This window comes from Streptomyces sp. Wb2n-11 (assembly GCF_001049855.1).
Taxonomy (GTDB): domain Bacteria; phylum Actinomycetota; class Actinomycetes; order Streptomycetales; family Streptomycetaceae; genus Streptomyces; species Streptomyces altiplanensis.
The window spans coordinates 6,499,775-6,557,445 of the sequence record NZ_CVPB01000001.1; the positions used below are offsets into that span (position 1 = coordinate 6,499,775).

Consider the following 57,671-nt stretch of genomic DNA (forward strand, 5'->3'; position numbering starts at 1 on the left):
CGCGGCGTCGCGGCGCGCGCTGCGCAGCGATCTGAGGGTGGCGCGGCCGGTGTCGGTGAGCTCGATTCTTATCACCCGGCGGTTGGTGGGGTCGGGCACGCGGCGCACCCGGCCGCTCGCCTCCAGGCCGTCGACGAGGGTGGTCACCGCGCGGGGGACCACGTCCAGGCGCTTGGCCAGGTCGGCCATCCGCGGCGGCGGCTCGTGGTGGAGGTCGTAGTGCGAGACCGTGCGGAGCAGACGTGACTGGGCGGGGGTGATGCCGATCGGCTCCATCTGCTGACGCTGGATCCGGTGCAGCCTGCGCGTCAGCCGGAGCAGCTGCTCGGCCAGCAGGCCGTCGGCGTCCGAGGCGACGTCGGGGGTGATGCCGGAGTCGGCGTCGGAGGGGCTCATGCCGGGAACAATACCAGGACCTCGCGCATTGTGAGTAGAGGTAACAATGAGCTATGCTCTGGAATCTCCGTTCCCTCATCCGCGCGAAGGGGCCCATGCATCCCGATCAGCCCACGTGGACACCCCCGGCCCGCGATTCAGCCGAACCGGAGGAGCCCGCGCAGGTACGCCGCATCCTCCGGCTGTTCCGCCCGTACCGGGGCCGGCTGGCCCTCGTCGGCCTGCTCGTGGCGGCCTCCTCCCTCGTCTCCGTCGCCTCTCCGTTCCTGCTCAAGGAGATCCTCGACACCGCCATCCCGCAGGGGCGCACCGGGCTGCTGAGCCTGCTCGCCGCCGGCATGATCCTGACCGCCGTGGTGACGAGCGTCTTCGGCGTGCTGCAGACCCTGATCTCCACGACGGTCGGCCAGCGCGTCATGCACGACCTGCGCACCGCCGTCTACGCCCAGTTGCAGCGCATGCCGCTCGCCTTCTTCACCAGGACCCGCACCGGCGAGGTGCAGTCCCGCATCGCCAACGACATCGGCGGCATGCAGGCGACGGTGACCTCCACCGCCACCTCGCTGGTCTCCAACCTCACCTCGGTCGTGGCCACGGTCGTCGCCATGCTGGCGCTCGACTGGCGGCTGACCGTCGTCTCGCTGCTCCTGCTGCCGGTCTTCGTGTGGATCAGCCGCCGGGTCGGCCGCGAGCGCAAGAAGATCACCACGCAGCGGCAGAAACAGATGGCCTCCATGGCCGCCACCGTCACCGAGTCGCTGTCGGTCAGCGGCATCCTGCTCGGCCGCACCATGGGCCGCGCCGACTCGCTCACCCGGGCCTTCGCCGACGAGTCCGAGCGGCTCGTCGACCTCGAAGTGCGCTCCAACATGGCGGGGCGCTGGCGGATGTCCACCATCGGCATCGTCATGGCCGCCATGCCCGCCGTCATCTACTGGGTCGCGGGCCTGGCCATGCAGGCCGGCGGGGCGGCCGTCTCCCTCGGTACGCTGGTCGCCTTCGTCTCGCTCCAGCAGGGCCTCTTCCGGCCGGCCGTGAGCCTCCTGTCGACCGGCGTGCAGATGCAGACCTCGCTCGCGCTCTTCCAGCGGATCTTCGAGTACCTCGACCTGCCGGTGGACATCACGGAGTCCGAGAAGCCGGTCCACCTGGAGGAGATCCGGGGCGAAGTGCGCTTCGAGGACGTCGCCTTCGCCTACGACGAGAAGAACGGCCCCACGCTCACCGGTATCGACGTCACGGTCCCGGCCGGCGGCAGCCTGGCCGTCGTCGGACCCACGGGATCGGGCAAGAGCACCCTCAGCTATCTGGTGCCCAGGCTGTACGACGTGACGGACGGCGGCGTCACCCTCGACGGCGTCGACGTGCGCGACCTGGACTTCGACACGCTGGCCCGCGCCGTCGGTGTGGTCTCCCAGGAGACGTACCTCTTCCACGCCTCCGTCGCCGAGAACCTGCGCTTCGCCAAGCCCGACGCGACCGACGAGGAGCTGCGCGCGGCCGCCGAGGCGGCGCAGATCCACGACCACATCGCCTCACTGCCCGACGGGTACGACACCCTGGTCGGCGAGCGGGGGTACCGCTTCTCCGGCGGCGAGAAGCAGCGCCTGGCGATCGCCCGGACCATCCTGCGCGACCCGCCGGTGCTCATCCTCGACGAGGCGACGAGCGCGCTCGACACCCGTACCGAACACGCCGTGCAGCAGGCCATCGACGCGCTCTCGGCGGGCCGTACGACCATCACCATCGCGCACCGGCTCTCCACGGTCAGGGACGCCGACCAGATCGTCGTTCTCGACGGCGGGAAAACCGTCGAGCGCGGCACCCACGAGGAGCTGCTCGCCCGGAACGGCCGGTACGCGGCCCTGGTGCGCAGAGACGCCCAGCTGTCGCCCGCCACCTGACCGCCTGCGGCGGCAGCGCGGGAACGCGGCAGCGCCGCCCCTCCCCTGGGACGGGGGAGAAGCGGCGCCGGGCGAGACCTCGGTCAGACCGGCCGGCCCAGGAAGTGGAAGACGCCGGCGAGAGGGTCGGTGATGAGGTTCATGGTGGCGGGTTCTCCTTGGTGCTCTGTTTCTGTATCAGCGGGACCTGCGCGGTCGAGGTCTGCAGCCCGTCGCTTGCGCACCGTAAGCATCATGCGACGCAGGGGAGTTGGGCGATGAAACACGGTACGACGACGCGTTCGGGCGAACACCCGATCCCGTGTTCGCGTGTTCGTGTCGCCCGTGGCGGGCTGTTCGCCGCCTCCAGGTTCCCCGGAACACCGCGCCGGCCGGGTTAGCGTGCCCGCATGGAGAACGAGTCCACACGGAAACGGCCCGCGAGCAGCCCCCCTCTGACGCGCCGCGGGCGACTGCTCCTGATCGTGGGTGCGGCCGCCGCGGTGGTGGCGGCCGCGGTCCTGGTGCCGCTGATGCTGCTTACGGAGGAGGAGCGTGAGCCGCGCACCCTCCTGATCCTGGAGGGACTGCGGTCCTCCCAGGTGTACGCGGCGGCCGACAAGGCCCTCGGTGTCGCCCCGGGGACCACCGCGAAGGCGGCGGGCACGGCAGACCTGAAGCTGCCGGCCGAGGCCGGGGGGAACCCGGAGGGCTACCTCTTCCCGGCCACGTACCCGATCGACGAGGAGACGACGCCGGCGAGTCTGCTCTCGTACATGGTGAACACGGCGAACAGGAACTTCGGGTCGGCGCCCGCGACGTACCGGAACGTCGTCATCGCCAGCATCGTGCAGGCCGAGGCCGACACGGCGGAGGACATGGGGAAGGCCGCGCGCGTCATCGACAACCGGCTGGCGCAGGGCATGCCGCTCCAGATGGACTCGACGCTCAACTACGCGCTGAACCGCTCGACCCTCGACACCACTCACGCGGACACGAGGATCGACACCCCGTACAACACGTACGAGCACACCGGCCTGCCGCCCACGCCGATCGGCAACCCGGGCCGGCAGGCGATGGACGCGGTGCTCGACCCGCCGCCGGGGGACTGGCTCTACTTCGTCACGGTCGCGCCGGGGGACACACGCTTCACCGGCGACTACGCGGAGCAGCGGAAGAACGTCGAGGAGTTCAACGCGCACCGCAAGGAAGCGGGAAAGCCCGTCGGCTGACGCCTCACTCGCCTCACCCGCCGGCCATGACCGGCTCGGCCCCCACCGGGCCCGTCCCCACCGGGCCCGTCCCCACCGGGTCCGCCCGCCGTTCCAGCAGCCGCACGATCCCGCGCACGGCGGCCCGGCCCGCCCGGTTGGCCCCGATGGTGCTGGCCGAGGGCCCGTAGCCCACCAGATGGATCCGTTCGTCATGCGTCGCCCGCGTGCCCTCCACGCGGATGCCGCCGCCCGGCTCGCGCAGCTTGAGCGGCGCCAGGTGGTCGATCGCGGCACGGAACCCGGTCGCCCACAGGATGACGTCGGCGTCGACCGTCCGTCCGTCGGCCCAGGACACCCCGTTCGGCGTCATCCTGTCGAACATCGGCAGCCGGTCCAGCACGCCCTCCGCGCGGGCCCGTGCGACGGCCTCCGTCACCGGCAGCCCGGTCACCGACACGACGCTCTGCGGCGGCAGTCCGCGCCGTACCCGCTCGTCGACGAGCGCGACGGCGGCCCGTCCCTGTTCCTCGCCGAAGGGTCCCTCGCGGAAGACCGGCGGCCGCCGCGTCACCCATGTGGTCTGCGCGGCGACCCCGGCGATCTCCATCAGGTGCTGCACGCCGGACGTCCCGCCGCCCACGACCACCACCCGCTGTCCGGCGAACTCCTGCGGTCCCGGGTAGTCCACCGTGTGCAGCTGCCGCCCGCGGAAGGTCTCCTGGCCGGGGTAGCGGGGCCAGAAGGGCCGGTCCCACGTGCCCGTCGCGTTGATCAGTGCGCGCGTCGACCACACACCCTCCGACGTCTCGACGCGCAGCCGCCCGCCCGCGCCCTCGCGCACCGCCGACACGCCGACCGGCCGGCGCACACGCAGCCCGAAGGTCCGCTCGTACCCCGCGAAATACTCCCCGATGACCTCGGAGGAGGGCCGGCTGCCGTCGGCGCCCGTCAGCTCCATGCCCGGCAGCGCGTGCATGCCGTGGACCTTGCCGTACGTCAGGGTGGGCCACCGGAACTGCCACGCGCCGCCCGGGCGCGGGGAGTGGTCGAGCACGACGAAGTCGCGGCCGGGTTCGAGGCCCGCGCGCCGCAGGTGGTAGGCGCTGGACAGACCGGCCTGCCCGGCGCCGATCACGACCACGTCGACGTCCGTGACCGCTTCCCCGTCCCGCACCCCAATATTGTTCATATTTCTACTAACGAGGCCGGTGGCGCGGATCTTCCCCACCCCACGTAATTCCCGCCGATGCGGGTACGGTGCCGGAATGACCACCGCCACATACGTGTACCGGGTGGACGCGCCCGCGGGAAGCGCCGGCTGGCACCCGCTGGGTGAGCGCTACCGGGGAACCGTCACCACCGCCACCCAGCCCGAGGACGCCGAATTCGTCGCCGCGGTGGTGGTGCGTGACCTTGCGGCGGAGTGGGACCACGAGGGATCGGGGGTCCACCACGTACGGATCTGCGTATGGCGCGACGCGGAGGGCGTGGGCCCGGAGGACGCCGAATGCACGGTGGAGGTCCAGCCGGACCTGGACACCCTGCCGGGCGCGTAGTCCCGTGCATGATGGAGGCATGTCCGACGTCTTCACCACCCGCATCCTGAACATCGCCACCGGCTCGGACGAGACCGTGGCCGACCTGACACAGGAGTGCGAACAGTTCCTCCGGCAGGCGGCGCGGGGCAGGGACGGCCTGCTCAACATCTTCGTCCCGCACGCGACGGCCGGTGTGGCGATCCTCGAAACGGGCGCCGGCAGCGACACCGACCTCCTCGCCGCGCTGCACACCCTGCTCCCCGCCGACGACCGCTGGCAACACCGCCACGGCAGCCCGGGCCACGGCCGCGACCACGTGCTCCCCGCCCTCGTGCCCCCGCACGCGACGCTGCCGGTGGTCGGCGGCCGGCTGGAACTGGGCACCTGGCAGTCCGTCTGCCTGGTCGACACGAACAAGGACAACCCGGAGCGCCAGGTGCGGTTGAGCTTCCTGGGCTGATCGGTTACGTCGGTGGGACTGTGGAGCAGAAGTCCGGCCGCGACAACTGAGTGCGGCTCTGGACTCGGCCTGACGCTGGTAGGAGTGGGCACGGAGGTGCGTGAGGTCGGTCCTTTTGAGTGGACGCCCAAGGACGCCGCGCGCGCGTGAGCCCCGGGGGCGGTTCGTGCGGTTCGCGTCGGAGTGCTGAGCGGCCGGGTGCGTGCCGCCTGCCATCTGGGATGACCCGAGGGGCGGGCGGCATACTCGTGCAGGGATACGGCAGTGACCGGAGTGCTCGGCGCTCTCAGGTGAGGGTGTTACGCAGGTGCGGGCCGAGGTATCCCACGTAGACCTTCCCTGACCGGGGGCCGTCCTCGAAGAAGTGAAGGCGCGGGGCAACAGTGTTGCCTCCGCCGATCTTCAGATGGGCCTGCATGAAAACCCTGCCGCTCGGGTCGACGGTCTTCGGGACCGGGAGCATGCGCTCACCGCGCAGTTTCCCGTTCTTGGCGACGGTGTCGGACTCGCGCATGGCCACCTTGGCCGCCGGGAAAGGGAACGCGCTGGGCTCGGCCGACTTGCACCAGCTCAGGAAGTCGCCACCGACCCCGCCGTCGGCCGAAGCTTCGGCGAAGTGGTTGAGCGCGAGCAGTCCGTCCCAGGCAACACTCAGCCAGTTCGCCGCAGAGAACGACATCCTGGCCGTTCATCGTGATCACTTCGGTCTGTGGAACAACGGCGCCTCGTTGCCGTCGCTCGGTGCGGTCAACGGCAGGGGGCAGGGTGACCGTCGGCACCGGGAGCGCTGGAAGGAGACGTACGGGTAGGAGCGTCTTCCGCCGGGCGTGGCAGTCGGATCGCCAGTCGTCTACCGGATGGGTCGCCGAAGACCGGGTCCCACACGTTGGTGGGCGGGCAGGAGACGGATCGCGGCGAACTGCAGGGGCGCCTTCGCCGCGGTGGTGAAAGCGGCGGGGCCTTCCTGAAGGTGGGTGAGCACGCCTTAGCTTGACGTTTATCCAGTTCTGCTGTCTGTGATGGTCGCCGTGAGGTCCGGTTGGCCTTGTTTTCCGGCGGTGCGTTCGCGTGCACGGTGCTTGTTCTTCATGCCGATTGGACGGCCTGGGCCTGCGGTGCTGGATTTCGGTGCACCGGCCGGTTGAGGGGCCTTGCCGTGGAGGCGGCGAAATCCTCGGCGGACCCGTGCAGGGAGTCCGTCGCGACAGAGGGTGAAACGGTCCTTCGTGATGCTCGTCTGACGCTCTCGACGTCAGCAAGCAGGCTGGTGAGCCGAGAAGGGAGCTCTGACCTGCCGTTCTTCGGAATCCGGTCTATTCGGTATCTTCTCGATGACGTCGCACGTGGAGTGCGTGGCGATCCTGGAACCGGTGAAGAAGGACGACTGACCTGCTGGTTGTCCTGAACCGCCGAGGTGTGGCGGGCCGGAGACGCTCGACCTGTTCTTCGAAGTCCACCGAGGCAGGCGCGGGGCGGACGCGGAATCCGTCCCGCACCCCGGCACCGTCAGCGTTGTGACGCGGCGATCCGTGCGCGCAGTGCCTTCTTGTCGACCTTCCCCATCGGTGTGCGCGGAAGCTGCGGCATCGGTATCAGCCGGTCGGGGATCTTGTAGGTGGCCAGGCCGCGGCCTCTGAGGAACTCCTTCATGGTGGACGGGCGGACGTCCGCCTCGTTGAGGACGACGAAGGCGTACGTCCGCTCGCCGAGCACGGTGTCCGCCACGCCGATCACGGCCGCGTCCTGTACGGCGGGGTGGGTGCGCAGTTGCCGCTCCACCTCCTCCGCGGAGACCTTCTCGCCGGCCCGGTTGATGACGTCCTTGATCCTGCCGACGATCATGATGTTGCCGTCCGGCCTGCGCCGGACGAGGTCGCCGGTGCGGAAGAAACCGTCCGGTGTGAACGACCGGGCGTTCTCCTCGGGAGCCCGGTAGTACCCGCGGATCGTGTACGGACCGCGCACCTGCATCTCGCCGGCCTCCCCGTCGGGCACCGGGTTCCCGGACTCGTCGACGATCCGGACCTCGTCGCCCGGTGACATCGGGCGGCCGTCCGTGTTCACGGCCACCTCCTCCGGGTCGTCGAGCCGGGTGTGGGTCAGCAGCCCCTCGCTGATGCCGTACCACCGCTGGATCCGGCAGCCCAGCTCCTGGGCCGCGCGGCGCGCCAGGGCCGGGTCGAGCGGGGCACTGCCCACCTGGATCAGCAGGCGGGACAGTTCGCCGGGCGGCCGTCCGGAATCGGCCCACAGCCGCAGCACCGAGGGCACGACCGTGGTCACGGTGACTGCCTCGCGGCGGATCAGCGAGAAGACGTCGTCGGGCCGCACGCTTGACGTGAGTACCGCCTTCCCTCCCATCAGGAGACTGCCGAACACGCCCGGACAGGCGAGGGCCGCCTGGTGCGCGACCGGGTTGACGGCGAGGTACACCACCTCCGGACCCACTCGCATCGCCTCCGCGCTGGCCCGCATGACGTACTCGTAGTCGTCGTGGGTCCGGGGAATCAGCTTCGGCAGTCCGGTGGTGCCCCCGGAGAGCAGGAACAGCGCGGGGTCGGACGCGTCCACCCTGGGCAGCGCGACGTCCTGGGCGTCCAGCGACTCCAGCGAAACGAACTCCTGGGCGTCGCCGCTGACGATCACGTGCGGGACCGACGGGATCTCCCGGGCGATCGTACGGAAGTCGAATCCGCCGAACTCGTCCTTCACCACATAGGCAACAGCCCCGGAGTGAGCGCACAGATGCGCGATCTCGGCCCTGCGGTGACCGGGCAGCGCCAGCACCGGGATCGCTCCGGCCCGCAGCAGCGCGAAGACCAGGACGACGAACTCCGGGATGTTGGGGAGGTGCACCACCACCCGATCCAGGGGCCTGATGCCCAGTCCGATCAGGCCGCCCGCCAACCGGTCCGCCCGCCGCGACAGCTCCGCGTAGGTCATCCGGCGTTCGCCCCACACCACGGCCACGCGATCGGCGTTCCGTTCGCACGACTCGTGCAACAAGTCACCGATCGGCCGGCCGAGCCAGACCCCTGTCCGGCGCAGGTCCGCCGCGAGCTGTTCGGGCCAGTGCACAAAACCGTCAAGCATGATCGCGTTCCCTTTCGGCGGGTCGGTCGAGGCGTGGATCGAGGGGCCGCGAAGGTCCGGGTGGAGCCGCGGGTGCGCTCCGTCCGGGCCGCGGGACGGCGGCGACGCGGGGTGGAGGGCGCGTGTCTTCTCACGGTGGCGGGCGGTGTCCGGTGTGGTGGTGCGCTGCCTCCGCGTGCGAGGTGAGCCCGGTGCCGTGCGGCGGCGTGCCCGGGTTTTTTGTGTCCCTTGGCATCGTCGGCGCCGCGTTCCACCGCGCCCCGATCTCTTGCCGACATCTGTCGAGGGCCGCGCGAATCGGCGGCGAGTGGAAAACATGGTGCGGACGGAACGACGGCCGGCCAGAAAGGCGGAGTGGATGAGCCGGATACGGGAACGCGGCTGGGTGCGGTCGATGATCGCCGGTGCCCCTGCCGGCGTCCGGGTGGTGTGCTTCCCGCACTCGGGGGGATCGGGAGTCGCCTTCGGCGAGTGGTCCGCCGCGGTGCCGCCCGGTGTGTCGCTGATGGCCGTCCAGTACCCGGGCCGCGGCGACCGCTTCGGAGAGCCGCCCGTGGACGACGTGGCCGCGATGGCCGGCTGTGTGGCGGCGGAGCTGCTGCGGTTGCCGCCGGGCGACCACGTGCTGTTCGGGCACAGTCTCGGGGCGCTGGTCGCCTACGAGACCGCCCTGCTGCTGCGGGACGCCGGTGAGGAACCCCGGGCGCTCTGCGTGTCCGCCGCACTGCCGCCCGGATCCATGACCAACAGGGGTGTCCACCTGGCGCCCGACGACGAGTTCTGGTCGACCCTGTGCGCGCTGGGCGGCATCGAGCCCGCGGTCGCCGAGAACGCCGAGCTGCGAGACCTCCTCCTGCCCGTCATCCGCTCGGACCTGCGGGCCCACGCGACCTACCGGCCCCGCCCCGGCACCCGTCCGCTGTCCTGTCCCGTGCGCAGCTACCACGGCGCGGGCGACCCGCTGGTGGAGCAGGACCAGCTGGCGGGGTGGGCGAGCGTCACCTGCGGCTGCTTTTCGGGGACCGTGCGGCCGGGGGGGCACTTCCACGTGACGACCGACGTCGCGGAACTCGTCGCGGACGTGCTGAGCCAGGGCCCGAAGTGAGGCGGCCTTGACCACCATCGCCGTGATCCCCGGTGATGGCATCGGTCCCGAGGTGATCGAGCCGGCGCTGGACGTCCTCGACGCCCTCCGCCTCGGGACGCGTACGGACGTCCTGGACCACGTCAACGCGGAGACCTACCTGCGCACCGGAACCGCGCTGACCGGAGCCGACCTCGACCGGATCAGGTCCAGCCAGGCGGCGCTCCTCGGCGCGGTCGGGGACCCCCGGCTCAGCGACACCGCGTACGTGCGTACGGTCCTCACCAACCTGCGCCTCGAACTCGACCTCTACGTCAACTACCGGCCCGCCAGGCTCCTGCACGACAGGCTCAGTCCGCTGCGCAACCCGGCCCGACGGGCGATCGACTGCGTGATCGTCAGGGAGAACACCGAGGGGCTCTACAGCGGCATCGGCGGCGGTATGCGCACCGGGACCCCCAGGAGATCGCCATCGACGTGGACCTCAGTACCCACCAAGGCGTCTCACGGGTGCTGGAGTTCGCGTTCTCCGTGGCGCGCAGGTCGGTGTGCCTCGTCGACAAGGCCAACGCCGTCCGCAACGGCGGACAGCTGTGGCAGCGGTGCTGGAGCGAGGCGGTCGCACGGCACCCGCACGTCGAGACGTCCCACCTCTACGTGGACACCGCTGCCCTGCGACTGGCCACCGATCCGACTGCCTTCGACGTCGTCGTCACCAACAACTCCCACGGCGACATCCTGAGCGACCTCACGGCCGCGCTGGCCGGCGGCCTCGGCGTGGCGGCGTCGGCGAACCTCAACCCCCTGACCGGACAAGGGCTCTTCGAGCCCGTGCACGGCAGCGCCCCGGACATCGCGGGTACCGGCACCGCCAACCCGTTCGGCGCGATCCTCTCCGTGGCCCTGCTGGTCGGGCATCTGGGCCGGACCGAGGAGGCGGACGCGGTCCGGCGGGCGGTCGCCGCAGCCGTCGCGGCAGGCCGCGTCACCCCCGATCTCGGCGGGTCCCTGAGTACGAAAGAGGCCGGCACCGCGGTTCTGACGGAACTGCGGCGGCCATAGCGAGGTGTGGACGCGGACACGACCCGACAACCGCCGGCGGAGCAACGGACGAGGGGCAAGGACGGTATGAACGGGAACGGCACGGACCGCACGGACGGGAACCCGGAGACCGTCATCGTGGGAGCCGGTCTGGTGGGCGTGGTCACGGCTCTCTACCTGGCACCCCGCTTCGGACCGGTTACCCTGCTGGAGAAACGGGCGGACCCCAGGCGGAACTCCGGTGGACAACGCCGGTCATTGGTCGTGATGCTGTCGGCGCGCGGCTGGCGCGCCCTGTCGGACCTGGGCGTCGCGGACGCCGTGCGCCGCATATGCGTCCCCCTGCACGGACGCTGCGGGCACCTGCCCGACGGCCGGACGCGCATGACCCCCTACAGCCGGGACGGACAACCCATCTGGGCGGTGGAGCGCCGGCGGCTGCACCACATCCTGCTGGACGCCGCCGAGGCGACCCCCGGTGTACGCCTCCACTTCGGGCAGCGCGTGGGCTCGGTGGACCTGGACGAACCCGCGGTGGTGGTGGAGGACCGGCACGGCTCGCACCGGCTGACGTGCCGCCGGGTCCTCGGCTGCGACGGCGCGCACTCCGCCGCCCGGGCCGCCCTGGAGGCGCGCGGCACCCGGGTGGAGGTGCGCACGCTGGACCTGGCCTACCAGGAGATCGACGTACCGGCCGGCCGGCTGGACCCGACCATCACGCACTACTGGCCCTCCGGGAAGGCGATGTTCGCCGCGCACCCCCTGCCGTCGGGGAAGCTCTCGGGCTCCTTGTTCATGCGCCTCGACGGCCCGGCCCCGTCCTACGCGGCGGCCCGCGGCGGCCAGGACCTGCACGAGACGTTCGCCGCCCACTTCCCCGAGCTGACCGGGATCATCCCCGACATCGCGGAACAGCTCGCCACCAAGGCCGTCTCGACCCTCACGGCCGTCCGCTGCGACCGATGGGTCTGGCGAGACACCTTCGCGCTGCTCGGTGATTCCTGTCATGCGATGGCGCCCTTCATGGGGCACGGCATGAATTGCGGTTTCGAGGACGCCCGGGTCCTCGTCGACTGCCTCGACGCCTCCGCGGACTGGGCGGCGGGCCTGGCAGCCTACGAGAAGTCGCGGACCGAGGACGCCGACGCGATCTCCCGGCTCTCCTACCGGCACTACTTCACGATGGCCGGCCCACCACGCGAGGAGACCGCTGCGGAGGTGCTGCGCGGGCGGCTGACGGTGCTGTTCCCCGACCGGTTCGTTCCGCTGTACGAGCGGTGCGCCTTCACCGAGGAGAGATACGCCTCCGTACTGCGTGACGACCAGTGTCTGGACCGGCTCGTGGCGGACCTGTTGGCCCGGTACGGCACCGAGCTGGTCTCGGCGCCCGACGGCCGGCTGCGCGCCTGCATCCCTTCCCCCAACCCGACCACTGCCACCCCGGAGGACTCCGTATGTTCGTGATCCTGTTCAGGTCGCGCCTGTCCGAGCAGGCCGGTGAGGACTACTACGCCACCGAGGAGCGGATGCAGGAGCGGGTCCGCGCCATTGCCGGGTCCGACCCGGTGGAGGTCAAGCACTACACCGGGGAGGACGGCGAACGTCTCGCCGTCATGATGTGGCGGGACGGGGAAACACTGGACAAGTGGCGCTGCGACCCCGAGCACCAGGTGGCGCAGCGACTGGGCAGGAAGCACTGGTACTCCGCCTACGAGCTGACCGTCGCCGAGGTGGTCCGGACCAGCGCGCACGACAACGAAAGCCCGGCCGCAGCGGCGGAGGAGCCGCGCTAGCAGGCGGACTACGGCCGTCGGAACGCGTGGAACACGCGGACCCGTGACCGAAAGATGTCCGAGGGCAGTTTGAAGCGGGCCGGACGGACGTTGGCCGGGGCGGTTTGGCGGAGTTGTTTCAGGTGTTGGCCTATTCTTTTTCGATTTCTGGCGAACATCTTTCATGCCGGTTGATCGAGCGCATGGGCCGCGACAAGTATCGGCACGGCGAGGCCGTTGACCGGGAAACCACTTTTGCTGGGGGCATCTGGATGGGCTGTACCGGCGTCACATCCGCGCAGGAAGCCATGTGGCTCGCGCAGGAATTCACTCCGGACGTACCGAACAACGTGGCGACTCTCTGGGACATCGACGGTGACCTGGACACCGCCCTGCTCGCCGCGGCCCTGGGTGCGGCGGTGGCGGAAGCCGACGCGCTGAAGGTGAACTTCCGCCGCGACGACCACGGGCTGCGGCCGGTCGCCCGGGACCTCGGGGCGTGGGAGCCGTTCCGCCTCGATGTCGGCGACGCCGCCGACCCCGCCGACGCGGCCCGCGCCATCGTCGCCGATCTCGTGCGCCGGCCCTTCGACCTGACCGAGGACGCGTTGCTGCGGATCGGCTCGATCCGGCTGGGCCCCGGCCGCCACCTGCTCGTGCTCGTCTTCCACCACGTCCTCACCGACGCGTTCGGCGTTCTCACCCTGCTGTCCCGGCGGATCGCCGAGATCTACCGCGCGCTGCGCGCCGGCTCCGCGTTGCCGGAGGGCGCCCCGAACCCGCCGGGGGACGCCGCGGCGAAGGACGCCGTCTACCGGGAGTCGCAGCGGTTCGCCGACGCCGAGCGGTTCTGGCGCGACTACCTCGCCGAAGACCTGCCCGCCGCCCGTCTGCCCGCCGGTGTCCGTCCGGGCATCGACGCCCCCACCGGTGGGCCCGGCTACTGGGACGGACTCACCGCACCGCAGGGGATGGCCACCCGCACCGCGACGGTCCCGGCCGTCGAACTCGCCGCCTGGGAACACGCCTCCGCCGCGGCGGGTACCTCGGTGCCCGACCTGATCGCCTCGGCCGCCACCGCGTTCCTGGGGCACATGTGCGGTCTGTCCGAGCAACTGCTGACCATCACCGTCAATCACCGCGTCGGCGCACTGCGCCGCTCGCTCGGCCTCCTCTCCAACCGGGTGCCGCTGCGCTCGCGGGTGGACCCCGCGGCCGACTTCGTGGAACTGGCTGAGGCGCTCGGCCGGGAGCGGCGCCGTGTCCTGCGCCACGCCCGGCACGACATATCCCTGATCAAACGGGCCACCGGCCACGCCGGCGACGCGCGCAGCCCGTTCGGCGCCGTCGTCAACGTGCTCCCCTCCGTCGAAGCACTCGACCTGGCGGGCGCCACAGCCCACTTCACCGGTGGCACCTTCGGCGTGATCGACGAGGTGATGGTCTGCGTCTACACCGACGGAAGGGCCGACAGCGACCTGTACGTCCGCTTCGACGCGCCGCGCGCGGAGTACGACGACCAGGACGTCGCCGGGCTCGCCGAGCGGTTCGTGACGTTCCTGCGCAGGGCCCTCGCCGACCCGCACGCCCCGGTCGGGACCGTCTCCGCGCTGCACCCCGCCGAACGCCGCGCGCTGCTCACCGAGTACGCCGGGCCCACGGTGACCCCACCGCCGACGACCCTGACCGAACTGCTGGACCGACAGGCCCGCGCCACCCCGGACGCCGTCGCGGTGACCTTCGAGGACACCCGGGTGACCTACCGGGAACTGGCCGAGCGGTCTGGCCAGCTGGCCCGCCTGCTGACCGAGCGCGGCGCCGGGCCCGAGCGGTTCGTCGCGGTCGCCGTGCCCCGCTCCCTGGAACTGGTCGTCGCGCTGGTCGGGGTGCTCAGGGCGGGCGCCGCCTACGTCCCCGTCGACCCTGACTACCCGGCCGCGCGGGTCGAGTTCATGCTCGCCGACGCCGGGCCCGCGCTGCTGCTGACGGTCAAGGACACCGCGGACCGGCTGCCCCGGACGGACGTCCCCGTGGTCATGGTCGACGACGCCCCGCTCACCGGAGAGCCCGTCAGGTCCGCCCCGCACCGGGTCGACCACCCCGCATACATGATCTACACGTCGGGATCGACCGGACGGCCCAAGGGCGCCGTCGTCACGCACGCGGCGATCGTCAACCGGCTGCTCTGGATGCAGGATCGCTTCCGGCTCGACGGTTCCGACCGGGTCCTGCAGAAGACGTCCGCCTCGTTCGACGTGTCCGTCTGGGAGTTCTTCTGGCCGCTGATCACCGGCGCCACCCTGGTGGTCGCCCGGCCGGACGGGCACCGCGACCCGGACTACCTGGCCGAGGTGATCCGGCGGGCCGGCGTCACGACCGTGCACTTCGTCCCGTCGATGCTGGCCGAGTTCGTCACCGAGGAGACGGCTGCCGCGTGCACCGGTCTGCGCCGCGTCGTGTGCAGCGGAGAGGCGCTGCCGGCCGAGCTGGCCGCGCGGTTCCACCGGACCTTCGGCGTGCCGCTGCACAACCTGTACGGGCCGACCGAGGCGGCCGTGGACGTCACCGCGTGGCAGTACCGGCCCGGGGCGCGGACGATACCGATCGGCACCCCGATCTGGAACACCGCGCTCTATGTCCTCGACAGTCGGCTGCGACCGCTGCCGCCCGGCGTCTTCGGCGACCTCTACATCGCGGGCGCCGGACTCGCCCGGGGCTACCACGACTGTCGGGCCCTGACCGCCGAGCGCTTCGTGGCCTGCCCGTTCGGGGAACCCGGGCGGCGCATGTACCGGACCGGCGACCTGGCGCGCTGGAACACCGACGGCGAACTGGAGTTCGCCGGCCGTGCCGACTACCAGGTGAAGATCCGCGGTTTCCGGGTCGAGCCGCAGGAAATAGAGGACACGCTGACCGACCACCCGGGAGTGCTCAGGGCGACCGTCGTCGCCCGACCCGGCCGAGCCGCGGACGGAGCCGCGCAGCTCGTCGCCTACGTCGTCCCGGCCACCTCCGGCGGCAACGGCGGGACCGGCACCGAATGGGACCTGCACGCCGGCCTGGACATCGCCGAGCTGCGGGGCTTCGTCGCGACCCGGCTGCCCGCCCACCTGGTGCCCGCCGCCTTCGTCGCGCTGGACCGGATGCCGTTGACCGCGAACGGCAAGCTGGACCGGGCCGGGCTGCCCGAGCCGGAGGTCACCGGCCGTGCCCACCGGCCGCCCCGGACCGGTGACGAGAGCCTCCTGGCCGCCGCGTTCGCCGAGGTGCTCGGCCTGAGCCACATCGGGGTCGACGACGACTTCTTCACTCTGGGCGGCGACAGCATCCGGGCGATCCAAGTGGTGGGCCGAGCCCGCGCCGGCGGTCTCGCGCTCACCCCGCGCACCGTGTTCGAGTGCCGCACCGTCGCCGCGCTCGCGCAGGCCGCGACCCGCGACACCGCACCGGTGGCCCTCGCCGAGCTCGAGGGCGGGGGCGTCGGTCTGCTGCCGCTGCCCCCCATGGCCCGGCTGTACGCCGAGCGAGGCCCCGGCCTGGACCGCCTCGCCCAGTGGCTGGTACTGGAACTGCCCGCAGCCGTCGACCTCCCCGGCCTCACCGCGGCCGTGCGCGCCGTCCTCGACCGGCACGACGTCCTGCGCTCACGGCTGACGGACGACGGCCTGCTGGTGCAGCCACCCGGCACTCCGGACGCCGGCGGACTCGTCGACCGGGTCGGCTGCCCCGGGGACTGGGGCGGCGAGGAGTGGCAGACCCTGCTGCGCGCAAAGGCCGCCGAGGCCGTACGGCACATCGACGCCCGGGCCGGGCGGATGCTCCGGCTGGTCTGGTTCCCGGGGGCCGCGGGCGGGCCCGGACGGCTGCTGGTCGTGGCCCACCACCTGGTCGTGGACGGCATGTCCTGGCGGGTGCTGCTGCCCGACCTGGCCGCGGCCTGGCGCCAGGTCCAGGAAGGCCAGCCCCCCGCGTTGCCGCGGGTGGGCACCTCCCTGCGCCGATGGCTGCACGCCCTGGCCGACGAGGCGGCCCGCCCCGGACGGGTGGCGGAGGCGTCGTTGTGGCGCGACCTGCTCGAGGCACCCGTCGTACCCGTGGGCTCCCGGCCGCTCGACCCCGGGCGAGACCTCACCTCCGCCACGGGCACCGTCCGGGTGGAGCTCCCGGCCGACCTCACGGACGCGATACTGACCTCCGTCCCCGCGGCCTACCGCAGCGGCGCGGACGACGTCCTGCTCACCGCCCTCGTCCTCGCGCTGGCCCGCGAACGCCGGGGTCTCACCGACGGCACGACGGTCGTACGGCTGGAAGGGCACGGCCGGCAGGAGGAGCTGGTGCCGGGCGCGGACCTGTCCCGCACGGCCGGCTGGTTCACCACGGTCACCCCCGTACGCATCGACGTCTCGGGGATCGACGTCGACGCCGCGATCACCGGAGGAGCCGCCGCCGGTGACGCCCTCAAGCGGGTGAAGGAGCAGCGGCGGGCCCTGCCCGACCAGGGCATCGGCTACACCCTGCTGCGCTACCTCAACGACGACACCGCGGCGCTGCTGAGCCCGTATCCGGCGGACGACATCGGATTCAACTTCCTGGGCCGTTTCACCTTCGAACGCCCGGAGCCGGCGCCCGGCGAGGACCCCACCCGCGGCTCCGGATGGACCCCGGCACCCGAATGCGCCGAGTTGGTCGCCGCACCCGCCGCGGACATGCCGGTGCCCAGCGCGCTCGAACTGAATGCCCTGGTGACCGGCACCGGCGGCGACGCGCGCCTCACCGCCCTGTTCACCTTCGCCACCGGAGTGCTGACCGCCGACGAGGTCCGTGCCCTGTCCGGCACCTGGTGCGCCGCACTGCGCGGCCTGCGGAGCCTGGTCGCGTCCGGCGGGCGGGGACTGACCCCGTCCGACGTCCCGCTGGTCACCGTCGGCCAGGAGGAACTGGACGGCTGGCAACAGGGCTTCGGGCGCGTCAGCGACGTATGGCCGCTCACGCCGTTGCAGGACGGGCTGCTGTATCACACGATGCTCGCGCGGAGCGCATCCGAGGCGTACCAGACGCAGTTCGTGTTCCGGCTCGAAGGCGCGGTGGACCCGGCGCGCCTTCGAGCCGCGGGCCAGGCCCTGCTCGACCGGCACCCGAACCTGCGGGTCGCGTTCCGGCCGAGCGCCACCGGTGAGCCCGTGCAGGTCGTCGTGGACGACGTCCCGCTGCCCTGGCGGCACCTCGACCTCACCGGCGAGGCCGACGCCGCCACCCGGCTGGAGGAGATCCTCGCCGAGGAGCGGGACGCCCGCTTCCGCCCGGAGAGCCCGCCGCTGCTGCGCCTGACCCTCGTCACGCTCGGCCCCCAACACGCCGAACTGGCCCTCACCGCCCACCACGTACTGCTCGACGGCTGGTCGGTGCCGCTCGTCGAGCGCGAGCTGATGCAGCTGTACGGGGCCGACGGCGTCGACACCGCGCCGGCGCGCCCGCACGGCTACCGGGACTTCCTGAGCTGGCTGTCACGGCAGGACACGGCACGCTCCGCCCGCGCGTGGGCCGAGGAACTCGCCGGTGTGGCCGAGCCGACCCTGCTGGCGCCCACGACACCCGGGGCCCGGCCGGCCGGCAGCGGCAGTGGGCAGATCGACGTGCCGCTCACCGGCGAGGACACCACCATGCTGGCGCGCCGGGCCGCGGAGTGGGGCGTCACCCCCAACACCCTGGTGCAGGGCGCCTGGGCCATGGTGCTCGCGCAGCTCACCGGCCGCGAGGACGTGCTGTTCGGCGCCACGGTCGCGGGCCGGCCCTCCGAACTGCCGGGCGCGGACACCATGATCGGCCTGTTCATCAACACGGTGCCCGTACGGGTGCGATGCACGCCGGCCGACCTGGTCCCGGAGGTGCTCGGCCGGCTCCAGGACGCCCAGGCGAGGCTGTCGGACCATCACCACCTGGGGCTCGCCGACATCCAGCGAGCGACCGGGCTGAACGCGCTGTTCGACACGCTGGTGGTGTTCGAGTCGTTCCCCGTCGACCGGTCCGGCCGCTCGGCGGCGGGTGCGTCGGCGCAACCGGTGGTGAGCGGTATCCGCCCGTACGCCCCGCCGCACTACCCGCTGACCGTGATCGCGGCGGCCGACCCGCTGTTGCGGATCTCCTTCCAGTACCGGCGCAACGCATTCGAGCGTACCGCCGTGGAGGCGCTCGCCGACCGGCTGGTGCGGGTGCTGCGGCAGATCGCCGCCGGTCCGCGGACCACTGTCGGCGCGCTCGACGTGCTGTCCGACGCCGAACGTGAACAGGTGCTGCACGGCTGGAACGACACCACGGTCCCGCCCCCCGAGCGGACCGTCCCCGAGCTGATCGCGGCGCGGGCGGCGGCGACGCCGGACACGGTCTGCGTCGAGTTCCGCGGGCACCGGCTGACCTTCCGGGAGCTGGACGAACGGGCCGGCCGGCTGGCGCACTGGCTGGCCGGGCAGGGGGTGGGCCCGGAGTCCCGGGTCGTGGTGCTGCTGCCCCGTTCGGCCGACCTGGTGGTGGCCCTGCTGGCCGTGTGGAAGGCCGGCGGCACGTATGTGCCGGTGGATCCGGAGTATCCGGCCGCCCGGGTGCGGGCCGTGGTCGAGGACAGCGCACCGGTGCTGGTCCTCGACGAGGAACGACTGGCCGGGGTGGACCTGTCCGCCCGGTCCCCCCACCCTGCCCACGGCCCGCGCGTTCCGGCCGGCGCCGACCACGCCGCCTACGTCATCTACACCTCCGGCTCCACGGGCACACCCAAGGGCGTGGTGGTCCGGCACGGTGCGCTGGCGATCCTGCTGACCGGTATGCAGGATCGATTCTCCTTCACGCCGGACGACCGGCTGCTGGCCTGCGCCACCGTCGCGTTCGACATCGCCGCGCTGGAACTCTTCCTGCCCCTGCTCGCCGGCGGGCGGGTGGTACTGGCCGGCAAGGACGACATCACCCAGCCGACGGCACTGCTCGACCTCGTCGAACGGTCCGGCGTCACCGTCATGCAGGCCACCCCCGCGCTCTGGCAGAGCCTGGTCACCCACGCGCCGGCCTGTCTGACCGGGCTGCGGGTGATCTCCACCGGCGAGGCCCTGCCCCTGGCGCTCGCCGAAACCCTGTGCCGGCACGCCGCCGAGGTCACCAACCTCTACGGCCCGACCGAGACCACCGTCTACGCCACCGCCGCCCGTCTGCTCCCCGGCCACTGCGGCATGCCTCCCTCGGTCGGCGGCCCGGTCGCCGGCACCCGGATCCTCGTACTGGACCGCACACTGCGCCCGGTGCCGCCCGGCGCTGCCGGTGACCTCTGGATCGCCGGCGAGGGCCTGGCCCGCGGCTACCACGACAGGCCGGGCATGACCGCGGAGCGGTTCGTGGCCTGCCCGTTCGGGCCACCGGGCGAGCGGATGTACCGCAGCGGGGATCTCGCCCGCTGGACGGTCACGGGTGAGGTGGAGTACCTCGGCCGCTCCGACCACCAGATCAAACTGCGCGGCTTCCGGATCGAGCCCGCCGAGATCGAGCACACCCTGACCCGCCACCCCGCGGTCCGCCGGGCGGTCGTCATCGACCGTGAGGACCGGCCGGGCGACCGCCGGCTGGTGGCGTACGTGGTCCCGGAGACCGGCACCGAGCCGCCCACCACGGAACTCCTGCGGGAGGCGGTCGGAGAGCGGCTGCCGGCCTATATGATCCCGGCCGCGTTCGTGACGCTCACAGAACTGCCGCTGACGCCCAACGGCAAACTCGACCGTTCCGCCCTGCCCCGCCCGGAGTTCGGCGGGGACGAGTACCGGGCTCCGCGCTCGCCCCGGGAACAGACGCTGTGCGCGCTGTTCGCCGAGGTCCTGGGCGCCGAGCGGATCGGTCTCGACGACGACTTCTTCGTCCTGGGCGGCCATTCACTGATGGCCACCCGACTGGTGGCCCGGGTACGCGCCGAAATGGGCGTGGAAATCCCAATGCGCGTTCTGTTCACCGCCCCGACCGTCGCCGAACTGACCGACCGCTGGAACGAGATGTCGGCCTCCACCCGAATGCCGCTGCGGAGAATGACCGAAAGGTAGGAAACACCATGACCCCCCTGTCGTACGCGCAGCGGCGAATGTGGTTCATCAACCGCTTCGAAGGCCCTTCCTCCACCTACAACATCCCGCTGCTCCTGCGTTGCCACGGCCCGCTCGACACGGTTGCGCTGCGGGCGGCTTTCCGTGACGTGATGATCCGCCACGAGGTCCTGCGTACCGTCTTCGCGGAGACCGACGGCCAGCCGTACCAGCGTGTTCTCGACCCTGATGAGAACGAACTGCCCTGGCAGGACTGGGGCCGGGTGGCCCCCGAGCGGATACCCGGCGTGGTGGCGTCGGTGAGCGGCAGCTGGATCGACCTGTCGACGGACGTGCCGCTGCGCGGCTGCGTCCTCCAGAGCGGCGACGAGGAATTCCTGGTCGTTCTGGTGATCCACCACATCGCCGGCGACGGCGGCTCGCTGGCCCCGCTGGCACGTGACGTGTCGACGGCCTACCGGGCCCGGGTGACCGGCACGGCGCCGGACTGGTCCGAACTGCCCGTACAGTACTCGGACTACGCGCTGTGGCAGCACGAAATGCTGGGCGACGAGAAGGATCCGGGCAGCGTTGTCGCGGTGCAGAGCGCCTATTGGCGCGAGGAACTGGCTGGTGTGTCCAAGCCTCTTCCCCTGCCCCTGGACCGGCCCCGTCCCGAGGTGGCGAGTTTCCGGGGCGGATCGGTTCCGGTCGGGTTGCCCGCCGAACTGCGCGCCGGGGTAGAAAAGTTGGCGCAAACCCACGGCGTCACGACGTCGATCGTGCTTCAGGCCGCCTTGGTGACGCTGCTGCACCGGCTGGGAGGAGGCAAGGATGTGACCGTCGGCTCGCCGATCGCGGGCCGTACGGAGGAGGCACTGAATGAACTCGTAGGGTTCTTCGTCAATACCTGGACGCTGCGCGTGCAGGTGACCGCGGACCGGCCTTTCGAGTGGGTGCTGGAACAGGTACGGAAGAAGGCGCTTGCCGCCTATGATCACCAGGACGTGCCGTTCGAGCGGCTCGTAGAGCTGTTGCGGCCGGAACGGTCGACCGCGCATCACCCCCTGTTCCAGGTCGTGCTGGCGTGGCAGAACAACACCCCACCGCACTTGGACCTGCCGGGTCTCACCGTGACGATGGAACCGCTGCCCACCGGCAGCGCGAAGTTCGACCTGTTCTTCAACCTGGCGCCGGACGAGTCCACCGGCTCCGTCGTCGGTGAGATCGAATACGCCACCGACCTCTTCGACCGCTCCACAGTGGAGGGGATCGCGGCACGGTTCGTGGCCGTCGTCGAGGAGGTCGTGGCCGACCCGAGGACCCCCGTCGGCGCAGCGGGCGAGGCCGGGCCCGGTCGGTCCGGCGGCACTCTCGACGCCGCCGAACGCCGGAAGATCCTCGTCGAGTGGAACGACACCGCCCGCCCGGTCCACTGCCCGGGACCGGTCCACCTGCTCTTCGAGGAGCAGGCCGCACGCCGCCCGGACGCCACCGCCCTGCGCTGGGCCGGCGGCACCATGACGTACGGCGAGCTGAACCGGTGGGCGAACCGCGTCGCCTGGGACCTCAAGGAACGCGGCGTCGGCCCGGAGACCGTCGTCGGCGTCGGCGTCCCCCGCGGCCCGGTCATGATCGCCGCCGTCCTGGGCGTGCTCAAGGCGGGCGGCGCCTATCTGCCGCTCGAACCGGCGCTGCCCGCCGACCGCGTCGCCAGCATGCTCGCCGACGCCGGGTGCTCCCTCGTGCTGTCCACGCCGGACACCGAACGCTGGGCCCTGCCGGACGGCGTCCACCTCGTCGAGCTCACCGACGCCCGGTCGCCCGGCCCCGACCACGATCCGGAACCGGCCGCGGGCCCGGACAGCACGGCGTACATCATCTTCACCTCCGGCAGCACCGGGAAGCCGAAGGGCGTCGCGGTCACCCACCGCCCGGTGCACAACCTGCTCGACTGGTGCTACCGCACTTTCGCGTTCGGCCCCGACGACGTCGCCCTGTGCGTCACGTCGCTCGGCTTCGACCTCTCCGTCTTCGACGTCTTCGGCCTGCTCGGCTGCGGCGGCGGCGTCTACATCGCGGACGCCGTCCAGCAGCGCGACCCCCAGCTGCTCCTGGACGTCCTGCTCACGGAACCGATCACCTTCTGGGACTCGGTGCCCACCACCCTCAACCAGGTCGCCTCCTTGCTCACGGAGGACGCCGGGTACGAGGGCACCGACGACCTGCGCCTGGTGTTCCTCTCCGGCGACTACACCCCGCTGTCGCTGCCCGACGAGGTCCGCCGGGTGTTCACCGGCGCGGAGATCGTCAGCCTCGGCGGTGCCACCGAGGCGACGGTGTGGTCCAACTACTTCCGGGTCCGGGAGATCGACCCGTCCTGGCGCAGCATTCCGTACGGCCGTCCCATTGACAACGCCCGCTACTACGTGCTCGACGAGAACATGGAGCCGTGCCCCGTCGGCGTCGAGGGCGACCTGTACATCGGCGGGGACTGCCTCTGCGTCGGCTACGTCAACCGGCCCGAGCTGACCGCGGAACGTTTCGTCCGCGACCCGTTCAGCGCGCGTGAGGGCGACAGACTGTACCGCACCGGCGACCGCGCCAGTTTCTTCCCGGACGGCAACATCTGCTTCCTCGGCCGCGCCGACAACCAGGTCAAGCTGCGCGGATTCCGCGTCGAGCCCGGCGAGATCGAACACACCCTGGTCCGGCACCCGGCCGTCCGCCAGGCCATCGTCACCGCCCGCGAGGACCGGCCCGGTGACCTGCGGCTGGTCGCCTACGTCGTCCCGGACACCGGCGCCCTGCGGCCCGACGGCGACGCCGACGAACAGGTGGGGCATTGGCAGGAGGTCTACGACCAGGCCTACTCCCACGCCAACGGACACGGATTCGGTGAGGACTTCACCGGCTGGAACAGCTCCTTCACCGGCGAGCCGATCCCGCTCGACGAGATGCGGGACTGGCGCGACGCCGGCGTGGAACGCGTCCTGTGCTGGTCGCCCGAGCGCGTCCTCGAACTCGGCGTCGGCACCGGACTCCTGCTCGCGCACATCGCCGGCCGGGTGGAGGAGTACTGGGCCACCGACTTCTCCCGGGCCGTGATCGACCGGCTCAGCGACCAGGTGACCCGGGCCGGCCTGGCCGACCGGGTCCGGCTGCGCCGCCAGGCCGCCGACGACCTCACCGGACTGCCCCGGGGCACATTCGACACCGTGGTGCTCAACTCGGTCGTGCAGTACTTCCCCGACGAGCGCTACCTCGCCCGGGTCCTGGACGGTGCCTGGGAACTGCTCGCGCCGGGCGGCCGGATCGTCCTCGGCGACATCCGGCGGGCGTCCTCCCTGCGCACGCTCCAGACGGGCGTCCAGCGGACGAAGCACCCCGATGCGGCACCGGCCGTACTGCGCACCACGGTCGACCAGGCCGTCCTGCTGGAGAAGGAACTGGTGGTCGACCCCGAGTGGTTCCTGCGCTGGGCAGACCGGGCCGGGGCGACCGGTGCCGACATCCGCGCCAAGAACGGCATCCACCACAACGAGCTGACCCGGCACCGCTACGAGGTCGTGCTGCACAAGCCGGGCAGGGCACCGGCGGACGCCCCGCGACGGCTCGACGTCGTCCCCACTCTGACCTGGGAGGGCGACCTCCGCCGGCTCGCCGACCGGTTACGTGACCGGTCCGAGCCGGCGGTGCGGATCACCGGAATCCCGAACGCCCGCCTCACCGAGGAGGCCGCGGCGGCCCGCGCCCTCGGCCTCGACGACTCCGCGGCGCCCGAACTGCCCCCGCTCGACCCCGCCGAGATCCGCGCCTGGGCCGCCCGGCACGGCTGGGACGCGGTGCCGACCTGGTCGGCCGACGCGGTCGACCTGCTCGACGTGATCGTGCTGCGCGACGGCCCGGCCGCCGGCACCACCCTCACCGGCACGTACCTGCCGGCCACCGACGGACGCACCCCGGCGAACGACCCCGCGGCCGCCGCCGCCGTCACGGCGCTGCTGCCCGCCCTGCGCGGCCATCTGCGGGAGACCCTGCCCGAGTACATGGTCCCGGCCGCCATCGTGCCCATCGCCGCCGTGCCGCTGACCGACAACGGCAAGCCCGATCGGCGCGCCCTGCCCGTGCCCGACTACGTGGTCGGCGGCGGCCGGGCTCCCTCCACCCCGGAGGAGGAGTCGCTGTGCGCGCTGTTCGCCGCGGTACTCGGACTCGACCAGGTCGGCGTGGACGACAACTTCTTCACCGTCGGCGGCCACTCGCTCCTGGCCACCCGGCTGGTCAGCCGTATCCGGGCCGAGCACGGTGTGGAGATCCCCATCCGGGTCGTCTTCCAGTCGCCCACCGTCGCCGAACTGGCGGCCCACCTGAACACCCTGAGCAACGTCCGCCCGCCGCTCCGTCCCCAGGTCCGGCCCGAACGGCTGCCGCTGTCGTACGCCCAGCAGCGGCTGTGGTTCATCCACCGCTTCGAGGGACCCTCGGCGACCTACAACGTCACGCTGGCTCTGCGCATGCGCGGCGAACTCGACGCGGCGGCCCTGCGCCACGCCGTGCACGACGTCGTCGTGCGGCACGAATCGCTGCGCACCGTCTTCGGCGAGGCGGACGGACAGCCGTACCAGCGCATCCTGGAACCGGCCGTGGTCGAGGTCCCGTGGGAGGAGCGCGAGATCACCGAGGCCGAGCTGCCCGGCGCCCTGCGGGCGGCGGCGCGCCGCCCGTTCGACCTGGCGGCCGAGATCCCCATCCGCTCCTGGCTGCTGCGGACCGGCGAGCGCGAGGCGGTGTTCCTGATCGGCGCACACCACATCGCCGCCGACGGCTGGTCCGCCCTCCCGCTGGCCCAGGACCTCACCACCGCGTACGAGGCCCGCCGCGCAGGCCGGGCGCCCGAGTGGGAACCGCTTCCCGTGCAGTACGCCGACTACACCCTCTGGCAGCGGGAACTGCTGGGCGACACCGACACCCCGGGCAGCCTCTACCGGCGGCAGCTGGACTACTGGACCACTCAGCTGGCCGGCCTGCCCGGGACCGTCTCGCCGCCCGCCGACCGGCCCCGGCCCGCCGCGGCGTCGTACGCCGGCGACCTGGTGCCGCTCGCACTCGACCCGCAGCTCACCGACGGCGTGCGCAGGCTGGCCCGGGAGACCGGTGCCACGGTGTCGATGGTGCTCCAGGCGGCCCTTGCCGCGCTGCTCACCAGGCTCGGCGCGGGCACGGACGTGTTGATCGGCTCGCCCATCGCCGGACGCACTGACGAGGCGCTCAACCGGTTGGTCGGCTTCTTCGTCAACACGTGGGTGTTGCGCGCGGACACCTCGGGCGACCCCTCCTTCGCCGAGCTCGTCGGCCGGGTCCGCGAGAGCAGCCTCGCCGCCTACGACCACCAGGACATCCCCTTCGAGCACCTGGTCGAGAAACTCAACCCGGTCCGCTCGCCCGCCCACCACCCGCTGTTCCAGGTGTGCCTGGCGCTCCAGAACAACGCGCGGCCGGAGTTCCACCTGGCGGGCCTGACCGTGACCGAGGAGCCGTTCTCCCCGGGCACCTCCCGCTTCGACCTGTTCATCAGCGTCACCGAACAGGACGAGGACGGCGCGCCGGCCCGTATCGAGGGCTTCGCGGAGTACGCCACCGAGCTGTTCGACGCCGGGACGGTCAGCACGCTGCTCGACCGCTGGCTGCACTTCCTGCGCCAGGTGGTCGCCGCGCCGGAGACGCCCATCGGATCCGTCGGCGTCCTGGCCGAGCACGAGCGCGCCGCGCTCAGCGGCTGGGGCGGCGGAGGCCGGGACGCCCGGTTCGACGCCGGCACCCTTCCCGAGCGGTTCGCCACCACGGCCGCGGCGACCCCGGACGCGACCGCGCTGGTCTCCGCGGACGGCACGCTCGCCTGGACCTACGCCGAACTGGACCGCTGGGCCAACCGCCTCGCCCACCACTTCCGGGCCCGCGGCGCCCGCCCGGACAGCCGCGTCGCGCTCGTGCTGGAACGCTCGCCGCTGCTGGTCGCCGCCGTCCTCGGCGTCCTCAAGACCGGCGCCGCCTACGTGCCGGTCGACCCCACCTACCCGCCCGAGCGCATCGACTACCTGCTCGCGGACCTCGCCCCGGTCGTCACCGTGTACGAGGACCTTGCCGAGGAGGATCTCGACGGGCTGCCCGACTCGCCGCCCGAGACGGAGGGCGTCGGCGAGCACGCTGTCGCCTACGTGATGTACACCTCGGGTTCCACCGGCCGGCCCAAGGGCGTGGAGGTGACCCACCGGAACGTCGTCGACCTCGCGCTCGACGGCTGCTTCGGCACCGGCGCCCACCACCGCGTCCTCCTCCACTCGCCGCACACCTTCGACGCGTCGACGTACGAGATGTGGGTGCCGCTGCTCGGCGGCGGCACGGCCGTGGTGGCTCGCGCCGGCCGACCGGACACCACGGAACTCGCCCGGGTGATCACCGAACGGGAGGTGACGGGGCTGTGGCTGACCGCCGGACTGTTCGCCGTGATGGCCGAACAGCACGCCGAGTGCTTCGGCGCCGTCCAGGAGGTGTGGGCGGGCGGCGACGTCCTCTCGCCGACCGCCGTCCGCGCGGTGCTCGACGCCTGTCCCGGCGTCACCGTGGTCAACGGCTACGGCCCGACCGAGACCACCACGTTCGCCTCCCGGCACCGGGTGGCCTCTGCGGCGGAGTGCATCGACCCGCTGCCCATCGGCAGCCCGATGGACGGCAGCCGGCTTTTCGTCCTGGACGACCGGCTGCTGACGGTGCCGCCCGGCGTGGTGGGCGAGCTGTACATCGGCGGCGACGGCGTGGCGCGCGGTTACGCGGGCCGGCCGGGCCTGACCGCCACCCGGTTCGTGCCCGACCCGTCCGCACAGTCCGGGGCGCGGATGTACCGCACCGGCGACCTGGTGCGCTGGAACACCGCCGGCTGCCTCCAGTACATCAGCCGCAGCGACGAGCAGATCAAGCTGCGCGGCTTCCGCGTCGAGCCCGGTGAGCTGGAAACGGTCCTGCGCGAAGAGGACGGCGTGGCGAACGCGGTGGTCACCGTGCGTCAGGACCGGCTCGGTGAACGCCGCATGGTCGCCTACGTGGTGCCCGACGGCTCCGTGTCCACGGGCCGCGACGCCGCCGAACAGGTCGGCGAGTGGCGCGAGATCTACGACACCATGTACGGCGGGACGGAGGTCGACACCGACGAGTCCGAGGACTTCACCGGCTGGAACAGCTCCTACACGGGCCGCCCCATCCCGCTCCCCGAGATGCGGGCCTGGCGCGAGGCCGTGCTGCGACGGGTACGGTCCCTGCGCCCGCGCCGGGTGCTGGAGATCGGTGTCGGCTCCGGCCTGCTGCTCGGCCCGCTCGCACCGAAGGCCGAGGAGTACTGGGGCACCGACTTCTCGGCCCCCGTCGTCGAACGGCTGCGCGCCCGGACCGGCGCCGACCCGGTGCTGTCGGCCAAGGTGACCCTGCGCTGCCAGCCCGCCGACGACGCCGAGGGCCTGCCCACCGGGTACTTCGACACGGTGATCCTCAACTCGGTCGTGCAGTACTTCCCGGACGCCGACTACCTCACCCGGGTGCTCGACCTCGCGATGGACCGGCTCGCACCCGGCGGACGTGTCGTGATCGGCGACGTCCGCAATTACCGCACCCTGCGCACGTTCGCCGCCGCGGTCCACCGCTGCCGGCAGCCCGACGACGGCCCGGCCGCCGTACAGGCCGCCGTCGAGCGCGCGGTGCTCGGCGAGAAGGAACTCGTCGTCGACCCGGGCTTCTTCACTCGCTGGGCCGAGACCCGGCCGGACGCCGTTGCCGCCGACATCCGCCTCAAGCAGGGCACCCACCACAACGAGCTGACTCGCCACCGCTACGAGATCGTGCTGCACAAGGCACCCGCGAGGCCATTGCGCCTCGGTGACCTGCCTGAGGAGGTCTGGGGAGCGGAGGTCCGCGAACTGGCCGACCTGGAGACCGCGCTGGCCCGCCAGGGCGGCCGGCTGCGCCTGACCCGTATCCCCAACACCCGCCTGGCCGGCGAGGCCGCCGAGTGGGGCGCCCCCGCCGAAGTGGGCGGCACCCTCGACCCCGCCGACCTGGAGGCATGGGGCGCCCGGCGCGGGCTCGCGGTGTACTGCACCTGGTCGGCACAGGCGGGTGACTGCTTCGAAGCGATCGTCATGCCCGACGTCGACGCCGTCTGCTGCGATGGCCTCTACCGGCCCGCCGGCGCCAGCTCGGCCCGGCTGGCGAACGTGCCCGCGGTCTCCCGCCGCGTCTCCCGGCTGCCTTCCCTGCTGCGCGAGCGGCTCGCAGGCCGGCTCCCGGAGTTCATGATGCCCGCCGACATCGTCGTCCTCGACCGGCTGCCGCTCACCGAGAACGGCAAGGTGGACCGTGCCGCGCTTCCCGAGCCGGACCCGGTCGGCGGCGAACACCGGGCCCCGCGCACCCCGCGCGAGGAGGAACTCGCCGCGCTCTTCGCCGAGGTGCTGGGCATGGACCGGATCGGCATCGACGACGACTTCTTCGCCTGTGGCGGCCACTCCCTGCGGCTGACGCGCCTCGTCTGGCGGATCCACGAGAAGTTGGGTGTGGACGTTCCGATCCGCACGGTATTCCAGTACCCGACCGTAGCCGCACTGGCGGCACAGCTGTCCGCCGACACCGAGGCCGACTTCGAGGACCCTTTCGCCGTCCTGCTGCCGATCCGCACCGAGGGGCACCGGCCCCCGCTGTGGTGGCTGCACCCGGGTGGCGGGTTGAGCTGGCCCTACCTGGGATTCGCCCGCCACGTCGAGCCGTCCTGGCCGCTGTACGGCATCCAGGCACGCGGCTTCGACGGCACCACCCCGCCGGCCGGCTCCATCGAGGAGATGGTCGAGGACTATCTCGGGCAGGTGCTCCAGGTCCAGCCGAGCGGCCCCTACCACCTGCTGGGCTGGTCCTTCGGCGGCACCCTCGCGCACGCCATGGCGGCCGAACTCCAACGCCGCGGACACGAGGTGGCACTCCTGGCGCTGCTGGACGCCGCGCCCTCCAGCCACTTCGCCGACCTGGAAGCGCTGGACGAGGCCATGGTCCGCCGCTACCTCGCCAACTACATGGGACACCTGGCGGGGATGGAGGAGTACCCGTCGCTGGTCACCACCGCCTCCTCGATCTTCATCGGACAGATGGAGCAGATGCGGCGGTTCACCTCACCGCGGTACCGCGGTGACGTCGTCTTCTTCAACGCACTTCTCGACCCGGAGACCCACGACAAGCGGGAACTGGACGAGGAACTGGACGTGCTCTGGCAGGAGCACGTCGACGGTCGTGTGCAGCGCATCGACATCGCCTGCGCTCACAACGAGATGTACTGGCCGCGGAACGCGGCTGAGATCAGCCGCGCCATCAACCGGTATCTGCGGGCAGCGCAGTGATCCTGTTCGAAGCTCCAACTGGTGGAACGAGTTCTGGAGGACACAGGTGAGCACCAATCCGTTCGACGACGAGAACGGCCAGTTCCACGTGCTGGTCAACGACGAGGACCAGCACTCCCTCTGGCCGGCATTCGCCGAGGTGCCCGCCGGATGGCGCAGCGTCTTCGGCCCCGCCGCAAGAGCGGAGAGCGTCGCCTACGTGGAGGAGCACTGGACCGACATGCGGCCGCGCAGTCTCCGTGAGGCGATGAACGGCTGAGGCCGTGCGGTGAGGCGCCGTCGCGGATGTTGACCTGAGGAAGCGCGGCGCCTCTGCGGGTCGAGGCCGTGGAGACCGAACCAGACCACCACGGCCTCCGGCCCTTTACACGTGCTCGGCCGACACAAGAACGCCGTCGGCCGGCGATGACAGTAACCATCTCTTTGCATCGACGGGGAGGCGCGTGCTGTGGGGAGCACAATCAGCGATGTCATGTTCGTCCGATGGCCGGCACAAATAGACCTTCGGAACCGATGCAAGAGGGACGGCGTACCCTGTCTCCTCGTAGTGGAGGCGGGTGCCCGTCCGCCAGTCTGCAACGATCCGTTCGAAGACTGGGTCCGAGCGCCCATCTCCCGGGAGGATCTCGACGCCCGGGTCAAAGCCCTCCAGAACCGGCTCGACGACCGGCAGATACCAACCCTCGACTCCGCCGGAACGCTCAGCTACGGACCGCACTCGATCACCATCTCGAATGTCCAGACCGAATTGATGGAGCTGCTCATCGAGCACTTCGGGGAGGTGGTGTACCGGCATGAACTCACTCAACGGCTGGCGGAACGCGTGCAGAGGCCGACGAGGAATTCGCTCGACCTCCACATCATGCGGCTTCGCCGCCGTCTCTTACCGACCGACCTGGTCATCCGCACGGCCTGGGGGCGCGGTTATGCGCTGGAGACCGGGGCCGGCTAGGCGGTGCGGCGAAAGCGGGTCTTGAGCCCTCAACGATCACGCTCATGACGTGGGGTGATCGCACGGGACGGCACGTGGCCCGTTCCGCATCGTACCACCCGAGTCCGTGGCGGTGGGCGAAGGCACCGACGTGATCACCGTCGGCGCGGGCGGCACCCGCGACCCCGCCCCGAGGAACCGGCCGTCGTCCATCCCGACGCCCAGGACGACATGCCCCGCCCGCGAACCGCCCCCGGCACGATGCCGGGGCGGTTCAGGGCGAGGCGGAACCGACGGGGGTGCGGCCCGTTCCGACATCGCTGACCGCGGCCCGCGAAAGCCGGGCAGATTGCCTCGGCGCTGTAGACACGCCCTGGCCGGCGGCCGAAGGCTATGGGTGGTGCACCTTCCCGCGCAGCCGGCGAAGTTCGGGGAAGGGCCGGGTGACTCGGCGGGCGAGGAAGTCGACACCGCTCGACCCGCCGGTTCCGCCCTGCTCCCCGACCATCTTGGACACCAGTGCCAGGTGTGCCACTTTCCAGTGCCAGTACCCGTTCCCCAGGTCCACCAGCGCTTCCGCGAGGCGGTGCAGCACGCCGGACTCCACGCCACGTCGGCAGACGTCGTCCACGGTCTGCCCGTGGTATTCGACCGCCGCCGCGAACGCCTCGTAGAGACTGCCCTGGTGGTGACTGTTGCCCAGCAGCGTGGTCAGCCGCCGGAACTGCGCGGACTGCGCGCCGCTCGCCGTGTCCAGGTAGGACCGGAACTCGGCGAAGTAACGCAGTGGCAGTTTCTCCAGCACCAGAAGCTGCTGCTGGAGCACCCGTGTCAACTCGCCGGACCGCAGCAGGAATTCGAGCCCGAGCTCCAGATCGTGCGTGTCACAGGGCGGCAGGAGCGCCTCGGCGGCGGCGTCCAGATCAGCCCCGAGCTGCTTCAGCCACAGCTCGCAGGACTGGTGGGTGATGATGAAGAACTGCTCGGCCAGGACGACCGCACGACCGGCCGTGTGTGGGGTCCGCGGCTCCTGGAGCGAAAGCAGACTCTCCATTCGGAGATAGTCCACATACGTCAGTCTGCTCAAGACGCCGCCTCCTCGTCAAAGGTGATCTGCCGGCCGCGCCGGACATTCCGGCGCGGCCAACGACCCATATGCCTGAGCGTGACACGGAAACGAACCTGCTGATCAGCAATCTTTCGTCTCTCATTCAGGGAGAAATACCTGAGCAAGAAATACCCGGCCTCGGCGCCGCCGTTGGCACGCTTCCGGCATGACCATCCCGACCGAGCTGGACCTGACCGACGCGACCGCCTTCGTACGGCACGACGCATACGAGTTCTGGCGTGACGTGCGGAAGTCCCGGCCCGTGTACTGGCACCAGGGGGACCCCGGCTTCTGGGTCGTCGCCCGCCACGCCGACGTGCTGTCCTGCTACGCCGACGTACGATCCCTGAGTTCCGCTCGCGGGACCGTGCTGGACGTCCTTCTGAGCGGCGGCGACTCGGCAGGCGGCAAGATGCTCGCGGTCACCGACCGGCCCCGCCACCGCGAACTGCGCAACCTGATGCTGCGCGCCTTCTCCCCGCGCGTCCTCGGCGCGGTCGAACAGAAGATATGGGAACGGACGTCACGGCTCATCAAGACCGTCACCGGACAGGGCAAGTTCGACTTCGCGGCGGAGGTCGCCGAGCACATTCCGATGAACACGATCTGCGATTTGCTCTCCATTCCGGAGGCGGACCGTGAGAAGCTGCTGCGCTGGAACAAGCTGGCCCTCTCCTCGCACGACGCCGAGTCCGACAGGCTGGACTCCCTGGAGGCCCGGAACGAGATCATCGGTTACTTCATGGATCTCGCCCGGCACCGCCGCGGCGACCCCGGCGACGACGTCATCAGCATGATCGCGACGGCGGAGGTGGGAGACCGCCCGCTGACGCTGGAGGAGGTCGCTCTCAACTGCTACAGCCTCGTGCTCGGCGGCGACGAGTCCTCCCGCGTGTCCGCGATCTGCGCGGTGAAGGCGTTCGCCGAGCACCCCGCCCAGTGGCGGGCGCTGCGCGAAGGGTCGGCCGCGATCGACACGGCGGTCGAGGAAGTACTGCGCTGGGCCACGCCGGCCATGCACTTCGCCCGGACCGCGACCCGGGACATGGAGATAGGCGGCCGGCGGGTGCGCGCGGGCGACATCGTGACGCTGTGGAACACCTCCGCCAACAACGACGAGGAGGTGTTCGACCAGCCGCGCCGGTTCGACCCGGCCCGCTCGCCCAACAAGCACCTCTCCTTCGGCCACGGCCCGCACTTCTGCGTCGGCGCGTTCCTCGGCCGGACGGAACTGCGCGCACTGCTGAGCGCGCTCACCGAGTCGGTCAACGAGATCGAGGTGTGCGGCAAGCCCACACCGATCTACTCCAACTTCCTGAACGGCTACGGCAGCCTGCCGGTCGCCTTCCGCTGACGGCCATCAGCCGGACGACCGGCTCTCGACGGCCGCGGCCAGCTCGCCGATCGTCGCCGCCTCCAGCACGGTCCGGATCGGCAGCGCGACCTCGAACCGCTCCCGGATCCGGGCGGCCAGCCTGGTCGCCTGCACGGAGTGCCCACCGAGCTGGAAGAAGTTGTCGGAGAGCCTCGCCTCCGGAACCCCGAGGATGTCCCGTACGATCGCGCAGACCACGGCCGCGCAGCCATCCGCCTCGGTGGCGTCCGGCGCCCGGCCGCCGTCCGGGAGCCCTTCTGCTCCCGCGTCCGGCTGCGGCAGGGCCCCCCGGTCGATCTTGCCGTTGGCCAGCGTGGGGAACCGCTCCAGCACCGTGACCCGTGCGGGCACCATGTGCGCGGGCAGCGACTCGGCGACATGGACGCGCAGGTCATCCGGCTCGACCGGCGCCGTGGTGGTGACGTAGCCGACGACATGCGCCTCGGCCAGCTCACCCCGCACCACGGCGACGGCGACGTCCACCGCCGGATGGGCGGCGAGCCGGGTTTCGATCTCACCGAGTTCGACGCGGAAACCGCGCAGCTTCACCTGGCCGTCCGCGCGGCCCGCGAAGAACAGCTCGCCGTCCGGCCCCCTGCGGCCCCGGTCGCCCGTGCGGTACATCCGGCTGCCGGGCGGCCCGAACGGGTCGGCCACGAACTTCACCGAGGTCGCCCCGAACCGGTTGAGATAGCCGCGCGCCAGTCCGCTGCCCGCGATGTACAGCTCGCCCTCCGTGCCGGGCGGCACCGGGCGCAGGCTCTCGTCGAGCACGTGCACCTCGTTGCCGATCCACGGCATGCCGATCCCGACGTCACCGGCGTCGCGCACCGGCCCGCCGATCGTCGCCCCGACGGTTACCTCGGTCGGGCCGTAACCGTTGAACATCCGCCGTGCCCGCGACCACTTGCGTACCAGCGTCGGCGTACAGCTGTCTCCCGTGGACATGACGGTCCCGCCGAGCAGAATGTCCTCGGTGTCGGTCTCGCTGAGCGCCACCGGGGGCAGTACCGCGTGCGTGATGCCGTACTTGAACAAGGTGTTCCACAGCGGACGGCCCGGCAGCAGGTCGTCGGCGGGCACCATTACGAGTGCCGCCCCGGACAGCAGCGCCAGGGACACGTCCCAGAAGGCGGCGTCGAAACTGATGGACGCCCACTGGAGCACGCGGTCGCCGGGGCCCGCGCGCAGGACGGCCGCCTGGGTGGCGGCCATGTCGCGCACACCGCTGTGCGGCACGGCGACGCCCTTGGGCGTTCCGGTCGACCCCGAGGTGTAGATGACGTACATCAGGTGCTCGGGGCGCAGTACGGCACGGCGCTCATGCTGGGCGACGTCGTGCCCCGGCAGAGCCGCGCACGCGGCGCGGAACGCCGGGTCGTCAAGGACGAGTTCCTCCGGACCCGCGCCGAGGGGCGCCACCGAGGAGGACCGCAGCAGCAGCACCGGCCGCGCGTCGGCCAGCATGAACCGCAGACGTTCTGCCGGATAGCCCGGATCGAGCGGGAGGTAGGCGCCGCCGGCCTTGAGCACCGCCATGATCGCCACGATCAGTTCGCTCGACTTCGGCATCGCGACCGCGACGAGCGAGTCGGGGCCGACACCGTGCGCGATGAGCCTGCGGGCGAGCCGGTTGATCCGGGTGTTCAGCTCCGCGTAACCGAGGGTGCTCTCCCCGTCGATGAGGGCGGGTTCTCCGCCCCGTCTGGCGACGGTTGACTCGAACAGTGCCGGAACCGTGTTCAAGCGCGGTCAGCTCCTTCGGGGGGCTCCCTGATCGACGGCGAATCTAATCTCCGGCGACCCGGGAGCCCGGCGAATCCTTCCCGTCTCTGTCAATACCCGCTCCCAGCACCGGCGGGTACGCGCAGGAGGTCCTGGCTGACGGCGGCGCCGTCGCTGACGTGCAGGACCGCGTCGGCGGTGTCCAGCGTGGCCCGGTCGAGCGGGAAGTAGCCCTGCTGCGGGGTGGTGTCCGTCCGGGTCCGGGCGGCGGCGACCTTGCCGGTGGGGGCCATGGCCCAATCGGTGACGCGATCCTGTAGGCGGCTCTCGTAGGTGCCCGGCTCGGGATCGCCCAGCCCGACGGCCTCGCTGCGCCCCAGGCTGCCGACGATGAAGACGTACTGCTCGCCCAGCAGCGGTGCCACGACGGTGCCGGCCCCGGGCCAGTTGACGGACAGGTCTCCCAGGCTCCAGGTGCTCGGGGTCCGCTGGAGGTGCACATTGTGGGCGAAGACCAGCGTCGCGCCCTGGCGGCCCTCGATGCTGCGGATGTCGAGGAGGTTCTGTGCCATGAGCGCGTCCCGGGTGGCGAACAGCCGGGACAGCCGGTCGCTGTTCTCCAGGCGCTGGGCCGCCTGCCGGTGGTAGCGCAGCAGACCGAGGCCGGCGGTGAGGTGCGCCCTGGCCCGGAGCCACTCCGCGCGCGAGGTCTGCGCGATCCGCTCGGCGGCGTTGGAGTGGAGCAGGGTGAGCATGTCGTCGGCGAGGGACCACAGCCGCTCGGCCTCGGGCGTGGCGCCGACCGACATGGCCGGGTCCATCACCGCCTCCGCACGGCTCCACTGCTCGTCCGCGCCCAGCAGCCCGGCGAGGTCAAGGTCGAGCCGCAGATAGTCCCGGGCGAATTCGAGACAGCGCCGCGGGCTGGGGGCACTCGTCGTCTCCGTAGGGACGTCGAAGCCGTGAAAGCTCAGCCGCTCCTCCGGCGGCCGGCTCGCGTTGTGGTCGCGCATCCAGGCGACGAGGCACCGGTTGGTCTCCAGGTTCCCGAAGTCGTGGGAAAAGCCCTCCCGCGCCACCTCGTCGAGATCCCCGTCGCCGCCCTTGACGAAGTCGTCGACGCGCAGCGCGGCCACGCGGTCGGTCTCCAGGGCGATCGAGCGGAAGCCGATTTCGGCCAGTCGGGCGAACAGCTCGTTGCGCACCCACCCGAAGGCGGGCTCCCGGTGGGTGGGTTCGCCGAGCGCCAGTACAGCGCACGAGGCCACGGGAAGGTCGTGAAATTCCTTGCTTATGTCTGTCAATCGAATCATTGAAAGACCTGTTGAGGCTTACTGCGATGCCGCCGGTGCAGCGGTCGGACCCGCCGGGCCGCGAGGTCTCAAACCGTCGGCGGGGGCCCTGGCGCGGGAGCCGGTTCCGTGGTGGCCGGCGGTCCGGCTGGGACGCCCAAATGGGCCACGTACCCGCCGAGCTGGGCCGCCGCGCCGAGCATGGATACGCCGCGTGCTGTGAGCCGTCGCCGCCAGTCGTCGAGGGCGGCGGACAGCGCCTCGGTGCCGCCAGCCGTGCGGATCTGCCGGACCACCGTGCGGATGTGCTCCAGCGGGTAGCCCCCGCGCCGCAGGAGATGGGTCAGCTCGGCGTCGCGTACGTCCGTGGCGTCGAACGAGCGGTGGCCGGTGACCGGCTCGCGCGCCGGGGTCAGGACGCCCATCGCTTCCCAGTTCCGCAGGGTCGCCGCGGTCACCCCCAGACGGCGCGCGAGTTCGCCGATGCTCAGCGGCTCGCTGCCGGCGGACATGTGCTCGGCGAGGCCGGGGGCGGAGGTGAGGTGCTCCACTGAGCCTCCGCCAACTTGAAATCGCAGGTTAAAGGGCTGGTGTGACCGGTTCTCGGGATACTCGTGCTGGTCGTGGGCGGCTGTCTGCGGAGTAGATCGTTTGTCAGCGGTTGACTTCGAGATTCGTTAGAACGAGCAGGGCGCGCAAGAGGTCGGTGGCGCGGGCGGGATCGGTGCGGAGCTTGGTGAGGATCCGCCAGTTCTTGAGATGGGCGAAGCCGTGTTCAACGGGCGCGCGTCCGATGGCGAGGACGCGGTTGGCGGTCTTCTGGCCGGGGGTGAGCTTGTGGGTGCGGCTGGCATGGAAGCCGGTGACGATCACGGGGTCGAGTACGTCGTTGTCCAGGCCGCGAAAGCCCAGGTCCGCCAGGGCCCCGAGGTCAGCGGCGCGCAGGTGGGCCAGGATGTGGTCGTGGCGGGCGGCGGTGTTGTCGTGGGTGCGGCCGGGCCGGGCGGCGGATATCCAGATCAGCCGGCCCCGCTCGTCGGTCAGGGCGAGGAAGTGCAGGCCGTGATGGTGGTGCTTGCCGGAGTAGTTCCGCCGGTCGGCTTTCCCGGTGCGGCGCTGGGTGGCGATGAGGGTGCCGTCGATCAGGACCACCTCTCCGCCCTGCCTGGCGATCTTCTTCAGGGCGCGGTTCAGCCGCGGCGCCTGCGCGGCGAGCAGGCCGATCAGCTCGTCGCGCCAGCGGCGCACAGTGGACTCGGACACGTTGTTGCCGCCGGCCATGTCAGCCAGGCGCTGGTCGTGACGCAGCACGGCCAGGACAATCACCGCGATCTTCCCCGGCGGCAGGATCCGCCACCTGGACCGGATCACTTTCAGGTGACGCCGCAGCAGATCGGCGAGGTGGTTGACGGTCCGCGTGGACAGCGACAGACGGCACTGGTAGACAAGCGGGTAGGTGTCCTCGACGTGCTTTTTGGTTTTCGTCACACAATTCCAACGGCCGCTGGGGGCGCCCCGGTTACGCCCGCATCGAGCCGCTTCGAGTGGCGGTGCTGCTGGTCACAGGCGGGTGGTGAACCGGCCATCAGGCAGTTTCCGCAACCAGCCGCGATCGACGAGTCGGACCAGCTTGCTGCGCAGCGGTTCCAGCTTGGCCTTCACGCTGACGTCCACCCCCACCACCTCGCCGACCTCGCGAGCCATGACCGGTCCGGCGGCCTGCCGCACGGCGGCGATGATGCGCTGGTAGTCCGGCGGGAGCGTGGTCTCCGCCACGCCTGGTGCGTGGTGCGGAATCAGCATCACCGCCTGTCCGCCCACCTGCCCAGGTGACGGCGCGACTGATGCGCGCGCGTCGGCGATTTCCCCGCTCACCCGCTCAAGGACTCGTTCGGCGACGGCGAGCTCGTCCCGCTCCGTCCGCACCTGCGCCAACTGCCTGGCCAGCTGCTCTTCGAGTTCGTCCAGTTCCGCGCGCCGCGCGGTGATCCGTTCCAGCAGCTCGGGATCCAGCATATTCCGGATCGTAGAGGGCCGCCGAGCCGCAGCGGGCAAGAACCGAGCGGCTCAGCTCTCCACTTCTACTGTCGGCCGCTTACCCAGGGCCCGATCCCTACGAAAGTCGGTTGTGCCCGGGCCGACCCCTGTACTCGATGATGTCGTACTCGTCATCAAGCTCGGCAAGACGTTCGGCTGGTCTGTTCGGTGATCAAACAGATACAGAACAGACAGGCGGCTTCTGCCACACGGAAACGTGCGATCTGCTGGACGCGGTGAAAGGCGTCTCGTTCCAGTCGGCCCAGCGCTCGGACAGTTCCAGGCCGGCGAGCTTGGCCATCAAGTCGAGTTCGGAAGGCCAGACGTACCGATGAGGTGAGAGGAATGTGGAGCCTCGACCGTCCGTGATCGTGTAGTGGTGCGAGACCAAAAGCTGGTTGACCAGGTCGTATGTATCGAAGCCAACGTGCTGGTCACCGATGTGGAACGGGCGCGCGGTCTCACCTGGCGGTAGACGCTGCAGTTCGGGGACGAACACCTCGAGCACAAAGCGGCCGCCCGGCTCAAGGTGCTTCGCGGCGTTGCGGAAACACGCGACTTGTTCATCCTGGGAGAGCAGGCAGGTGATGGCGTTATAGACGAGATAGACCAGGTTGAACGCGCCTGGAGCCCGAGAGACCGTCATGTCTCCAACGATCACGGCCACATCGCTGCCGCGGGGCTTCCTACCAAGCTCCTGGGCCATGGGCTCCGACTTCTCGATCCCGGTCACCCGCACGCCTCGCGCACTCAGCGGAAGCGCAACGCGGCCGGTCCCCACCGCGAACTCAAGGGCAGGGCCATGACCCGCACGGCGCTCAAGGAAGTCGACCGTCGGATCCAGAACTTCGGGCAGGTACATATGCTCCGATGACTCGTCGTAGCTCCGCGCTACCTGCTCGGTCCATACGTCCGTATCCATGGCGCCGAAGACTGCCACGCTCTAGGCACATGTGCCATCGGATTTCGCCCGCCGTCGACTACGCGAAGCCGTGATTCACACGAACCGCCTTCAGACGCGACCGTGCTGTCGAACGATCTTCTCGGCAGACTCTCGCCCACGACCAGCGCGAGTACTCCGAGAGCCGGTCATACCAGCCCTTTGGCCTGCGATTTCAGGTTGGCGGAGGCTCACTGCCCGTCCCACCGCGTCCAGCGTGCTTCGGTCGCGGAGCAGTTGGGCGTGGCCGCGGTCGACGGCCGTCAGCGCGGCGTCGAGGTCGCCGGTGTTGAGCGACCGCATGATCTCTCCGCCCGTGGCGTACCCGTACGCCTGGACGAGCGCCAGATAGGCGCGCAGGGCCGCCGCGTGGGTCTCGGTGTAGGTGCGGTAGCCGGACGGGTGCGCTGGGCGAGCGGGAGGAACCCGTCCCGCTCGTAGTTGCGGACCGCCTGGGTGGAGATGCCGTGCTCACGGGCCAGGTCGAACGGACGCAGGTGCTTCACGGTTTGAGACTTTATCCAAGAAACCGCGTAGCTCCTCCAAAAGCCTCAACCGACTTTGCAGGTATACGCTTGAGTCCATGAACCGGGACGTTCAGGAACTCGTCACCACGTCACCTGACGAAGGCATGCCGCGTCCGACAACGGGAGGGACAACATGACCGCTGGCAAGGAGACGGACACCCAGCCTCCTGGGCTGTGTGCCGCCGACAGCCACGATCTGATCCGTGTGCACGGGGCTCGTGAGAACAACCTCAAGAACGTGCATGTGGAGATCCCCAAACGGCGGCTGACCGTGTTCACCGGGGTCTCCGGCTCGGGCAAGAGCTCGTTGGTGTTCGACACGATCGCCGCGGAGTCGCAGCGGCTGATCAACGAGACGTACAGCGCCTTCATCCAGGGCTTCATGCCCACCCTGGCGCGGCCCGAGGTCGATGTGCTCGACGGGCTGACCACCGCGATCCTCGTCGACCAGCAGCCGATGGGCAGCAGTCTCCGCTCCACGGTCGGCACCGCCACCGACGCGGGCACACTGCTGCGCATCCTCTTCAGCCGGCTCGCCAAGCCGCACATCGGGTCGCAGAAGGCGTTCGCCTTCAACGTCGCCTCGGCCGACGCCTCGGGTGTCCTCGTGGTGAACGGCAAGAAGATCGAGAAGGGCTTCAGCGTCGTCGGCGGCATGTGCCTGCGCTGCGAGGGCATGGGCACCGTCTCGGACATCGATCCCGCCCAGCTCCTCGACGACTCCAAGTCGCTCGCGGAAGGCGCGGTCACGGTCCCCGGCTGGAAGCCCGACGGCTGGGTGGTGCAGTCGTTCACCGAGTCGGGCTTCCTCGACCCGCACAAGGCGATCCGCGACTACACCGAGCAGGAGAGGTACGACTTCCTGCACCGGGACCCGGTCAAGGTCAAGGTGAAGGGCGTCAACACCACCTACGAGGGCCTCCTCGCGCGGGTACGCAAGTCGTTCCTGTCCAAGGACAAGGAGACGCTCCAGCCGCACATCCGTGCCTTCGTGGAACGGGCGGTGGCGTTCTCCGTCTGCCCCGAGTGCCACGGCACCAGGCTCAGCGAGACCGCCCGGTCCGCCAAGATCGACGGCCTCAGCATCGCCGACGCCTGCGCCATGCAGATCAGCGACCTCGCGGCCTGGGCCCGCGGCCTGACCGACCCGTCGGTCACGACACTGCTCACCGTGCTCGGCCAGACCCTCGACTCGTTCGTCCAGATCGGCCTGGGCTACCTCTCGCTCGACCGGTCATCGAGCACGCTCTCGGGCGGTGAGGCCCAGCGCGTCAAGATGGTCCGCCACCTGGGCTCCGCGCTCACCGACGTCACCTACGTCTTCGACGAGCCCACCGTCGGCCTGCACCCGCACGACATCCAGCGGATGAACGACCTGCTGCTGCGACTGCGCGACAAGGGCAACACCGTGCTGGTCGTGGAGCACAAGCCGGAGACGATCGTGATCGCCGACCACGTCGTCGACCTCGGACCGCACGCCGGTACCAAGGGCGGCGAAGTCGTCTTCGAGGGCACCGTCGAGGGACTGCGGGCCAGCGGCACCGTCACCGGACGGCACCTGGACGACCGGGCCTCACTGAAGCCGTCCGTGCGCGAGCGGTCCGGTGTGCTCGAGGTGCGCGGCGCGAACGCCCACAACCTGCGCGACGTCGACGTGGACATCCCGCTCGGCGTGCTCACCGTGCTCACCGGCGTCGCGGGCTCGGGCAAGAGTTCCCTGATCCACGGCTCGGTAGCGGGCCGCGACGGCGTCGTCACGGTGGACCAGTCGCCCATCAAGGGCTCCCGGCGCAGCAACCCGGCCACCTACACCGGCATGCTCGAACCGATCCGCAAGACGTTCGCCAAGGTCAACGGGGTCAAGCCCGCACTGTTCAGCCCCAATTCCGAGGGCGCCTGCCCGACTTGCAAGGGTGCCGGTGTCATCTACACCGATCTGGCGATCATGGCCGGCGTCGCCACCACCTGCGAGGAGTGCGAGGGCAAGCGGTTCCAGGCCTCGGTGCTCCAGTACCGGCTCGGCGGTCGGGACATCAGCGAGGTGTTCGCGATGCCGGTGGCCGAGGCCGCCGAGTTCTTCCGCAGCGGTAAGGCACGGACGCCGGCCGCGTATGCCGTCCTCGACCGGCTCGCCGAGGTCGGCCTGGGCTACCTCAGCCTCGGCCAGCCGCTCACCACCCTCTCCGGCGGAGAGCGGCAACGGTTGAAGCTCGCCGGTCACATGGCCGGAACGGGCAGCGTCTACATCCTCGACGAGCCGACCAGCGGCCTGCACCTGGCCGACGTCGAGCAACTGCTCGCCCTGCTCGACCGGTTGGTGGACGCCGGCAAGACGGTCATCGTCGTGGAGCACCACCAGGCGGTGATGGCGCACGCCGACTGGATCATCGACCTCGGTCCCGGCGCCGGCCACGACGGCGGCAAGATCGTCTTCGAGGGCACGCCCGCCGAGCTCGTCGCCGACCGCCCCACCCTCACGGGCGAGCACCTCGCGCAGTACGTCGGCGCCTGACACGACGCGGCCCGCCCGCCCCCCGCCTGGTGACAGGGGGCGGGGGCGGCGGGGCGTTGACCGTGGCCGGTCTGCGCCCGGGCCGAAAGTCGACGTCGATCGCACCGCCGTACGCGCACGACTGTCTGGCTCACCTCTTTCGCCCGTACCTCTCCCGCACCGCGGCGGCGACCACAATGCGGGCCGACGGCCTCCGCCCGCTGACAGCCCGTTCCGGCGTTCCCCACCGCGCGCCCGCCGGACCGCACCCACGGTGGACGGACCCCGCTCACGCCGCCCGACGGAAGGGATCAGACCGATGTCCTCGCACGCCGACCACACCACCGTGATCGTGGGAGCCGGCCCCGCCGGGCTCACCGCGGCGCTCAGCCTGGCCAGATACCGGCACCCGGTGACCGTCGTGGACAGCCCTCGGGCACCGCGCAACAGCGCGTCGGCGGGTGTTCACGGCCATGTCGGAATGGACGGCGTCACGCCCGGTGGGTTCCGGGCGCGCGCCTGGCGGGAACTCTCCCGGTACGCGACCGTCGAGCGGCTGGAGGCCGACGCCGAAAGCGTGACCCCCGCTCCGGGCGGAGGCTTCCGGGTCGCCGTCGGCGGCGGTGAGACCGTCGAGGCCCGAACCGTTCTGCTCGCCACCGGTGTCGTGGACGTCCACCCGGCCGACGTGGAAGGTTTCGCGGAGTGCTGGGGCCGCAGCGTGATCCACTGTCCGTTCTGCCTCGGCGAGGAGAACGCCGGCGGGCGCTGGGCGACCGTCGCCGACAACGCGGAACTCGCGGGACTGTCGGCCGTGGCCTTCCTCGCCTGGAGCGAGGACACCATCGCGATCTGCCAGGAGTCCATGCCCGGCCTGGAGACCGCTCGCGCGACGGCGCGGAGCAGCGGGGGCGAGGTCGTCACGGGAACGGTCCGCCGCCTGCACCACCGCCAAGGGGCTTTGTACGGCGTCGAGTTGGACGACGGCCGGGTCCTGGAGCGGGAGACACTGGTCTGGACGCCACGACAGCGGCAGCAACCCGTCGTCAGGCGGACCGCCGAAGAGCTGGAGCTGACGGTCGAGGACGCCGGCTTCATCGGCGTCGACGCCTCCCAGTGCACCAGCGTTCCGGGCCTGTACGCGGCCGGGGACCTGACCAGCCGCTGGAAGCAGTCGGTCACCGTGGCGGCCGCGGCGGGCGCCGCGGCCGCCGACGCCATCCACATGTCGGCGTTGCTCGGCGCTGTGCGCCGCTGAACCGTTCGCCCCGCCACCACTCAATTCAGGGTTGCGTCGGATCCGGAAAGGAACCACGGCAGATGCCAGCAGCGATCAGAACGGCCGGACTGTGCAAGCGCTTCGGCTCGCTCACCGCACTCGACCACCTCGACCTCACGGTGTCCGAGGGCACGGTGCACGGCCTGCTCGGCCCCAACGGCGCCGGCAAGACCACCACCGTCCGGGTCCTGGCCACCCTCATCAGACCGGACGAGGGAGCGGCCGAGGTGTTCGGCGTGGACGTGCGTGACGACCCAGGGCGGATCCGGTCGGTCATCGGCCTCACCGGCCAGTACGCCGCCGTCGACGAACTGCTCACCGGGCGCGAGAACCTGCACATGATCGGCAGGCTGTTCCGGCTGTCGAAGTCCGACTGCCGGGCCCGCGCGAGCGAACTGCTGGAACGCTTCGGCCTGGACGACGCGGCCGACCGGCAGCCCAGGACCTACTCCGGCGGAATGCGGCGCCGGCTCGACGTCGCCGCCAGCCTCATGGCGCGGCCCAGGCTCATCTTCCTCGACGAGCCGACCACCGGCCTCGATCCGCGCAGCCGCATGGAGGTGTGGCGGCTCGTGCGCGAACTGGTCGCGGAGGGCACGACCGTACTGCTCACCACGCAGTACCTGGAGGAGGCGGACCAACTCGCCGACTCCCTGTCGGTCATCGACCGAGGCAGGGTCATCGTCGGCGGCACCCCGGACGAGCTGAAGGCTCAGGTGGGTCAGGACCGGGTCGGCATCACGCTGTTGGACGGCAAAGGCATGGAACAGACGGTGCGGCTCCTGCGGGAGCGGCTGGGCGCCGACCCGGTCGCCGACCCGCAGAAGATGGTGGTCCACGCCCCGCTGCCCGACGGCGGCACCCTGTCCGACCTACTCCACCTGCTCAGGGAGTCGGGGATCGCGATCGGTGACGTGGCGCTCCGCCGACCCACTCTCGACGACGTTTTTCTCGCCGTGACCGGCCGGTCCGCCGATCACGGCGCCGACCAGCGAGACATCGGGAAGGAAACCGGGCGCACATGACCTCCACCACCCTGACACGGGAGAGCGGCACGTCGTACAAGCAGTCGCGGGACACCCTCGGGTGGTGGCTCTCCGACGTGTGGCAGATGACCCTGCGCAACGTGCGGCACGTGCTGCGCAGCCCCGATCTGGTGATGTTCTCGCTGGTCCAGCCGGTGATGTTCATCCTGCTGTTCACGTACGTCTTCGGCGGCGCCATGGACGTCGGCGGCGAACGCTACGCCCAGTTCCTGCTGCCCGGCGTCCTCGTCCAGATGGCGCTCTACGGCTCCGCCGCCGGCACGACCATCGGGGTCGCCGCCGAGATGCGCGAGGGCCTCATGGACCGCTTCCGCTCGATGCCGATGAGCCGTACCGCCGTGCTCATCGGACGCACGCTGTCGGAGATCTTCCGCAACGTCGGCGTGGCCTGTGTGACCGTGGGAGTCGGCGTGCTGGTCGGCTTCCGGTTCCACAACGGCCTCCTGCCCGCGCTGGCCGGCCTGCTGCTGTTGCTGCTGTTCGGCTACGCGGTGTCGTGGTTCGCCGCCTACCTCGGGCTGTCGGTGCGCAACGCGGAAGCCGCCCAGGCGGTCGGCGGCGTGTGGATCTTCCCGTTCACACTGATCTCCTCGGCGTTCGTACCGACCGACACGATGCCGGGCTGGCTCCAGGCGTACGCTGCCCACAGCCCCATGACGGCGGCCGTGAACGCCCTGCGCGCACTGTTCACCGGGGGCCCGGCGACGAGCTACGTCCTCCAGACCGTGGCCTGGTCGGTCGGCCTGATCGCGGTGTTCGCCCCGCTCGCGGTCCGCAAGTACGGCTCACGCTGACCGGCGGGCGGTGCCTCCCTGACTGACAGAAGTCCGCAAGAGACCGAGGACGCACCGGGGGGCGACGCAATCATGGCAGCCATGACTGAACCTGTCGCCGCACCCGACGGACCCGCCCCGATGACCGAGGTGTTCGACGCCGTTTACCGCGGGGAGAGCCCTTTCGGCAAACGCCCGCCGTGGGACATCGGGACGCCCCAACCTGCCTACGTCGCCCTCGAGGAAGCGGGACTCATCGGCGGCGCGGTCCTCGACGCGGGCTGCGGCACCGGTGAGGACGCCCTCCACCTGGCGGGCAAGGGGTACGCGGTGACAGGGCTGGACCTGTCCCCGACGGCGATCTCCCTCGCCCGGGACAAGGCCGGGGCACGCGGACTCGACGCCGTCTTCGAAGTCGCCGACGCCCTCGACCTCAAGGGCTGGGAAGGGCGCTTCGACACCGTGATCGACTCCGGCCTCGCCCACACCTTCGAGGGCGACACTCTGCGTTCCTACGCGGCGGCCCTGCACCGGGCCTGCCGTCCGGGGGCGGTGGCGCACATCCTCTCGATCAGCGACCGGGGGTCCGCGGAGATGCAGGCGCGGCTCGCCGAGGCCATCGAGGAGATACCGGCGCCGCTTCCGGACAACGACGAGCCGCCCGGCCTCAAGCGCTCCGCCAACCACTTGCGCCACGGCTTCGCCGACGGCTGGACGGAGGAGTCGATCGACGAGACCCACATACGGGGCGTCATCCCGACCACGTCCGAACTCCTCGACGTGCACGCCTGGCTCGGACGCTTCCGCCGTAGCTGACCGCGACCACCGAAGACGGCCCTTGCGAAGGTGATGAACGATGAAGGTGCGAGTAGGCAAGTGGCTGCGGACCGTCGCGTCCTCACCGGCCGGCCGGGCGGCCCGACGGGTGGTCCCGTCGGCCGGCGCCTCCCCGGCCCCGCCTCCCTGGACCGGGGCCGCCCGCGCCGCCTACCGGTTCGGTTTCGCCTACGCCGGCCTGTACTGCCTGACCTCCCCTCAGGTCTATCTGGCCCTGCGCGGGGGCGGAATGGGGCGTCTCCAGGAAACGGCCGACTCCTGGGCGAAGCTCTGGGAGGTACGCCCGGTGCGGAACTGGATGTCCGTCCGGGTCCTCGGCCGGGAGCTGGGTGACCGCTTCGACGGCGGCGACGACCCGCACACCTGGGCGGGGCAGCTCTGCTGGCTCGCGGGCGCCGCGGCGGCCACCCCGGTCTGGTCCGTGCTGGACCGGAACCGGACGGACTACGCGACGCTGGACAAGTGGGTCCGCCTGGCCGCCCGTTTCTGCCTCGCGGGGCAGATGTTCTCCTACGGCGCGGCCAAGGCCGTCCCGCTCCAGTTCCAGCTGCCGCCGTCCAAGCTCGTCGAGCCGCTCGGCGACCTCAGCCCGATGGGCCTGCTGTGGGCGCAGACGGGGTCCTCGAAGCCGTACCAGATGCTGCTCGGCTGTGCGGAGATCGCGGGCGGGCTGCTGCTCATCGTTCCGCGCACGGCGTCGCTGGGCGCGCTGGTGTCGGCCGCGGAGATGGCCCAGGTGCTTCTCCTCAACATGACCTTCGACGTCCCCGTCAAGGTCCACTCCTTCCACCTCCTCCTGCTCAGCCTGCTTCTGCTGGCCCCGCACACGCCTCGCCTGGCCGAAGCCCTGCTCACGGAGCGCCCGGTCCCCGCGGCCGCCCCCGCGGACCTCTTCCGCTCCCGCCGGGCGAACCGGATCGCCACCGCACTGCAGGCCGGGGCGGGGCTCTGGCTGCTCGGCACACAGCTGCGCAACGACTGGTCGTTCTGGAAGAACCACGGGGGCGGACGGGAAAAGCCCGAGTTGTACGGCGTCTGGGACGTCACCGACTTCTCCATCGACGGCGAGCGGCACCCGCCCATGACGACCGACGGCCAGCGCTGGCGCCGAGTCGTCGTGGACTCCGTCGACGCCGTGGCCATCCAGCACATGGACGACTCGCTCGACCCCTGCATGGCGGCGATCGACATGAACGCCCGTTCGGTCGCGCTGACCAAGATGGCCGACCCCAAGTGGCAAGTGACGTTCACCTTCGAGCGCCCGGCCGACGACCGCCTGGTCCTGGAGGGCGACGCCGACGGCTACCGCCTCCGCCTGCATCTGCGCCGCCGCGATCTCGGCACCTTCCCGCTGGTCGGCCGTGGCTTCCACTGGGTGCAGGACAACTCGTACCTGCGGTAGCGGACCAGCCGACCGAGCGGCACACACGGGACGGCGGCCCGCCGTTCACGGGAGGAGAACAACGGATGCGCGCGGACGTGGAGACGCTGGCCGCGGAGGTGCGAGGACCCGTCCTGCTGCCCGGCAGCCGAGGGTACGACGAGGAACGGACCGGTTTCCAGACCGGCTTCCGGCACCGGCCCGCCGTCGTCGTCGGCGCCACCCGCCCCGAGGACGTGCGCGCCGCGGTCCGCTTCGCCGCCGAGCGGAGGCTGCCCGTCGCCGTGCAGTCCACCGGACACGGCATCGTCACGGCCCTGGACGGTGAGGGCGTACTCATCACCACCCGCCGGATGAAGGCCGTCGTGGTGGACGCGGAGGGCGGAACCGTCAGAGCCCAGGCCGGCGTGCTGTGGGGAGAGGTCATCGAGCGGGCCGCCCCGTACGGTCTGGCCCCTGTCAACGGCTCAGCTCCGCACATCGGCGTCGTCGGCTACCTCCTCGGCGGCGGTGTCGGCCTGCTTGGCCGCCGGACCGGTTACGCCAGCGACTACGTCCGCGCCCTCGACATCGTCACCGCCGACGGCGCGCTGCGCCACGTCACGGCCGGATCCGACACCGACCTGTTCTGGGCGCTGCGCGGTGGCGGCGGCAACTTCGGCGCCGTCACCGCCATCGAGACCGCCCTCGTGCCGGTGACCAGGCTCTACGGCGGCGGCCTCCACTTCGCCGCGGACCACCCCGTCGACCTGCTGCACGCCTACCGCGCGTGGACCCTCACGCTGCCCGGGGAACTCACCTCCTCGATCGGCCTCATGACCTTCCCACCGTTGCCGTCCGTCCCCGAGCCGCTGCGCGGACGCTACGTCGCACACGTCCGGATCGCATTCACGGGCTCCGCCGAGGAGGGCGAACGGCTCGTGGCGCCCCTGCGCGCGCTCGGCCCGCGTCTGATCGACACCGTCCGGGAGATGCCGTACACGGAGGTCGGCACCATCTACCAGGACCCGCACGTCCCGCATGCCTACTTCGGCGGGAACGTCCTGCTGAGCGAACTCGATCCCACGGCCCTGCGGACCGTCGTGGAGGTGGCCGGACCCGATGCGACCGTCCCCTGCATCGTCGACATCCGTCACCTCGGCGGGGCCTTCGCCCGCCGGCCCACCGATCCGGGCGCGGTCGGGGGCCGTGACGCCGCGTACATGCTGCGAGTGATGACCGGCGGCACGGCCGCGCCGTCCACCGCAGCCCGGCCGGTCCACCAGCGCGTCTACGACGCCCTGAAGCAGTGGACCGTCGGCCGCAGCCTCAACTCCGTCTACAACGACGGCGCCCCGGTCCGCCAGGAGCAGGTGCGGGAACTCTTCGCGGCCGAGGACTTCGAGCGGCTGCGACGCGTAAAGACGCTGCACGATCCGCACAACCTGTTCCGGTTCAACCACAATATTCGACCGACAGCAGCGACTGACTGAGCTTTCGCGCTCTCCTGGTCTCCGGACGGCCGGGTGCCGGCGTCACAAAGGAGGAGCCCGCCAACTTCCTCACCGCCCGCACCGGCGAGCGTCTCGCGGAGTACGTCGTACGAGAAAGGGATTCTGGATGTCCGGCACAGCGGCATCTGTCGTCGAGGTCTTCGAGCAGCAGGCGGCGAAGCGTCCGGAGGCGATCGCGGTCCGCGGCGCCGACGGCGAGCTCACCTACGCCGAGCTGGACCGCCGGGCGAATCAGCTGGCTCACGAACTGCGCGCCCGAGGGGTGGACGTCGAGCTCCCAGTGGCGCTGCTGATGCGCCGCTCGACCGATCTGATCATCACCCTGGTGGCCGTTCCCAAGGCGGGCGGAGTCTGTCTGGCGCTGGACCACCGTCTGCCGGCGGAGGGCTACGCCACGAAGGCTTCCGGAACCCGGACGACCCGGACGACGAGGACCGCTTCACGGCGGGGGCGTGGGGCGCGCAGAGGGAACTGTGAGCCATTCAGCGGCCGGCCGTATCCCGGCCGATCCCGAGAACGTGTCGCCCAGCAACGAGGCCGCTCGCCTCGACCGGCTCGGGGAGCCGGCGCCGGTCGACCACCTCGCGGTCATGTACGGCAAGCCGGCGGCCGACCGACCCTGGTACCCCACGAGTCTGCGCAGCACGCTGCTGTCCGAGGCGGCCATCGGCTACTCGTCCACCAGGGCAAGCCTGTCATCCATCGGTCAGGGAAACCGGCGCGTCTGTGCGAGGGGCTGTGGAACCGCACCACGTTCCATGCGCTGAAGCAGGTTCTTCGCGCCCGCGATGCCCCGTTCCGGGGCCGCGTGTCCGACCGGCCGTACCTTCTGACGGAAGTGGCGGTGTGCGGCCAGTGCCACAGCCGGCTCTCCACCCGGACGTCCGCCGAAGCCCCGCCTCGTTGTCCCGCACCGCCCGGAACAACGCGTCCGGCGACGCCCAGCGGTACCGCGGGCGGTACGGCTCGACTGCTGTCCACAGACAGCCGGTGCCCGGTCGGTGACCGCTCCGAAGGTCCGTACCGGACCGCCGGGAACGGCCGGCGCAGGCCCAGGGCCCGCGCCGGTTGCGGGCTGGAACGGTCTGCGCGGGTGTCAGACGGGCAGCGCGTGCAGTTTCTTGCCGTGCAGGGCGAACACGTGCTTCCCGTCCGTGGCCACCAGCCACGCGTGATAGTCACCGGTCCTGTCGTTGAACGTCCATCGCACGGCACCGGTCCTCGCGTCGATGGCTGTCACGCCACCGCGCTCGTCCAGGTCTGTGGCCGCGTACAGGACATCGCCCGCCTTCACGTACTGCCGCGGTACCGTGAGATTCGCGTCGGCGAGCGCCGTCGACCGCCAGATCTCCTTGCCCGTACCGGGGTCGAGGGCACGCATCGTGCGGTCGCTGTCGGCGATGTAGAGCACGTCGTCCAGGACGGCCGGCTCCTTGAAAGCGACGTAGCTCTCGGCGGTCTTCACCGACCACTTCGCCGAGCCGTCGGCCAGGCCGAAAGCCAGAAGATCCGGACCCTGCGGAACGATCACCAGGTCCTTGTACACGGCGAAGAAGCCGTAGTTGGTCTTGGGGGTCCTGTGCGTCCACACCTGTTTGCCGGTGGCGGTGTCGCGCACCGTCAGGTTCTTCTTGAAGTCGGTGTACACGAGGTGGCGCCCCTCGGCACGGGCGTGGATACCGTTCTGCTCGGTGCCGAAGTCACGCTGTTCCTTCCACGCCACTCTGCCCGTACTGCTGTTCAGCGCGGCGATCACGTTGGTCTTGGACGAGCCGTCGGCCTCCTGGATCTCGGCGATGACGTACACCTGATCGCCGTCCACCGCGATCGGTCTGGGTTGCCGGTAGTCCTTGCCCAGGTGGCTTCGCCAGGTCTGCTTGCCCGAGGCCGGGTCGTAGCCGGCGACGCTGCCGTCGTACGCAGCGCTGGCCAGGTACAGCGTGCCGCTGCCGAGCAGCATCGGAGCCCCGGGGGTCGCGCCGTCCTCCAGCGACCACCGCTCCTTGCCCGACGCCGCGTCCAGCGCGACCAGTGGAGCACCGCTGGCGATCACCACACCGCCCGCGGCCACGAGCTCGTCGTTGGCGCCGTAGGTCTGGGCGGATGTCGTCTTCGTCCACAGCGGCTCAGGAGCCTGGCCCTCCTTACCGGCGCCGCCCCCGGCCGGCTTGTCTCCGCCGACCGGCTCGGATCCCCCGGAGCCACCGGCATCGGAGTCGTCCTCACGACAACCGGCCACACCCGCGGTCAGCACGGCCAGCGTGAGACCGCCGCCGGCCAGCCGTAGTGCACGCCGCCGGGAGAGCCTGTCACCCGGCATGCCGTCTCGTCGCATGGTCATGTCGCCGTACCCCCGTGGAGTCGTCAGAGCAGGAAGGTGCATGGTCGGCGCCGCACGGACGTGCGACTCCGAGGTCAGGAACGCTATCCGTCACTGCACGACACAGGGGACGGCCAGGTCTCAACCGCGACAGCTTCGTGAACCAATCGGGACACCACACGGGAACTGCGGCCCCAGTCGTCGTCAGTGCGCCCTGGTGTCACCCCGGCATCCGTTCCCGCGCACGTTCGCTGATCCGACGCATGCCACCGCCGTGTCGCCCACCGCATGCCGCTGCCTCCCGGGGCAGCACGTGGTCGGTGGCTGTGGCTCCGCTCCGGTGATCGGCCTGCGCACGGCAGAGGTCGAAGTACGGTTGGGTTGTCCTTGCGGAGGCTGGTGGACACGAACAAGGACAACCCCGACCGTCAGGTCCGCTTGTCGTTCCTCGGGCAGCGGGGGCACTGCGAGACCGTAGGCGGATTTCCGGCTGTACCGATCGGCGCGACGCCTGGCGCCGGTTCTCATCGCGCACCTGGCGGGTCGTCAGCGCTCGGGCTGTCCGGCATGGCCCGGGGAATGTCGCGAAACACCGGAGGCGCGGCCGGGCCGTGTCGGGCTGCGGCCCTTCCTTCTCGGCATCTGCCCGGTCCCGCCTCCCGGCTCGGCCGCCGACGACCGGCGCCCCTCCGCCTTCGGCCCGGCTCCCGAGGAGTGCGCCGGCCTGCTGATGTGCCCGCACACGGTGTTCCACGAGGAGGGGCAGGACGGTCCGGCGAACGTACGGCCCCGGCGTGGGGGGCCGATGCCGGGCTCGCCGCGCCGTACCGCGTCATGGGCGGCGAGCGCGGCGTGCAGCCCCCGTATGCGTCGCCCCACAGTCATTCAGGTGGCGGGACGAGATCTCCGCGCAGCCGCCGGGTACGGAGCACCAGCTCCAGTTCGAAGCGGCGGTCCGGGTCGTCGAGGTCGTCGCCCCACAGCTCACGGAGCTGTCTCAGCCGGTAGCGCACGGTCTGCGGGTGGACCCCGAGCCGGGCGGCCACCTCCGGGGCACCGCCCCGCGTTTCCAGCCAGGCCAGCAGTGTCTCGGCGAGACGGTGGGCGTGCGCCGGGCCGCCCGACTCGTCCAGCTGCGCCAGCCGCCGTCGCGCCAGATCGTCGATCAACTCGCTCGCGGGCAGCAGGACCAGGGCTTCGACGTGCTCGCCGCAGTGCAGGAGCCGCCCTCGCGGCAGCAGCCCCTGCTCGATCATCCCGACGGCGGCCTCGGCCCAGCGCAGCGACGTGGCGGCCTTCGCCACGGGAACCGACGGGCCGATCGCACCGGACCAGCCGGCGACCGCCCGGTGCAGCAACTCCGCGCGTCCGGGGGCATCCGGGTCCGGTACGACCAGACGCGGCCGCTCGCCCTCCATGTCCAGCAGGACCTCGTCGCCCACGGCGGGGGCGACAGCCTCCACGGCAGGGCGAAGCAGCACGGCCACCGCCACCTTCTCGGGCAGTTGCCAGCCCACGTCGGCCGCGCGGTCGGCAAGGAAGGGGGACGGATCCGAGCGGTGCTCGGCGAGCAGGAGATCGATGAGAAGACGCTGGAGGCGCAGCCGCTCACCGGCCTGGCGGGCGACGGCCTCGGCGTAGCCGCGTACCGACTGGGCCACGATCACGTCGAGGTACTCGAACGCGGACTCGGCGAGCTCGTACATGGCCGAGGACGGAATGTCGACCTGGTGGCCGACTTCCGCCATGCGCCGCCAGGAAAGGCGCACGCCCAGCCGGTAGATCCCCTGCAGGGAGTCCAGACTCCGGCCGTGCGCGACCTCGCCGCGTCCGAAGTCCCGGAACATCTCGGGAAGGGCGCGCGGCCGGTCCGACCCCGTGGTCATCTGCTCCACGAAGAGCTCCAGCGCGTGCCGGATCGCCACCAGGGCCTTCGGCTCCCCGGACTCGTCGACGATGAACACCAGACCCGGGTGCTCCCGTCGGATCTCGGCGAGGATGTCCTGTGCCAGCTCGGGGACCTGCTCCAGGGCTCGGTCGGCGAACTGCTGAATTCGTTCTCGTGGCACGTTGCGCCACGCTGACGAGGCTTCCAAACCACCGCTCCAGGATGTCCGGTCTGCATGAGTTCGGTCAGCCGGCCTGCATGGGCCCCAACTAGCCCGCGCCGGGGCCCGGCGTGCTGGAAGGCCCGCGGGCGGGCGGGTCGGGGAATGTGACGAGCGGCACGTTCTGCTGCTCGGGTGAGGCGTCGAGCGCGGCGACGATCCCGAAGGCGGCGCCTGTGGCCAGAACGGCGGCGGCGACGCAGGTCAGGAAGGCGGCGAGCAGTCTGGACATGAGGATGATCTGCCTCTCAGTCGATGAGGTCTGTCACCCAGCGCGCCGGCCCGGTCCGGCGCGGTCAGTATGCGAGGCGCATTGACAGGTGGTCAAGCGCCACCTAATTTCGCCGTTCACAGCAGTGTTACTCCCGGGTAAGCAGCTCATCGCCCCGGACAGGCTGTGACCCGTGCGCGCGGCCCTTCCCGCACAGCCCTGAACTCCCGCATCTCGCGTCCGTATCGGAGTACCCGCATGCGTCGTTCAACATCACCTTTTCCCCTGCTGTTGCTGGGTGTCGGTGTCTTTCTGCTGGTGCTCACCCAACTGCTCGCCTGGTACGTGGAGCCGCGTGCCAAACGCACACCGACCGATGTGAACTCCACGACGGTCTTCGAGGGGCGGGGCAGCTACTTCGACACCGGGTCCGTTTCCAGGATGGACGACCAGACGATAACGATCACCCGCCGGGTGCTGGGGGACGTCGCCGGCGGTGAGCGCAGCGGAAAAGCGATCTGGGACGTGTCGACCCAGATCGATACGCCGAAGACGCTGCCGCTGGCCGACCCGCGGAAATCCCTGCAGTGGACCACGGAACGCTGGGTGACCGACCGCCGGACGAACCTCCCGGTGCACTGCTGCGAGGAGAAGCCCGGATTCGAGGGCGAGGCCTACCTGAAGTTCCCGTTCGATGTCGAGAAGCGCACCTACACCTGGTGGGACAGCACCCTGGGTGCCGCCGTGCCGCTGGAGTTCGAGGAGGTCACCAAGATCAATGGGTACGAGGGCTACCGCTTCGTCGGCACGGTCAAGGCCACCGCGACCGGTACCCGTCTGGTGCCCGGCGTGCTGGTGGGCAGTGCCGAGCCGGGTCAGGTGCTGGCCGAGGAGTGGTACTCCAACGCGAGGATCGAGCTGACCGTGGACCGGCGAACGGGTCGGATCATGAACGCGCTGATCGCGCCGAAGAAAACGCTGCGGGCCCCGGGATCGCGGAAGGACGCGGTCACCCTGCTGTCCAGCAAGCGGCTGGAGTTCACCGACGCGACCCGGCGCGAGCAGGTGAAGCTGGCTTCCGAAGACGGCGGCCGGCTGAAGCTGCTCGGCGAGACCGCGCCCCTGGGGGGCGGGGTCGTGGGCGGCCTGCTCGCCGCCGTCGGCGTCGTGCTGCTGATGCGCGGCAGCCGACGGCCGGAACACTCAGGAGAGTGACAAAGCGGCGGCTGACCGGTGCCCCGAACTTGTCACCCGGTTGAGTAGCCGGAACGACTCGCCTGAAAGAAGACTGAGGTTACCCCCCAGTAAGAGCAAGGTGCCGGTGTGAGCGGGCTCCTGCCCTCAGGAGTCCGCCGTCGGCCAGGTGCTGAGACGACCGCACATCCACCGTCCGGCGCCGCAGTACCCGCAGTACCGCAGTGCCCGTAATGCCCGTGTACCCGCAGTACCCGCAGTACCCGCACACCGAGCCAGCCAGCCCAGCGCTTCATCCCCGGAAGCCCGGCCATCCCTCACCCGCCTGCCTCCCGCAGCCGCCGAGTTGGAGCACCCCTATGCCCCAGCGCGCGTCCGCTCTGCCCCTCGGTCAGAAGGACTCCCTCTCCGTCCCCGCTCGAGCCCGCACCGGCAGCCATGTCGCCGACTCGCTCGCCGCCGACCCGTACCTCGCATCCCCCGGGACACCACTACCGCGTCGGATCACCTTCCTCGCCCGCCGTGACCTGGCCAACCAGGCCGCCGGCGGCTCGGAACTGCTCATCGACCGCATAGCCGAGGGCCTGACCGCCGACGGCCACGAGGTCACGCTCGTGTGCGGCGGCCCGGCCGCCGAACGCGGCTACCGGGTGGTCTCCGCGGGAAGTGACGCGAGTCACTTCCTGCGCGCCAGGGCGATCTTCGCCCGGGAGGTCGGCGACTGCGACCTGCTGGTCGAAGTGTGCAACGGCATGCCGTACTTGGCGCCGCTGTGGCATCGCGGACCAACGTTGTGCCTGGTCAACCATGTGCACACTGATCTTTGGCAGATGCGTTACCCGGGTCCGGCAGCACGGCTCGGACGCAGGCTGGAGCGCTGGGCACTGGCAGGTACCCACCGCGACAACCTGATGGTGGCCGTCTCCGAGTCGACCGCCTCCGAGCTGCGCGGCATCGGCGTGGCCGCGGACCGCATCCGGATCGTCAACAACGGAGTCGAAGACCCCGGCGCGCTGGTTCCCGAGGCGAAGGAACCGCTGTTCCTGGCCGTCGGCCGACTGGTGGAGTACAAGCGCATCGACCTGCTCCTCAGGCTGTGGGAGCGGGTCCGCCCTGTCACCGGTGGCCGGCTTGTCATCGTGGGTGACGGCCCCGAACGGGAGCGGCTGGAAGCCGTGGCAGGCCCCGCCGTGACCTTCGCAGGCCGGGTGCCGGAGGCCGAGAAGCACCGGCTGATGTGCGAGGCGTGGCTACTGCTGCACCCCTCCCTCGTCGAGGGCTGGGGACTGGTCGTCACCGAGGCGGCCGCCCGGGCCACCCCCGCGATCGGTTTCGACGTACCCGGCCTGTGCGACTCCGTCGAGGACGGGAGGACCGGGGTGCTCGCCCGGGGCGAGAGTTCGTTCGCCGCGGCGTGGTGCGCCCTTTCCCTCAGCACCGACCGGCGCGCGGCCATGGGACGCGCCGCCGCGCATCGCGCCACGCGCTTCCGCTGGAGCGCGACGGTCCGCCAGTTCCAGGCCGTCGCCGCCGAGGCCGCGGCGCTCGCCGCCGCCCCGGGAGGCGCCGGGAGCGACCGTGTCTGAGACCACCGAACGCGGATTCAAGGATCCGTCGCTGAAGCGGTCGACCGCCCTCTTCCGGGCGTTCATGCGCGAACAGAGCGATCCCGAGCGGTGCTACACCCTGCTGGCCCGCGACTCGGTCGCACAAGTGGCACGTCACATCGACCTGACCGGCAAGATCGTCGTCGACATCGGCGGCGGCAGCGGCCACTTCACCGAGGAGTTCCGCCGCCGTGGCGCGCAGAGCTACCTCTTCGAGCCCGAACTGCGGGAGCTGAGCGCCCGCGGTCCGGTCATCGAGGACGCGGTGCTCGCCGACGGATATCTGCTGCCGCTCGCCGACGGGGCGGCGGACGTGTGTTTCTCGTCCAATGTGCTGGAGCACGTGTCGGACCCGCGGACGTTCATCAGCGAGATGACGCGGGTCACCCGTCCCGGTGGGCTGATCTACCTGTCGTTCACCAACTGGCTCTCCCCCTGGGGAGGTCACGAGACCGCGCCGTGGCACTACCTCGGGGCCGACCGGGCCCGCGAACTCTACACACGACGCACCGGCCGCGAGGCCAAGCACACGCTCGGCGAGAACCTCTTCCCCGTCCACATCGGTCCCATCCTCCGGTACGTCCGTAGTCGCGACGACGTGCAGATCGCCACGGCGCGCTCCCGTTACTGGCCATTCCTCGCGAGCGCGATCACCCGGGTGCCGGGACTCCGCGAGATCGCCACCTGGAATCTGCTGCTGATTCTCAGGCGAAGCCCATGAGCATGCGAAGTGAGGAACGGTCATGACCACTACGGTCCAGGCGCCCGCCCGGGCGCCGCAGCCCGGCCCGACGCCGTCGGAGGCGTTCGGCGAGCCGCGCGGACGACGCCTGCTGTTCGGCTTCTGGGCCGTCGTGCTGGCGTCGTTCCTCGCGGTGTCGCCGGGGAGGATGACGTTCGAGACCAAACTCGGCGTCGCCCTCGACCCCTGGCGCTTCATCGGCGACCTCGGTTCGCTGTGGAACGGCAACGTGGGCCTCGGCGGCATAGCGAACCAGTACATCGGCTACGCCTTTCCCGCACTCCCTTACTA

General features: G+C 70.9%; 37 protein-coding genes and 6 pseudogenes (2 of these 43 running past the window's edge). 27 read left to right on the plus strand and 16 right to left on the minus strand.

From position 1 onward, the window contains the following. Positions 1 to 396: the 5' portion of a MarR family winged helix-turn-helix transcriptional regulator gene (locus tag BN1555_RS29840; RefSeq protein ID WP_093802257.1), read on the minus strand. 96 nt of this gene lie to the left of the window's left edge; the window shows 396 of its 492 coding nt (coding positions 1-396); the start codon lies at positions 394 to 396; its stop codon lies off the left edge, out of view. A gap of 95 nt (positions 397 to 491) precedes the next feature. Here BN1555_RS29840 and BN1555_RS29845 point away from each other — a divergent pair, with 95 nt between their 5' ends. Continuing rightward, complete coding sequence (locus BN1555_RS29845; RefSeq protein WP_093803730.1) at positions 492 to 2,300, plus strand: ABC transporter ATP-binding protein; 1,809 nt, start codon at positions 492 to 494, stop codon at positions 2,298 to 2,300. Positions 2,301 to 2,689: 389 nt separating this feature from the next. Then, positions 2,690 to 3,511 (plus strand): endolytic transglycosylase MltG, encoded by an 822-nt coding sequence (gene mltG / locus BN1555_RS29850; protein ID WP_093802258.1) that lies wholly within the window; start codon positions 2,690 to 2,692, stop codon positions 3,509 to 3,511. Between the two features lie 13 nt (positions 3,512 to 3,524). Here the strand turns inward: mltG and BN1555_RS29855 are convergent, their stop codons facing one another. Then, positions 3,525 to 4,682, minus strand: a complete 1,158-nt coding sequence (locus BN1555_RS29855; protein WP_093802259.1) for an FAD-dependent oxidoreductase — start codon at positions 4,680 to 4,682, stop codon at positions 3,525 to 3,527. Between the two features lie 76 nt (positions 4,683 to 4,758). Between BN1555_RS29855 and BN1555_RS29860 the strand changes: the two genes are divergently transcribed. Both BN1555_RS29860 and BN1555_RS29865 read left to right on the plus strand, forming a co-directional pair. Next, positions 4,759 to 5,049 (plus strand): hypothetical protein, encoded by a 291-nt coding sequence (locus BN1555_RS29860; protein WP_093802260.1) that lies wholly within the window; start codon positions 4,759 to 4,761, stop codon positions 5,047 to 5,049. A gap of 19 nt (positions 5,050 to 5,068) precedes the next feature. Further along, entirely contained in the window at positions 5,069 to 5,491 is a 423-nt protein-coding gene (locus BN1555_RS29865; RefSeq protein WP_093802261.1) for a secondary thiamine-phosphate synthase enzyme YjbQ, read from the plus strand. A gap of 286 nt (positions 5,492 to 5,777) precedes the next feature. On the opposite strand, the gene BN1555_RS29870 is transcribed toward BN1555_RS29865, so the two are convergent. Beyond that, positions 5,778 to 6,170, minus strand: a complete 393-nt coding sequence (locus BN1555_RS29870) for a hypothetical protein (RefSeq protein WP_255306489.1) — start codon at positions 6,168 to 6,170, stop codon at positions 5,778 to 5,780. On the opposite strand from BN1555_RS29870, the pseudogene BN1555_RS40750 reads away from it, so the two are divergent. Then, positions 6,148 to 6,300 (plus strand): annotated as a pseudogene (locus BN1555_RS40750) (restriction endonuclease); the annotation flags it as partial. The gene BN1555_RS29870 and the pseudogene BN1555_RS40750 sit on opposite strands and share 23 nt — an antisense overlap. A 188-nt stretch (positions 6,301 to 6,488) precedes the next feature. Here the strand turns inward: BN1555_RS40750 and BN1555_RS41370 are convergent. After that, positions 6,489 to 6,683, minus strand: a pseudogene (locus BN1555_RS41370) (hypothetical protein); the annotation flags it as partial. Between the two features lie 314 nt (positions 6,684 to 6,997). Further along, a complete protein-coding gene (locus BN1555_RS29885; protein WP_093802262.1) occupies positions 6,998 to 8,584 on the minus strand; it encodes a (2,3-dihydroxybenzoyl)adenylate synthase in 1,587 nt (528 codons plus the stop codon). Positions 8,585 to 8,942: 358 nt separating this feature from the next. Between BN1555_RS29885 and BN1555_RS29890 the strand changes: the two genes are divergently transcribed. From BN1555_RS29890 to BN1555_RS29925, 8 genes and pseudogenes are all read left to right on the plus strand, one after another. After that, a complete protein-coding gene (locus BN1555_RS29890; RefSeq protein ID WP_176710169.1) occupies positions 8,943 to 9,689 on the plus strand; it encodes a thioesterase II family protein in 747 nt (248 codons plus the stop codon). A 52-nt stretch (positions 9,690 to 9,741) separates the two neighbouring features. Further along, positions 9,742 to 10,730: pseudogene (locus BN1555_RS41705) on the plus strand (isocitrate/isopropylmalate dehydrogenase family protein). A gap of 66 nt (positions 10,731 to 10,796) precedes the next feature. After that, a complete protein-coding gene (locus BN1555_RS29900; protein ID WP_093802264.1) occupies positions 10,797 to 12,173 on the plus strand; it encodes an FAD-dependent oxidoreductase in 1,377 nt (458 codons plus the stop codon). Then, positions 12,164 to 12,502, plus strand: coding sequence for an antibiotic biosynthesis monooxygenase family protein (locus BN1555_RS29905; RefSeq protein ID WP_093802265.1), 339 nt, complete (start codon positions 12,164 to 12,166; stop codon positions 12,500 to 12,502). The genes BN1555_RS29900 and BN1555_RS29905 overlap by 10 nt, the downstream gene beginning before the upstream one ends. A gap of 251 nt (positions 12,503 to 12,753) precedes the next feature. After that, on the plus strand, positions 12,754 to 20,550 hold the full coding sequence (locus BN1555_RS29910; protein WP_255306246.1) for a non-ribosomal peptide synthetase: 7,797 nt from the start codon (positions 12,754 to 12,756) through the stop codon (positions 20,548 to 20,550). 8 nt (positions 20,551 to 20,558) lie between these two features. Next, positions 20,559 to 29,963: a non-ribosomal peptide synthetase gene (locus BN1555_RS29915; RefSeq protein WP_093802267.1), complete on the plus strand. Its 9,405-nt coding sequence runs from the start codon at positions 20,559 to 20,561 to the stop codon at positions 29,961 to 29,963. A gap of 46 nt (positions 29,964 to 30,009) precedes the next feature. Further along, the gene (locus tag BN1555_RS29920; protein ID WP_069926457.1) at positions 30,010 to 30,222 is read left to right on the plus strand and encodes an MbtH family protein; all 213 of its coding nucleotides are present in this window, start codon (positions 30,010 to 30,012) and stop codon (positions 30,220 to 30,222) included. Positions 30,223 to 30,411: 189 nt separating this feature from the next. Further along, positions 30,412 to 30,915 carry a winged helix-turn-helix domain-containing protein gene (locus BN1555_RS29925; protein ID WP_218058209.1) on the plus strand — a complete coding sequence of 168 codons (504 nt, stop codon included), beginning with the start codon at positions 30,412 to 30,414 and terminating at the stop codon, positions 30,913 to 30,915. Positions 30,916 to 31,285: 370 nt separating this feature from the next. On the opposite strand, the gene BN1555_RS29930 is transcribed toward BN1555_RS29925, so the two are convergent. Further along, the gene (locus BN1555_RS29930) at positions 31,286 to 31,981 is read right to left on the minus strand and encodes a tryptophan 2,3-dioxygenase family protein (protein WP_255306247.1); all 696 of its coding nucleotides are present in this window, start codon (positions 31,979 to 31,981) and stop codon (positions 31,286 to 31,288) included. Between the two features lie 187 nt (positions 31,982 to 32,168). Here BN1555_RS29930 and BN1555_RS29935 point away from each other — a divergent pair, with 187 nt between their 5' ends. Continuing rightward, positions 32,169 to 33,356, plus strand: a complete 1,188-nt coding sequence (locus tag BN1555_RS29935; RefSeq protein ID WP_093802270.1) for a cytochrome P450 — start codon at positions 32,169 to 32,171, stop codon at positions 33,354 to 33,356. Between the two features lie 6 nt (positions 33,357 to 33,362). Here BN1555_RS29935 and BN1555_RS29940 read toward each other — a convergent pair whose 3' ends face one another. The 7 genes and pseudogenes from BN1555_RS29940 to BN1555_RS40765 all read right to left on the minus strand — a co-directional run. Beyond that, positions 33,363 to 35,123 (minus strand): non-ribosomal peptide synthetase, encoded by a 1,761-nt coding sequence (locus BN1555_RS29940; protein WP_093802271.1) that lies wholly within the window; start codon positions 35,121 to 35,123, stop codon positions 33,363 to 33,365. An 89-nt stretch (positions 35,124 to 35,212) separates the two neighbouring features. Further along, the gene (locus BN1555_RS29945) at positions 35,213 to 36,370 is read right to left on the minus strand and encodes an erythromycin esterase family protein (protein ID WP_304364490.1); all 1,158 of its coding nucleotides are present in this window, start codon (positions 36,368 to 36,370) and stop codon (positions 35,213 to 35,215) included. A gap of 113 nt (positions 36,371 to 36,483) precedes the next feature. After that, positions 36,484 to 36,945, minus strand: a complete 462-nt coding sequence (locus tag BN1555_RS29950) for a TioE family transcriptional regulator (RefSeq protein ID WP_255306248.1) — start codon at positions 36,943 to 36,945, stop codon at positions 36,484 to 36,486. 103 nt (positions 36,946 to 37,048) lie between these two features. Further along, entirely contained in the window at positions 37,049 to 37,882 is an 834-nt protein-coding gene (locus tag BN1555_RS29955; RefSeq protein WP_176710171.1) for a transposase family protein, read from the minus strand. A gap of 72 nt (positions 37,883 to 37,954) precedes the next feature. After that, positions 37,955 to 38,410: a hypothetical protein gene (locus BN1555_RS29960; protein ID WP_176710172.1), complete on the minus strand. Its 456-nt coding sequence runs from the start codon at positions 38,408 to 38,410 to the stop codon at positions 37,955 to 37,957. Positions 38,411 to 38,603: 193 nt separating this feature from the next. Next, complete coding sequence (locus BN1555_RS29965) at positions 38,604 to 39,353, minus strand: class I SAM-dependent DNA methyltransferase (protein WP_093803736.1); 750 nt, start codon at positions 39,351 to 39,353, stop codon at positions 38,604 to 38,606. Between the two features lie 210 nt (positions 39,354 to 39,563). Next, a pseudogene (locus tag BN1555_RS40765) lies at positions 39,564 to 39,877 on the minus strand (MerR family DNA-binding transcriptional regulator); the annotation flags it as partial. A gap of 154 nt (positions 39,878 to 40,031) precedes the next feature. Here BN1555_RS40765 and BN1555_RS29975 point away from each other — a divergent pair. The 9 genes and pseudogenes from BN1555_RS29975 to BN1555_RS30015 all read left to right on the plus strand — a co-directional run bounded on the left by BN1555_RS29975 (position 40,032) and on the right by BN1555_RS30015 (position 49,965). Continuing rightward, positions 40,032 to 42,410: an ATP-binding cassette domain-containing protein gene (locus BN1555_RS29975; RefSeq protein ID WP_093802273.1), complete on the plus strand. Its 2,379-nt coding sequence runs from the start codon at positions 40,032 to 40,034 to the stop codon at positions 42,408 to 42,410. Between the two features lie 298 nt (positions 42,411 to 42,708). Then, positions 42,709 to 43,647 carry an NAD(P)/FAD-dependent oxidoreductase gene (locus tag BN1555_RS29980; protein ID WP_093802274.1) on the plus strand — a complete coding sequence of 313 codons (939 nt, stop codon included), beginning with the start codon at positions 42,709 to 42,711 and terminating at the stop codon, positions 43,645 to 43,647. 62 nt (positions 43,648 to 43,709) lie between these two features. Beyond that, entirely contained in the window at positions 43,710 to 44,693 is a 984-nt protein-coding gene (locus BN1555_RS29985) for an ATP-binding cassette domain-containing protein (protein ID WP_093802275.1), read from the plus strand. Next, on the plus strand, positions 44,690 to 45,508 hold the full coding sequence (locus BN1555_RS29990) for an ABC transporter permease (protein WP_093802276.1): 819 nt from the start codon (positions 44,690 to 44,692) through the stop codon (positions 45,506 to 45,508). The genes BN1555_RS29985 and BN1555_RS29990 overlap by 4 nt, the downstream gene beginning before the upstream one ends. Positions 45,509 to 45,589: 81 nt before the next feature. Beyond that, on the plus strand, positions 45,590 to 46,303 hold the full coding sequence (locus tag BN1555_RS29995; protein ID WP_176710173.1) for a class I SAM-dependent methyltransferase: 714 nt from the start codon (positions 45,590 to 45,592) through the stop codon (positions 46,301 to 46,303). A 40-nt stretch (positions 46,304 to 46,343) separates the two neighbouring features. Further along, on the plus strand, positions 46,344 to 47,726 hold the full coding sequence (locus BN1555_RS30000) for a hypothetical protein (protein ID WP_093802278.1): 1,383 nt from the start codon (positions 46,344 to 46,346) through the stop codon (positions 47,724 to 47,726). Positions 47,727 to 47,791: 65 nt separating this feature from the next. After that, positions 47,792 to 49,177, plus strand: a complete 1,386-nt coding sequence (locus BN1555_RS30005; RefSeq protein ID WP_093802279.1) for an FAD-binding oxidoreductase — start codon at positions 47,792 to 47,794, stop codon at positions 49,175 to 49,177. A gap of 127 nt (positions 49,178 to 49,304) precedes the next feature. After that, a pseudogene (locus BN1555_RS30010) lies at positions 49,305 to 49,574 on the plus strand (AMP-binding protein); the annotation flags it as partial. Between the two features lie 97 nt (positions 49,575 to 49,671). Beyond that, positions 49,672 to 49,965 (plus strand): hypothetical protein, encoded by a 294-nt coding sequence (locus tag BN1555_RS30015; protein ID WP_093802280.1) that lies wholly within the window; start codon positions 49,672 to 49,674, stop codon positions 49,963 to 49,965. Between the two features lie 329 nt (positions 49,966 to 50,294). Here BN1555_RS30015 and BN1555_RS30020 read toward each other — a convergent pair whose 3' ends face one another. The 3 genes from BN1555_RS30020 to BN1555_RS30030 all read right to left on the minus strand — a co-directional run bounded on the left by BN1555_RS30020 (position 50,295) and on the right by BN1555_RS30030 (position 53,858). After that, positions 50,295 to 51,539 (minus strand): PQQ-binding-like beta-propeller repeat protein, encoded by a 1,245-nt coding sequence (locus tag BN1555_RS30020; protein ID WP_255306249.1) that lies wholly within the window; start codon positions 51,537 to 51,539, stop codon positions 50,295 to 50,297. A gap of 860 nt (positions 51,540 to 52,399) precedes the next feature. Then, a complete protein-coding gene (locus tag BN1555_RS30025; RefSeq protein WP_093803738.1) occupies positions 52,400 to 53,587 on the minus strand; it encodes a PucR family transcriptional regulator in 1,188 nt (395 codons plus the stop codon). An 88-nt stretch (positions 53,588 to 53,675) separates the two neighbouring features. After that, positions 53,676 to 53,858 (minus strand): hypothetical protein, encoded by a 183-nt coding sequence (locus tag BN1555_RS30030; protein ID WP_093802281.1) that lies wholly within the window; start codon positions 53,856 to 53,858, stop codon positions 53,676 to 53,678. A 237-nt stretch (positions 53,859 to 54,095) separates the two neighbouring features. Here BN1555_RS30030 and BN1555_RS30035 point away from each other — a divergent pair, with 237 nt between their 5' ends. The 4 genes and pseudogenes from BN1555_RS30035 to BN1555_RS30050 form a co-directional block, all read left to right on the plus strand. Then, on the plus strand, positions 54,096 to 55,052 hold the full coding sequence (locus BN1555_RS30035) for a cell envelope lipid trafficking protein PgfA (RefSeq protein ID WP_093802282.1): 957 nt from the start codon (positions 54,096 to 54,098) through the stop codon (positions 55,050 to 55,052). 338 nt (positions 55,053 to 55,390) lie between these two features. Then, positions 55,391 to 56,617 (plus strand): glycosyltransferase family 4 protein, encoded by a 1,227-nt coding sequence (locus tag BN1555_RS30040; RefSeq protein ID WP_093802283.1) that lies wholly within the window; start codon positions 55,391 to 55,393, stop codon positions 56,615 to 56,617. Positions 56,618 to 56,681: 64 nt separating this feature from the next. Continuing rightward, positions 56,682 to 57,359, plus strand: coding sequence for a class I SAM-dependent methyltransferase (locus tag BN1555_RS30045; protein ID WP_093803739.1), 678 nt, complete (start codon positions 56,682 to 56,684; stop codon positions 57,357 to 57,359). 22 nt (positions 57,360 to 57,381) lie between these two features. Then, positions 57,382 to 57,671, plus strand: a pseudogene (locus BN1555_RS30050) (alpha-(1->3)-arabinofuranosyltransferase family protein) (it continues 3,996 nt past the right edge of the window).

Excerpts from the sequence above, each read along its gene's own strand:
- BN1555_RS29985 (WP_093802275.1), top strand. The coding sequence starts at position 43,710 with ATGCCAGCAGCGATCAGAACGGCCGGACTGTGCAAGCGCTTCGGCTCG.
- mltG (WP_093802258.1), top strand. The coding sequence starts at position 2,690 with ATGGAGAACGAGTCCACACGGAAACGGCCCGCGAGCAGCCCCCCTCTG.
- BN1555_RS29870 (WP_255306489.1), bottom strand. The coding sequence starts at position 6,170 with ATGTCGTTCTCTGCGGCGAACTGGCTGAGTGTTGCCTGGGACGGACTG.
- BN1555_RS29915 (WP_093802267.1), top strand. The coding sequence starts at position 20,559 with ATGACCCCCCTGTCGTACGCGCAGCGGCGAATGTGGTTCATCAACCGC.
- BN1555_RS29980 (WP_093802274.1), top strand. The coding sequence starts at position 42,709 with ATGTCCTCGCACGCCGACCACACCACCGTGATCGTGGGAGCCGGCCCC.
- BN1555_RS30005 (WP_093802279.1), top strand. The coding sequence starts at position 47,792 with ATGCGCGCGGACGTGGAGACGCTGGCCGCGGAGGTGCGAGGACCCGTC.
- BN1555_RS29885 (WP_093802262.1), bottom strand. The coding sequence starts at position 8,584 with ATGCTTGACGGTTTTGTGCACTGGCCCGAACAGCTCGCGGCGGACCTG.
- BN1555_RS29965 (WP_093803736.1), bottom strand. The coding sequence starts at position 39,353 with ATGGATACGGACGTATGGACCGAGCAGGTAGCGCGGAGCTACGACGAG.
- BN1555_RS29860 (WP_093802260.1), top strand. The coding sequence starts at position 4,759 with ATGACCACCGCCACATACGTGTACCGGGTGGACGCGCCCGCGGGAAGC.
- BN1555_RS29910 (WP_255306246.1), top strand. The coding sequence starts at position 12,754 with ATGGGCTGTACCGGCGTCACATCCGCGCAGGAAGCCATGTGGCTCGCG.
- BN1555_RS29935 (WP_093802270.1), top strand. The coding sequence starts at position 32,169 with ATGACCATCCCGACCGAGCTGGACCTGACCGACGCGACCGCCTTCGTA.
- BN1555_RS30040 (WP_093802283.1), top strand. The coding sequence starts at position 55,391 with ATGCCCCAGCGCGCGTCCGCTCTGCCCCTCGGTCAGAAGGACTCCCTC.
- BN1555_RS29995 (WP_176710173.1), top strand. The coding sequence starts at position 45,590 with ATGACTGAACCTGTCGCCGCACCCGACGGACCCGCCCCGATGACCGAG.
- BN1555_RS30045 (WP_093803739.1), top strand. The coding sequence starts at position 56,682 with ATGCGCGAACAGAGCGATCCCGAGCGGTGCTACACCCTGCTGGCCCGC.
- BN1555_RS29975 (WP_093802273.1), top strand. The coding sequence starts at position 40,032 with ATGACCGCTGGCAAGGAGACGGACACCCAGCCTCCTGGGCTGTGTGCC.
- BN1555_RS29900 (WP_093802264.1), top strand. The coding sequence starts at position 10,797 with ATGAACGGGAACGGCACGGACCGCACGGACGGGAACCCGGAGACCGTC.
- BN1555_RS30030 (WP_093802281.1), bottom strand. The coding sequence starts at position 53,858 with ATGTCCAGACTGCTCGCCGCCTTCCTGACCTGCGTCGCCGCCGCCGTT.
- BN1555_RS29845 (WP_093803730.1), top strand. The coding sequence starts at position 492 with ATGCATCCCGATCAGCCCACGTGGACACCCCCGGCCCGCGATTCAGCC.
- BN1555_RS29990 (WP_093802276.1), top strand. The coding sequence starts at position 44,690 with ATGACCTCCACCACCCTGACACGGGAGAGCGGCACGTCGTACAAGCAG.
- BN1555_RS29855 (WP_093802259.1), bottom strand. The coding sequence starts at position 4,682 with ATGAACAATATTGGGGTGCGGGACGGGGAAGCGGTCACGGACGTCGAC.
- BN1555_RS30000 (WP_093802278.1), top strand. The coding sequence starts at position 46,344 with ATGAAGGTGCGAGTAGGCAAGTGGCTGCGGACCGTCGCGTCCTCACCG.
- BN1555_RS29905 (WP_093802265.1), top strand. The coding sequence starts at position 12,164 with ATGTTCGTGATCCTGTTCAGGTCGCGCCTGTCCGAGCAGGCCGGTGAG.
- BN1555_RS29960 (WP_176710172.1), bottom strand. The coding sequence starts at position 38,410 with ATGCTGGATCCCGAGCTGCTGGAACGGATCACCGCGCGGCGCGCGGAA.
- BN1555_RS29890 (WP_176710169.1), top strand. The coding sequence starts at position 8,943 with ATGAGCCGGATACGGGAACGCGGCTGGGTGCGGTCGATGATCGCCGGT.
- BN1555_RS30035 (WP_093802282.1), top strand. The coding sequence starts at position 54,096 with ATGCGTCGTTCAACATCACCTTTTCCCCTGCTGTTGCTGGGTGTCGGT.
- BN1555_RS29865 (WP_093802261.1), top strand. The coding sequence starts at position 5,069 with ATGTCCGACGTCTTCACCACCCGCATCCTGAACATCGCCACCGGCTCG.
- BN1555_RS30020 (WP_255306249.1), bottom strand. The coding sequence starts at position 51,539 with ATGACCATGCGACGAGACGGCATGCCGGGTGACAGGCTCTCCCGGCGG.